This is a genomic window from Maribacter aquivivus, assembly GCF_900142175.1.
Classification (GTDB): domain Bacteria; phylum Bacteroidota; class Bacteroidia; order Flavobacteriales; family Flavobacteriaceae; genus Maribacter; species Maribacter aquivivus.
Genome location: NZ_FQZX01000001.1, coordinates 2,373,825 through 2,431,341 on the forward strand (window position 1 = coordinate 2,373,825; position 57,517 = coordinate 2,431,341).

40 protein-coding genes and 1 pseudogene are annotated in these 57,517 nt (G+C 34.0%); 3 read left to right on the forward strand and 38 right to left on the reverse strand.

The annotated features are described in order from the left end of the window. The 38 genes from BUC31_RS10065 to BUC31_RS10260 form a co-directional block, all read right to left on the reverse strand. Window positions 1-4,016: BspA family leucine-rich repeat surface protein (locus tag BUC31_RS10065; protein ID WP_139251920.1), on the reverse strand; the 4,016-nt coding region annotated here is incomplete at its 3' end. An 11-nt stretch (window positions 4,017-4,027) separates the two neighbouring features. Beyond that, the gene (locus tag BUC31_RS10070) at window positions 4,028-4,423 is read right to left on the reverse strand and encodes a hypothetical protein (protein ID WP_073243578.1); all 396 of its coding nucleotides are present in this window, start codon (window positions 4,421-4,423) and stop codon (window positions 4,028-4,030) included. Between the two features lie 134 nt (window positions 4,424-4,557). Further along, window positions 4,558-5,289 carry a LytR/AlgR family response regulator transcription factor gene (locus BUC31_RS10075; RefSeq protein ID WP_084134991.1) on the reverse strand — a complete coding sequence of 244 codons (732 nt, stop codon included), beginning with the start codon at window positions 5,287-5,289 and terminating at the stop codon, window positions 4,558-4,560. Continuing rightward, entirely contained in the window at window positions 5,286-6,977 is a 1,692-nt protein-coding gene (locus BUC31_RS10080) for a tetratricopeptide repeat-containing sensor histidine kinase (protein ID WP_073243580.1), read from the reverse strand. Before BUC31_RS10080 ends, BUC31_RS10075 begins: the two co-directional genes overlap by 4 nt. 61 nt (window positions 6,978-7,038) lie before the next feature. Then, on the reverse strand, window positions 7,039-8,028 hold the full coding sequence (locus BUC31_RS10085) for an SPFH domain-containing protein (protein WP_073243582.1): 990 nt from the start codon (window positions 8,026-8,028) through the stop codon (window positions 7,039-7,041). Window positions 8,029-8,219: 191 nt separating this feature from the next. Further along, window positions 8,220-8,519: a hypothetical protein gene (locus BUC31_RS10090; protein WP_073243584.1), complete on the reverse strand. Its 300-nt coding sequence runs from the start codon at window positions 8,517-8,519 to the stop codon at window positions 8,220-8,222. 381 nt (window positions 8,520-8,900) lie between these two features. Continuing rightward, a complete protein-coding gene (locus BUC31_RS10095) occupies window positions 8,901-10,514 on the reverse strand; it encodes an ankyrin repeat domain-containing protein (RefSeq protein ID WP_139251921.1) in 1,614 nt (537 codons plus the stop codon). A 17-nt stretch (window positions 10,515-10,531) separates the two neighbouring features. Beyond that, the gene (locus tag BUC31_RS10100; RefSeq protein ID WP_073243588.1) at window positions 10,532-12,820 is read right to left on the reverse strand and encodes a hypothetical protein; all 2,289 of its coding nucleotides are present in this window, start codon (window positions 12,818-12,820) and stop codon (window positions 10,532-10,534) included. Then, window positions 12,817-13,839 (reverse strand): hypothetical protein, encoded by a 1,023-nt coding sequence (locus tag BUC31_RS10105; protein WP_073243590.1) that lies wholly within the window; start codon window positions 13,837-13,839, stop codon window positions 12,817-12,819. Before BUC31_RS10105 ends, BUC31_RS10100 begins: the two co-directional genes overlap by 4 nt. An 89-nt stretch (window positions 13,840-13,928) precedes the next feature. Next, complete coding sequence (locus tag BUC31_RS10110) at window positions 13,929-15,176, reverse strand: DKNYY domain-containing protein (RefSeq protein WP_073243592.1); 1,248 nt, start codon at window positions 15,174-15,176, stop codon at window positions 13,929-13,931. A 141-nt stretch (window positions 15,177-15,317) separates the two neighbouring features. Next, window positions 15,318-15,977: a sterol desaturase family protein gene (locus BUC31_RS10115; RefSeq protein ID WP_073243594.1), complete on the reverse strand. Its 660-nt coding sequence runs from the start codon at window positions 15,975-15,977 to the stop codon at window positions 15,318-15,320. A gap of 10 nt (window positions 15,978-15,987) precedes the next feature. After that, entirely contained in the window at window positions 15,988-17,346 is a 1,359-nt protein-coding gene (locus tag BUC31_RS10120) for a hypothetical protein (RefSeq protein ID WP_073243596.1), read from the reverse strand. 171 nt (window positions 17,347-17,517) lie between these two features. Next, complete coding sequence (locus BUC31_RS10125; RefSeq protein ID WP_073243598.1) at window positions 17,518-20,256, reverse strand: toxin-antitoxin system YwqK family antitoxin; 2,739 nt, start codon at window positions 20,254-20,256, stop codon at window positions 17,518-17,520. 5 nt (window positions 20,257-20,261) lie between these two features. Next, a complete protein-coding gene (locus BUC31_RS10130) occupies window positions 20,262-23,111 on the reverse strand; it encodes a toxin-antitoxin system YwqK family antitoxin (protein ID WP_073243600.1) in 2,850 nt (949 codons plus the stop codon). Window positions 23,112-23,184: 73 nt separating this feature from the next. Then, window positions 23,185-24,825, reverse strand: coding sequence for a WD40/YVTN/BNR-like repeat-containing protein (locus BUC31_RS10135; protein WP_139251922.1), 1,641 nt, complete (start codon window positions 24,823-24,825; stop codon window positions 23,185-23,187). 111 nt (window positions 24,826-24,936) lie between these two features. Continuing rightward, window positions 24,937-26,913: a hypothetical protein gene (locus BUC31_RS10140; protein ID WP_073243604.1), complete on the reverse strand. Its 1,977-nt coding sequence runs from the start codon at window positions 26,911-26,913 to the stop codon at window positions 24,937-24,939. 23 nt (window positions 26,914-26,936) lie between these two features. Further along, window positions 26,937-27,791: an NADase-type glycan-binding domain-containing protein gene (locus tag BUC31_RS10145; RefSeq protein ID WP_073243606.1), complete on the reverse strand. Its 855-nt coding sequence runs from the start codon at window positions 27,789-27,791 to the stop codon at window positions 26,937-26,939. Window positions 27,792-27,839: 48 nt separating this feature from the next. Continuing rightward, window positions 27,840-28,670: a hypothetical protein gene (locus BUC31_RS10150; RefSeq protein ID WP_139251923.1), complete on the reverse strand. Its 831-nt coding sequence runs from the start codon at window positions 28,668-28,670 to the stop codon at window positions 27,840-27,842. 131 nt (window positions 28,671-28,801) lie between these two features. After that, on the reverse strand, window positions 28,802-29,356 hold the full coding sequence (locus BUC31_RS10155) for a hypothetical protein (RefSeq protein ID WP_073243610.1): 555 nt from the start codon (window positions 29,354-29,356) through the stop codon (window positions 28,802-28,804). Window positions 29,357-29,368: 12 nt separating this feature from the next. After that, window positions 29,369-30,226, reverse strand: coding sequence for a hypothetical protein (locus BUC31_RS10160; RefSeq protein ID WP_073243612.1), 858 nt, complete (start codon window positions 30,224-30,226; stop codon window positions 29,369-29,371). Then, window positions 30,226-30,426: a hypothetical protein gene (locus BUC31_RS10165; RefSeq protein WP_073243614.1), complete on the reverse strand. Its 201-nt coding sequence runs from the start codon at window positions 30,424-30,426 to the stop codon at window positions 30,226-30,228. Before BUC31_RS10165 ends, BUC31_RS10160 begins: the two co-directional genes overlap by 1 nt. Before the next feature lie 165 nt (window positions 30,427-30,591). Continuing rightward, complete coding sequence (locus BUC31_RS10170; protein ID WP_073243616.1) at window positions 30,592-31,323, reverse strand: M949_RS01915 family surface polysaccharide biosynthesis protein; 732 nt, start codon at window positions 31,321-31,323, stop codon at window positions 30,592-30,594. 136 nt (window positions 31,324-31,459) lie between these two features. Further along, window positions 31,460-32,545, reverse strand: coding sequence for a hypothetical protein (locus BUC31_RS10175; RefSeq protein ID WP_073243618.1), 1,086 nt, complete (start codon window positions 32,543-32,545; stop codon window positions 31,460-31,462). Window positions 32,546-32,573: 28 nt separating this feature from the next. Continuing rightward, the gene (locus BUC31_RS10180; RefSeq protein ID WP_073243620.1) at window positions 32,574-33,233 is read right to left on the reverse strand and encodes a hypothetical protein; all 660 of its coding nucleotides are present in this window, start codon (window positions 33,231-33,233) and stop codon (window positions 32,574-32,576) included. Window positions 33,234-33,669: 436 nt separating this feature from the next. After that, on the reverse strand, window positions 33,670-33,933 hold the full coding sequence (locus BUC31_RS10190) for a hypothetical protein (RefSeq protein WP_073243624.1): 264 nt from the start codon (window positions 33,931-33,933) through the stop codon (window positions 33,670-33,672). After that, complete coding sequence (locus tag BUC31_RS10195) at window positions 33,933-34,580, reverse strand: hypothetical protein (RefSeq protein ID WP_073243626.1); 648 nt, start codon at window positions 34,578-34,580, stop codon at window positions 33,933-33,935. The genes BUC31_RS10190 and BUC31_RS10195 overlap by 1 nt, the downstream gene beginning before the upstream one ends. An 18-nt stretch (window positions 34,581-34,598) precedes the next feature. Beyond that, a complete protein-coding gene (locus BUC31_RS10200) occupies window positions 34,599-35,213 on the reverse strand; it encodes an HD domain-containing protein (protein ID WP_073243628.1) in 615 nt (204 codons plus the stop codon). Window positions 35,214-35,476: 263 nt separating this feature from the next. Next, the gene (locus BUC31_RS10205; RefSeq protein WP_073243630.1) at window positions 35,477-36,928 is read right to left on the reverse strand and encodes an ATP-binding protein; all 1,452 of its coding nucleotides are present in this window, start codon (window positions 36,926-36,928) and stop codon (window positions 35,477-35,479) included. Between the two features lie 232 nt (window positions 36,929-37,160). Continuing rightward, window positions 37,161-38,411, reverse strand: coding sequence for a mechanosensitive ion channel family protein (locus BUC31_RS10210; RefSeq protein WP_073243632.1), 1,251 nt, complete (start codon window positions 38,409-38,411; stop codon window positions 37,161-37,163). 74 nt (window positions 38,412-38,485) lie between these two features. Beyond that, window positions 38,486-39,334, reverse strand: a complete 849-nt coding sequence (locus BUC31_RS10215) for a universal stress protein (protein ID WP_073243634.1) — start codon at window positions 39,332-39,334, stop codon at window positions 38,486-38,488. A 59-nt stretch (window positions 39,335-39,393) separates the two neighbouring features. Next, on the reverse strand, window positions 39,394-39,786 hold the full coding sequence (locus BUC31_RS10220; protein WP_139251924.1) for a hypothetical protein: 393 nt from the start codon (window positions 39,784-39,786) through the stop codon (window positions 39,394-39,396). Then, entirely contained in the window at window positions 39,783-40,202 is a 420-nt protein-coding gene (locus BUC31_RS10225; protein WP_073243638.1) for a GreA/GreB family elongation factor, read from the reverse strand. Before BUC31_RS10225 ends, BUC31_RS10220 begins: the two co-directional genes overlap by 4 nt. 169 nt (window positions 40,203-40,371) lie before the next feature. After that, on the reverse strand, window positions 40,372-41,661 hold the full coding sequence (locus BUC31_RS10230; RefSeq protein ID WP_073243640.1) for a Glu/Leu/Phe/Val family dehydrogenase: 1,290 nt from the start codon (window positions 41,659-41,661) through the stop codon (window positions 40,372-40,374). Window positions 41,662-41,890: 229 nt separating this feature from the next. Further along, the gene (locus BUC31_RS10240) at window positions 41,891-42,517 is read right to left on the reverse strand and encodes an MCP four helix bundle domain-containing protein (protein WP_139251925.1); all 627 of its coding nucleotides are present in this window, start codon (window positions 42,515-42,517) and stop codon (window positions 41,891-41,893) included. 120 nt (window positions 42,518-42,637) lie between these two features. Beyond that, window positions 42,638-42,997: a hypothetical protein gene (locus BUC31_RS10245; protein ID WP_073243647.1), complete on the reverse strand. Its 360-nt coding sequence runs from the start codon at window positions 42,995-42,997 to the stop codon at window positions 42,638-42,640. Between the two features lie 17 nt (window positions 42,998-43,014). Continuing rightward, the gene (locus BUC31_RS10250) at window positions 43,015-43,461 is read right to left on the reverse strand and encodes a GreA/GreB family elongation factor (protein WP_073243649.1); all 447 of its coding nucleotides are present in this window, start codon (window positions 43,459-43,461) and stop codon (window positions 43,015-43,017) included. Window positions 43,462-43,694: 233 nt separating this feature from the next. Continuing rightward, window positions 43,695-45,020: a sigma-54-dependent transcriptional regulator gene (locus BUC31_RS10255; RefSeq protein ID WP_073243651.1), complete on the reverse strand. Its 1,326-nt coding sequence runs from the start codon at window positions 45,018-45,020 to the stop codon at window positions 43,695-43,697. 3 nt (window positions 45,021-45,023) lie between these two features. Further along, entirely contained in the window at window positions 45,024-46,112 is a 1,089-nt protein-coding gene (locus tag BUC31_RS10260; RefSeq protein ID WP_073243653.1) for a sensor histidine kinase, read from the reverse strand. 776 nt (window positions 46,113-46,888) lie between these two features. Here BUC31_RS10260 and BUC31_RS10265 point away from each other — a divergent pair. The 3 genes and pseudogenes from BUC31_RS10265 to BUC31_RS10275 form a co-directional block, all read left to right on the forward strand. Beyond that, window positions 46,889-55,333 carry a T9SS type B sorting domain-containing protein gene (locus BUC31_RS10265; RefSeq protein ID WP_170861944.1) on the forward strand — a complete coding sequence of 2,815 codons (8,445 nt, stop codon included), beginning with the start codon at window positions 46,889-46,891 and terminating at the stop codon, window positions 55,331-55,333. 26 nt (window positions 55,334-55,359) lie between these two features. Further along, a complete protein-coding gene (locus BUC31_RS10270; RefSeq protein WP_073243657.1) occupies window positions 55,360-56,292 on the forward strand; it encodes a PorP/SprF family type IX secretion system membrane protein in 933 nt (310 codons plus the stop codon). An 11-nt stretch (window positions 56,293-56,303) separates the two neighbouring features. Continuing rightward, window positions 56,304-57,517 (forward strand): annotated as a pseudogene (locus BUC31_RS10275) (PD40 domain-containing protein); the annotation flags it as partial.

Here is a 57,517-nt window from a genome sequence, read left to right on the forward strand (position 1 = left end):
GTCTCCCAACATTCTGTTGTTGGTTCTGGGTCTTGTGTTCCTGTTATCTCCCATGAACAAGTTGCATTATTGAAAGTTGCTGTCTCCCAACATTCTGTTATTGGTTCTGGGTCTTGAGTTCCTGATACTTCCCACGAGCATGTCGCATTATTAAAAGTTGCGGTCTCCCAACATTCTGTTGTTGGTTCTGGGTCTTGTATTCCTTGGTTTTCCCAAGTACAAGAGGTACTATTGAATTGATAGTCATCCCAACAATTAACATTAGTTGGTTTATCAAGATCAATATAGGTTGCTCCTGAACAATTTTCACCATTGTTAATTGCAACAGCATCTATTTCATTCCAACCTGGCACCGCTGGGCTATCTAGTTCTATTCTTACTTCAGAAACATCAAATGTTGTTTGTGGAAATTCAATTTTTAAAATTCTAGAACATGTAATATGAATAGGAGTTGCAGTATATACTGATTCCCATTGATCTGTGTTAGGATTTTTTACTAGCACATTGTCTATTGCCCCTCCGTTGAATGTTTCAAAAATGTGTATCGCACTTATGGGAGCAGGATTATCAAATCGTAATTCTATCCATTCTCTTTGTGCATCTTGGGTTCTAGAAGCCCATGTACCTTGCAAATCTCCATAATCCGGATAAATATTGAATGCTCCTAAAGCTTGTTGTGCAGACCAAGAGTTTGTATTAAACTCCGTACTAAAACCTATTATCTCTGCAGCATAATTACATGCCTGCGATGCATTCTCTGTTGTTGTAAACTCGATTACAGTACAAGAAGTAGATTCAACAGTATTATTTATTGCAAAAACAGAAACGAAATAAGTTGTGTTTTCTAGTAAATCGTTTGTAGGTGTATAACTCAATACATTACCTAAAGTCTCATTCACTATATCTGTACCACCAGAACTTGTACCTACAGATACTCTATAACCAGTTGCTCCTGTTGTAGCATTCCATGTAATGGTCGGACTAATAGATACACCCGTTGCCGTATTAAATGGTGCATTTACTTCTGGGCAATTAGGGACCGTAGTTATTGTTTCGGTTTTAAATTCAACAACAGAACAAGAAGTGGATTCAACAGTATTATTTATAGCAAAAACAGAAACAAAATAAGTTGTGTTTTCTAATAAATCGTTTGTAGGTGTATAACTTAATACATTACCTAAAATTTCATTCGCTATATCTGTACCACCAGAACTTGTACCTACAATTACTCTATAACCAGTTGCTCCTGTTGAAGCATTCCATGTAATCGTAGGGTTAATCGAAACATCTGTGGCTGTATTTGTTGGCGAAGTTACAACTGGACACGAAGGAGTGATGACTGCACATTCTTTGCCAGCATCTGTAATTGTCCAACTATCATTGGTAATTATACTTTGTCTTTGTGTTTCCGATAGGCAATATTTACTATTACCACCGCTAAATACAACTCCTGAATTTAATGTTTGTGAACTCCAACTTATTAGTAATTTGTCATAATTATCTGTTGAAAGTTTTACGTTATTAAACATATTAGTAGCACTAGTTAGACTATTGATATTCCAATTTTCTAAATTTTGATCAAACAAGTCTGCACTACTAAACATTGAACTCATATCATCTACTGCAGAAACATTCCAACTACTTAAGTCATTATTAAAAGAGGTTGCATAACTGAACATCAATCTCATATCATCTACGGCAGAAACATCCCAATTGTTAATGTTTTGGTTAAAGGCAAGTGCCTGTCTAAACATACTATTCATTTTTTCAACCCTCGATGTACCAGTACCATTTGTCCAATTTAATGTAGCACCACCATTGTTAAAACTGCTGGCACCATAAAACATTGAACTCATATCATCTACCAATGAAACATTCCAATTACTAATATCTTGATTAAATGCTACTGCTCTTTCAAACATAGCATTCATTTTAGCAACTTTTGCAGTACCAGTGCCACTTGCCCAAGTTAATGAAGCACCGCCATTATTAAATTCGGAAGCCCTGTCGAACATATGTTGCATATTATCAACTAATGAAACATTCCAATTACTAATATTTTGGTTAAACTTTAATGCACCTCTAAACATGTAAGACATATTGGTAACCTTTGCGGTACCAGTGCCATTTGTCCAAGTTAATGGCTCATTATTATTGTTATAAACTAAAGCACGACTAAACATAAAAGACATATCATCTACATTAGAAACATTCCAACTACTTATATCTTTATTGAAACTTGAAGCAGAAGTGAACATAGAAGTCATATTTTTAACCGTGCTAACATCCCAATTATTAATATCTTGATTAAAAGAGGTACAGTTGGCAAACATAAGAGACATTTCTATAACATTAGAAAGATCAGGGCTATCTGTAGCTTGACCACCAAGATTAGAGCAACCTCGAAAAGCAGCACCCATGTTTGTCCATATTAAATCACCCCATTGGTCAATCGATATAATTTTATCTTTATCTCCTAGGTTATTAAAATATATTCTTGGAAAATCTCCTCGTATTCTAATGGTATATGTGCCAGCTGTACCAAAATCGTGGGTTACATTTCCTGTTAATCCTAATTCATCGAAAGTGCCGTCATTATTCCAGTCTAAATCATAATTGTAACCTGTTCCTGTTGTTGGAATAGTAATTTCGGTATCACTAGATGTTCCTGTATTGTCTGTTTTCCAAGTGGTAATGAATGATGAGGACAAAGCATCGCACTCGGCTTGAGTTTCCAGAAAGGTTAAAGTCGCATCAACACGGGTCCATTCAGTAGTGCTATATGTCTTGCTATCTACAATTGCGCAAGTAAGTTTTGGGCAGTTATCAGCATAAAAGTCAACCTCATCCATTGCCGCATTATTACCATTTCTAAGATTTACACTTTCTATTAGCGGGCTATTTTGAATACGTAATCGACTTAAACCTGTATTTTGAGAAAAGTCTAAGCTTGTATAATTGTTTTCGTAACATAATACGGTCTCCAATGAATTACCAGGCGCAACACTTAAGGTTTTCATGCTATTCTGATGACAACTTAAACTTTTAAGTGCGGTGTTTAGACTTACATCTAAATTTGCAATATTATTTACATGGCAATTTAAAGTTTTTAAAGCAACATTGTTTTGTAAGTCTAAACTGGTTAGGTTGTTTACCTGACAATCTAATAATTCTAAAGCGGTATTGGCAGCAAGATCCACTGCTATAAAATCGCAATTTCTAATATATAACTTTTTAAGTACCGTATTCTGAGAAAAATCCATCGCAGTAATTGCATTAGATTGTACGTCAATTGTTTCTAAAATGGGATTGTTGGTAACATCTAAATTTGTGATGCCAGTATACCCGCAACTTAGATAATCCAGTACAGGATTGTCGTCTAAATTGAGACTTGTTAATAAGGAATTACCTCCACAGGCTAACTCTTCAAGGAGCGGACATTGAGTTACATCAATAGAGGTGATATTGCAATTTTGAACTTCTAACTCTGCTAATAATGCATTTTCTGTTACATCTATTGTTTCTAGGTTTGGGTTTCCAAAGGCTAATATGCTTTTTAATGCTGGGTTATTAGTGACAGCTATAGATAAAAGTTGGTTGTTGTAACAACCTAACACTTCAAGCATAACATTGCTACTAAAATCGAGAGTTGTTAAGCTATTGCCATAGCAGTTTACAGTTTTTAGTTGTGTATTACTAGATAAATCAATCGTTGTTAGGTTATTATTTTGGCAGTACAAAGCTTGTAAAGCTGTAAAATCTTCAATACCTGTTAAATCATCTATGGCAGACGAAGGAACATTTAGAGATGTAATGCTATTTATATTTATAGTAGGTACAAAGCCATCTATAGGTGCTGTATCATAACCGTCATCAATTAATGCTTGTTCAAAATTTGGATCAGGTATTGCCGTATTCTGACCATAGCAGATAGACGTGAAAATGATAATTAAAAAGGTGGAAAACAGTTTTGTAATTTGTTTCTTAGCGGCTATAATAGAGGCTATTTTAAACATATTGTAGGGTGTTATATTCTTTGGTTGATGAAAGCGGTGATTTCTCGCTGGTCTTTTACGGATATAGCGACAGAATCTAGAATTATTTTTTTATCCGGATTCTTCAATTTAATGTATCCGTTTAAGGCACGACTGTCTAGATGTATTTTATTGATATTGACAAAAGGGTAGAAAGGTTGGTCATTTAAGCCAAGTAGCGTAATGCCCTCGTCATTTAACTCAATTACCGGGGTAATTGGTTTTTTAGAAATACTTATGATTTTAGAAATAGCAAAACCAAAAAGCAAAAGTGCTTGCCATGCGAAATACTCGATTAATAGCCATCCAAAAATGAGAAGACCTATGCCCGTTGCCAATAGGAAATACCATATTAAAAGATTTTCTTTCTTGAAATAGATTTTGGTCATTTTAGATTCTACGAAGCCAATACGCTTCTGTTGGTTTTTGAACCTAAATAACGAGAATTAGACTAGAAAAGTGCTATAGTGTTAACCCGATTGATAAGTGTCGTATCTTAATTGATATTCGATACTTTTAGTAGCTATTCATTTAAGAGTATAGCCTTTATTTCAGCCTTTCGCCTTGCGGAAATAGCAACAATGTCATTATTTTTTAAACGGATAGTGTCGTTTTCAAGACTAAGGATATGTCTTTTATTGACTAGAAATGACTGATGAGTTCTTATGAAAATATCTTCAGGTAAAAGTTCTTGATAATGTTTTAAGTTTTTTGAAACTAATATAGTCTCACTCTCGGTTACTATTTTAGTATACGACCCATCAGATTGACAATAAAGAATATTATCGATTTCTAAAAGATGCATTTTTTTTGCTGTTTTTAGAGCTATTTTTTGAACACTAGATGCTCTGTTGTCTTTTAGATTTTTTAAAAGTGCTTTAGTCTCCTTCTCAACATACACCATAGATTCTACCCTCTCTAATGTATTTTTTAACTCATCTGGTGCAATGGGCTTTAGTATATAATCTAAGGCATTGTACTTAAATGCTCGTATTGCAAATTCGTTGAATGCAGTAATAAAAACAAGTTTAAAATCTATTTGGGGAATTTGCTCTAACAAATTAAAACTGCTACCATCTTCAAGCTTAATGTCTAGAAATACCAGGTCTGGTTTACAGTTAGTTAGCATAGTCTTGGCACTAGTAATTGAAGCAGCTTCACCTACTACCACATATGTGCTAGATATTAACGAAAGCATTTTTTTAATTAATTCTCTAACGTTGACTTCATCATCTATAATTGCAATTTTAATCATTGGCGTAAGTCTAAAAAGATGGATACTTTTGTTCCTTTATTATTATCAATTGCTTGTATAGAAAACTTTTTTTCTTCTCCTAAGCCTCTAAGTTTTAGGCGTTTTAAAAATATGTCTATGGCATGTTCACGATTGTCACTTACTTTTTCTTTATTGTAACCAATACCGTTGTCTATAATTTCTATATGAGTATATTTTTCTTGTTCTGTAATATTTATTTGAAGTAATCCCTTTTCATTTTTTTGTTTTAAACCATGCTCAATTGAATTTTCAATGAAAGGTTGTAATAACATTGGTGGTAATTTTATCATAGAAACCTCAATGTCATCGGTCATATTTATTTCATACTCAAACTTATTTTCAAAGCGTAATTGTTGCGTTTCTATATAGTTCTTTAAAATGTCAAGATCTTCTTCTAATGTAATTTGTTTTTTATTTACAACATCAAAATTTTGTCTTACTAACTTGGCAAACCTTGTGAGATATGTACTTGACTTTATAGGATCTTCATCAAAGAACGTTTTTTGAATTGCAGTAAGCGCATTAAATACAAAATGCGGGTTCATTTGTGTTCTTAGTATTTTTTGTTCTAGCTCTAGTTTTTGCTGTTTTAGCTCTAATCTTGAATTTCTGTTCTTTTGAAAAACATATAACCCAAGAGCAAGTAAAAAGCTCAAAATTGCACCTAAAATAATTTTGTTCTTTTTATTTAATTCTAATTCTTTTTTTAAGTTTTCTTGTTCAATGAATTGCTCGTTTTTTCTATTGATCAATTTCATTTTTTCTTCACTTTCATAAGAAGTCAGTAATTGAGTAACCGAGTCTTTCTTTCTAATGAAATTGGGTATACTTTTGAAATCTTCATCTTTTACGGCAGCTTCAATTAGCACTTCATAGATTTCTTGCTGAATTACATAGTGCTCTGTCTGTTCTTCAATAGCTAGCGCCTTTTTGTAAATGGAAATACATTTCTTAGCATCATTTTGTATTAAATACACATAGCCTAAATTTCTTAGGGCATTGGTATTTAATCTATCAATATCACTATTAAGGGCAATTGCTTTTTCATAATAACAAATTGCTTGTTCATAATTTTCAGTTTGTTCTAGTATAAAACCTAGATTGTTATATGAAGCTGACAGCGTCTCTTTATCATCTAAGGCTATTTGTAAATCAATGGCTTGTTTTACATGAGTTATAGACGAATCATAATCTCCTGCTAAAAAAGATAGATGACCTAATGAGTTTAAGGTTTTAGCTTCTCCTTTCTTGTCGCCAATCTCACGAAAGAACTTATAAGCGTTATTAGTATATATAGCAGCGGTATCTTGCTTTGAAAGCATAGCATAAGAATCGCCCAATAGCATATTTGTTTTAGCTAGGTATTCTTTATTAGCTTCTTTTTCGAATAAATAAAGCGCTTCATTTAAGCTACCTATAGCTTCAACGTCTTTTTCTAAGGTTGCAAGTAACCGTCCTTTTTCATGAAATAGTATTGCCCTTCTTTTATCTGAGAAATCTTCAAATTTAATGAGGCTGTCAATTTTTTGAAGCGATGGTCTTAAATTTTCATTTGATATGAAATCTAAAAATTCACTATCGGTTAGTCCGTTGCCTTTGGTATTTTTTTTGCAACAGGTAAATGAAACAATTACTATCAGTAGAATAAATAATTTGGTATGTTTCATTTTTATGAACTCAATGTATATTGATTTATACAATTTTAGATTTTTTGAAGATATGCTATTATTACATACTATCTAAAATTGCTTTTTTCTTATCTGTGTATTCACTATCTGAAATCAACTCCATCTCAAAGAGTTCTTTTAGCTTTTTTAGTTTTATCATAGGACTATCGGTTGCTGGTTGTTGTTCTAAAGAGCCTTGGTTCATGGTTGAATTTCCTTGAGCGCCAGCATTCAAACCCATTAACATACCTGCTGCACCAGATTCATTGTTAGCGGCATCTCTCATTGCCGCTATTCGTTGCATTTCTGTGTATTCTACACCGGCAATTTTAGCAGCCAAAACTTCTGCTTGTACGTCTGATATTTTTGCAATTCGGGCTAAAGTATCTTTATCGAACTGAGAACCTTCTATTCTGAAATCTAAAACTTCAAAACCTAAATCAGTAAAAACAGATGCTGTTTTTTCTTTTGCCTCAACAGCTATAGTATTTAGGTTACTATCAACATCTACATAAGAGAACTTAGCATTTGCCAAATAATCTGTAATGGGTTGTGTTACCCTTGATATAAAGATTTCTTTTAAATGAGAATGGCAATATATTTCTTGACCAGCTATTACGTTTTCAAAAAACCATTGTGGTTTTGTTATTCTAATACTGTAATTACCAAATGCAGAAAGTAGTATTGGGAAAGTATAAATAGGGTCTGTGTAAGCAATAGGCACTCTTGTACCCCAACGCATATTTAAAATATCTGCTTTGCGATAAAACCAAATACCCATTACATGTTCACTACCATCACGTAAAGAGAGAAACTTTTTTACAGAAGTTAAAAAGGGAGTGTTGTCAGATTTTAGGTCGTACGTGCCTTCTTCAACTAAAACACTCTGTACCTTACCTTCATAGGTTAAAATGCAACCTTGACCAGGTTGAAGTATTAGTTTTGATGCATTTTTAATTTCATCGCCACTTTCGGTAAACTTAATGAAAAGCTCTTTTTCATTTGGGTTTTCCCATTGTATTACTGACCGATATTGGTTTGCTATATTCATCTAAATTCTTGTTGTTAAAAAGGCTGTAAAGCAATAATAACCATAGTTTTTATGTTCTACAATTCTGATTGATAAGCGTTAATATTTAGTTTGTAAACACTACGAGATAGAAGGTTTTAAGATTTTTATATGCGTTTTATAGAGCGTGAACTCAACTATTTCTAAAAAAAGAGTTAGCAGCATTTTTAGCTTTATATTTCTATCGCATCGCTATTTAATTCTTTTGAGAGTACTTGAGGTTCCTTTTCTAATTGATTAATAGTATAGAATGCACTTACCGCAGCTAAAATTAAAGCGGGTAACACTACTATGAAAATATCATTTTCTATATCAGCATCTGTAAACACAAAAATTGAAACTATTGTAGCTATCTCTACTCCAAACCAAGTAAGAACTAATCTCCAAATCCATTTACTAGGTTTTATATTTTTTTCTTCAGCTATTGTTCTAATTTTTTTAGTAAAATAACCAATTGCGAGAATTTCTAACATAGATACTAATTTTAGGTTTGTGAATTAAATGGAAATATATAACCCTAAAATGCTATTTATATTTCTTTTACCTATAAACAATTTATATGCGTAGTTATTTAATTTACAAGTGTAAAGAGGGAGTAGTTATAGCACCAATAAATTACAGAAAACGATGAAAATGACACCCTGGAGAAAGGGGGCTAGAATCCTTTTTTTATATAAAATAAATATGAGTTTTGCTATGTAAAGGTGAAGGGATAAGTTTAAAAAAGACCAATTTTTTTTAAAAAGTGCCACTGTGTTTTTTTGATTTCAATAGTCTAAATATTAAATACTGAATGATAAAAAATACAGGCAGAACAGCTACAGCCCCAAAAATAGAAAATAAAATCATGATTTCTAATGCCGATTCCTTAACATCTTGTAGTAAAATAACACTGTAGAAAAGATATAGAAAATAGAAAGTGCGTCTAAAAAACTAACCGCAATACGAGCTAAAACATTATTTATTTTTTTTCTAAATACGACGGAAAGAACAAGGCTTGTACTACTAAATAAAAACAAAATATAAGGAGTACTGCCTAGTAGCAGCGCTTCGGCTTTTCGCCCGTTTATGACAGATTTTAAACTTTCATTCGCTGTTTTACCGTTGTTGCTTTTTATAGAAGTATCTACACCTAGATTTTCAAAAAAAGTAAATTGTTCTTGGTTGCCATTCTGAGCTGCATAGTGTAATATGGTAAAACCTTGTTCATCTTGAAAATCTAAATCTACAGGATACAATGAAATAAAATATTTGAAGGTTTTTTGCCCATCTTCACCAAATATAAACTTTGCAAGTTCTAGTAAGGTCTTTTTGTTTTTTATTGAATGTATATCCAAACCATTATCAACTAATAGCTGTATTGCAGATTCATTCTTTTTGGGGAATGTGTTTAAAGCATAAATAGCACTCGCATAAAAATGATTTAATTTATCTTTTTGAAGTAATGATTCATCTAATGTGAAAATATATTTCATTAAATCTATAGCATTACTATTTATTGCTACTCGTAAGCAATGCTCTAATTCAATATCGCCTTGTCTTGAAATATCATTGTTGGGTAAATAACCATGTTTAAGAACAGTTTGAAACTTTTTTAAAACTGTTTTTTTTGATGAATTATCAACTACAAGATTTAGATATTCTTCATTATTAATGTCAACAACTTGGGCTAAAAGCGAATCTAGCGTTGTAAACTCTTCTAACCGAATTGATTTTATTATTTTTTTTGTTAAAAAAATATCGTCTGCGGTTTTACCGTTAACATTTCTTATCGATATATCTACATCCAATTTTTTAAATATATGATAAATACTATCTGAGGCATTTCGCGCAGCTTGATGCAATATAGTTTCTCCGTTTGGGTGCGTATTATTTAAATTAATACCCATAGAGGCTAATTTCTTAAATGCAGTGATTGCTTCTTTTTCTTTATACCCTTTGTAACAATCTTTAGCAAATTTAAATACATACTGTTCTGTGCGATAGCTTTTTAGGTCTATACCTAAATCTATAAGAGTTTTTAATGCCGAAGGTTCTGTAAGAGGGTTTTCTTTAAGTTCGGTATAGGCTCTCTGAAAAATTTCAGTTTGGTTATCCTTATAATCATTCTTAATATTCCATTCTGGTTGGGTTGCTAAAAAGGAGATTACTTCTGTATTCTTACTAACTATAGCGGAATAAAAAGCACTCAAATACTCATATTCATCTTGTTTATAACCGCTTTTTAATAGAAGATTATAATTCTGTTTAACATGTTCTATGTTCGAATTTAAGGTTGCTTTATATAGTAACTCTTCAGAATTGTTTAATGCGGCTCCTTCGTTTATTAAAGTGACAACTTGACTATGCGTACCATTTTCTAAGGCTTCTGATAAATCATTAGACTTATTTTGCCCAATCATAATTTGACTCGCAAAAATTAATGCTATCAGAATATTTTTAAGTTGTCCTACTTTTTTAAAATTCATTTTGTTTGATTAATGAACTATTGCGCCGTATACAGCTTAAAATAACTACACTCACTAATAATCATATCATAGAAATCTGTAGATGAATACTCTTCTTTTAACGTTTTGAAGCTTTTATATTGGGGTAAATTAAATGTGTAATATTCATTCTGTTTTACCTCAAAAGTTTCTGAAGCGCCTACGTTATAAAAACGATTTAATTCGCACTTTGCCATTAAATATAAACACCGCGCATTTAGTTCCTTATCTGTAGAAAGGTCTATTGTATTTTGATAATAACCCATAGCTACAGTACTCATGTCAAAATAGTTTTTGTCATGTAGATATATGTTAGATAAATTATAGTTTTCTTTATTTTTAATTATCGCATCTGCTTCTTTAATTTGGTCATTGTACATGTAATTATAACTACCACCGTTTGTATTACTTGTTAATAAACCACGGTAATAACCAGTGTTAGATATATTGAAGTAATAATTGCCTAATAAATAGTTGGCTAATTTTACTTTCCACTGCTTTTCATCATGCCTTAATCTCTCTAAAGCAATCAAATTTTCTGCTAATTGTTTTCTGTTGAATTTAGCTGTAATAAAAGGAAATGCTTTATACACCTGATCCACCATAACTTCACTTTCTAAACAGTCAAAGCATTCCATTATGTTGTTACTGAATATTAGTGCTGGTATAGGTTTAGCACCTACATAGGTTTTGTTTTTATTAAAAAAAATTAACGCCATTTCTGGGTTCTTTTCGTATAAATAGAAAACACCTTTTTGATAGTTGATATAATCTAAATAATTTACATTTTCACTAGTATTTACTTTAAGCAAATACTTCTCATAATCACTTTTATCAGGTTTTAGATAAAACCTCTCTAAATCGTCTAAAAGTACTAATGATTGAATTTTGTTTGTTTTTTCTATAGTATTATGAACTAGAAAAGCTTTTGCAATTTTGCCATTATCAAAATAGGTATGGGCAATTTTATCTAAAATTAAGTACCGCCAATCGTTTTCATCATTCCATATACTATTGTCTTTTATTGGGTTGTTCAATAAGATTTTATTGATGTAGTTTTCATTTTCTGGGCTAATGGTTTTCCAACTAAAGACCTGGTAAACAATGCTCAATATTTTCTTTTGATCAGAGAATGTTTTGACTCCTTTTAATTTATTTTCAGCCGCAGTTATGTCTTTGTTTATAAACGAAAGGTATGAGCTTGATAATTTCCAAAAATCTTTATTTTTAATAGTAGCAGAAGTCATTTGTTGTTCAGCTATTTGTAATAAATTTTCATGTTTTTTATTTGCTAAATAGGGGAGTTCCTTTTTATGCTCATAGCTATCTGTTGACCAAACTTCGCGCTCTACATTACTTAAAGCACGCATAAAGAGAAGTTCTACTCGGGCATCATTTGCGTCTAGTTTAATGAATTTTTTAATGTTATTTACTTCATCTGAAAAATCTCGTAGACTACGAATTAGCAGTAAGTCTTTTTCATCTTCAATTCCTTTTGAATAATGAGACCCATCTACGTTTTTAAAAGTGCAAAAATTAAAACTATTATAAGACGATTTTTTTCTATCAATACTTTTGTTCAGCACTTTGGTAAAATAATATGCAGCAATGTCATAATTTCCTGAAGAGTAATGGCAACCTGCAACTTGGTCTAATATGTAAAAATATATTTCATTTTTAGGTACATTATTTTCAATCGTATTTTTAAAAAATACAATAGCATCACTATAATTTTTTGTGTAATGCAGTGCCCTAATTATTTGGTAATAATATCTTGCTTTTAGTTGTTCGTCGCTTATTGTACCTATTAGCGTATTAGCTTCGGCAACCAATTCTTGAGCATCTAACGTCTCATATTCTGACCTTAACAAAGCTGCATCATAGTCCCAAGTACTTACTGCGCTTCTATGAGAGAATACCTCACTACATTTTTGCGCAAACTCTAAATAGTTTTTGACATCTTTTTCTAAATTAGATTTTTTGTTTTTCCAATCAAAATCAGGATAATTATAAACCGCCTTTTCTATCTCTGAAGTAGTCCAGTTGGTAAGCATACTTTTCCAAAGTTGTACATTTCCTTTTGGGTAAACTTTTTTAGAGTTTTCATCATAGTAATAATGCTCTTCATAAAAATGGCTGTACTCATCGCGTAAAAAAGGATAAAATTCGTCTGCAGAAATATTAGTTTGTTTAAACAGATTATAAAAGCCACCATACCATTCTCCGCCACCACAAGCTAATAGTATAGAGGTGAAGAATAGCATAATACATGTAAATAAGTTCTTCATAATTGGTTGATTATTTTCTTTAAATTCAAGCTGTTTAAAGCATTATCATCTAAATGATAAAAGATGATATCATCAATATTCAACCTGCTATTTTTTATTGTTTTGTAGGATGTTATGATCTCTTTTTCAGAAAGTTCTTCTAATTTTAAGTTATACCCTTTACTTAAGTAAAACCCTTTATACAAGGTATCTTTTAGAATAGAAAAATTAGTCTCGTCTACTTTTTTAAAATGACTGTCATTCTCTAAAATAGCACGTTCTGTGTCTTTTATTATTTTAATTTTATTTGAGGTGTTCGAAACTATCGTTTGAGAAAAAAGTGGTAACCCAAGACTTAGTTTTAAAGGGTAACTGGTATCTGAATTTATATATTTTTGAACTATTCTGTTTTCTAAAATTGAATTCTCATTTCTACTTTTTAAGTCTCCAATATTGTATAGCATTAATGTTCCTGATTTTACTGGAGGAATGCCTGTTTGCTTTTGAAATTTTACTTGATGTAACCTAATAGTTGTAGATACTTCAAATTCATTATTCATTAGTTTTAAAAACTCAAAATAGGCATTCTTTGTAGTCTGTGTCCAATCACAATCTATTTGTATTGTGGTTAGTTTTTTTTGAAATTGCTTTTTGCTTATTTCATTTATTAATAGGGTAGTGCGCTCAGCTAAACCTTGAATATCAATTTCATCTTTAAATACATGATTTGTAATATATACCACGGGTACAATATCAAAATCATAATACGCCTTATCTACTTCTCTTAAAAGATATACTGGGTAAATACCATCATTTTGTGAATCATTTTCGTCTACCAAGTTAAGATCAAAATAATGTAAGTAGACCTTTTTGCTTTCTGCTAATGTTAATGCTTCTTTATATGCTTCGGTATATGTAGCTTTAGCTTTCCAATGGTAAAAAGAAATATTCTTGGCTTCATTGGTATAAGAACAACTATAGAAAAGTGCACTGAATATAAATAAGAAGAATATGATTATAAAATGTCGTGTTTTTATCACTTTAATTTGTTTTGCTAGTAGGTTTATTAAGTACTATTCTTCTCATTTTCAAAAGCCACTTCATGTTTATCTAGAGCACTAATTTTTCTCTATTCTTTTTTCCGGATAATTAATTCTAAATTATGACTAGAATTGCCGTATTCATAGTTTTTATCTTCCATAACAAATGTTACACGTTCTATATCTTTAGGTTCTTCTAGTATTTGAAAGGAATCATAATCTGCATTTTTGATTATTCTATTTCTATAAAATATGTGTTTATTGTCTTTAGAGTATTCATATTCAATTACTTGAAAAGAGTTTGCATTGGCATCTCTAATTAAATTACCTTCGTAATACACATGTTTTTTGTCTATTATATAACGATCTTTACACGTATTACAATCTAATACTTTTGCTGTTTTTGAGTCTACCCCTTTTAATATTGTGCTATAGTTACCAGCTACATGATACATCTGATTTTTATCTTCAGCTAATTGAAAATTTATAAATTTAAAGCTTGGACCATGACTTCCAGGTATTAGCTTATTCTTTTGATACACTCCATTTTTATCTGCTGTAAATAATCTTTGTTCGTGATTAATTACCCTAAAAGTAGAAACGTCTCTTTTACTTATTTTATGCCCTCTATAAAATATGTTTAGACTGTCTTTAGCATACTTTTTAGACAATTCAACCAATGTTTTGGGATCAGCTCCTTTTACATTAAAAAGTTCTACTTCTTTTTTTAAATAATAAGTGGTACCAGAACGATAGGTATCATGATACATTACCGAATCTTTTAACACTTCATAATTTACAAAACCTTTTTTTTGATTCTTAAGATATTTCAAGTCATCATCATTTGGAATACTATATTCTGTGCCATTTAGTATTTTTTTATTGTATTTTTCTAAGGTTATAGATTGCCACGAAAATTCACCAAACCACTTAAAGAAATACCTGTTGTCAATAAATTGATCATATTTTGTTACAATAGAATCTTTGTATCTAGCTATAGTATCATTAGCAGCTTGTTGGTAGGGAACACTTTTCTTTTCAACATAGTTTATGTAGACAGTATCTTCGCTAAAAAGAATATTCTTTGGCACTGCACTGCCTTTGTCTTGCCAGATTACTTCATTATCATTTATAGTAAATTGGTAGTTGTAACTATACGAACTACTGTACTCGTGATTTGAAAAAATACCTTTACGTGAGTCTGTTTTTTCTGTTTTCTGAACTGCCAGAAGTTTGTTTTTTGCTAGTTGCTTACTGGTTACATTGGTGTTTATTTCTGTTTTAGTGGTACAAGAAATAAATACGAGCAGTATTGTAATACTAAAATAATATTTCATTTTTTTGATTTAACTTATTCTAACCACTTTACAGCTCTTCTTCAATTTCTGAGCAATTAATTTATTACCAGTTTTAAAATATTCTTCATAGGTTTTGGGTTGATTAAGTACTTGTTTTAGTTTTAAGGTATTAGCTTCTTGTTATTTAATTTTATGATAGGTGCCAAAAACCCTATCCCAAATAACGGTATAGAACCCAAAATTGCTATTTGCATGCTGGTGGTGTGTTTTATGAAAAACGTGGTTGCCAAATAATAACGGTTGCTTTATGTTATTGGTATTTAAGTGACCAATAACTCCCAAAGCCCAGTTAAGAACAATAAATACCAAAAAGCTGTACACATTAAGCTGTATGAATAGAGCACAAGCGGTTAGAAGTAATCCGAAAAGTATAGATTCAGCAGGTGCCATTACATACAAACTGATGGCGTTAAAGTATTCATGAGAATGATGCGTATCATGAAATTTTTTAAAAGGCCATATAAAGTGAGACACTAAATGAAGTAGATACATTACCAAATCGAAAGCGAAAAACAATAGTGCAAAATCAAGAAAAAAATTGTCAGTTGTAGTAAATTGAATATTTCCATTTTTAAATAAGAAATAGCCAGGTATAGCCACCAAAATATTTGCAGTTACAATAATAAAGCTATTAAAAACGTCATGCTTTGTAAGCTTTAGAGTTGTATGGTTATAGACTTTAGACCATGTATAACTTATTATAATTGTACATAAATACATAAGAATGTTGGCGGCAATTAAGCCGCCCCAGAACATTTTTGTATTATCTAGTAAGTGCATTTTCTTTATTTTACCAAATCAAAGGCTCTATATCTTGCCAAATAACCCAACGGTTAGTTTCTTTTACATTCATATCTGTCACTAAGGTTTTGTCTCTTTCTGTTGCTGTTAAATCAAACTTTATGACATAACCTGAAAAAGTGCCAATAACCAAACTCTTTTTATCAGCAGAATAGTCCATACTCATAATAGTGCCACCAACATGTAAATAAGCTTTGTCTTTTGGGTCTTTAGGATTAGAATACCAGATGTACCCGTTGTTTGCACCTAGCAAGTAACCATCTTTAAAAGGGAGGATAGAGAAAATCCAAGCATTATCGTTCATAAGATCAAAACGTTCATCAAAATCTTGATACCACGAAGTGTTTGCTTCAATAGGTAGATGTTTTAAGTCCATACCAATTACACCACTTTGTTGATAATGACATGAACCCAAGGCAATGTGATTTAAAGTGTCATGAAAAGCTACGGTATGTGGGTATTCTGAACGTGCCTGAACTTTACCTGTTTTTTGAAAATGACCATCTTTTTCTTCTAAAATAAAATGTTCACTTGATTGAAAACCAGTAGCTATTTTAGTGTTGTCTGGAGATAAAGCAGCGTGGAAGTAATCTAAGTTTACTTCAAAAGTTTCACCTTCATCATATTCTTCATAGAAACTCTCTACAAAATGAGGAAGCATTTCTTGTGTTGGAAAAATGCATTCACTACCATGATCACCAACTATAAAAATACCGTTGGTAGTAGTTAGTAAAACTCGTTTGCCATCATTAAATACAGTAGCGCTAAGAACAATAAGACCTTCTTTTTTAAAATTTGCAACCTTTATATGCTCTGTTGCTTTTCCATATCCTTTTGGGTATTTGAAAATATGTATTGGTTCAGCATCCCAATCATTATATATCTGAACTTCTTTTTTAGTAATCTTAACTGCATATTCTTTATTCGCAGAAATTCCTATAGCACGTATACCTTTTTGCTTGGTTACTTTATCGTCTTCTAATAAATATACGTTACCGTCTTTTAAATAAATATTACCATCTGCACGAACTACAATTCTATCATCTTTTAGAACAATCAGTTGATTTATACTTCTAGAGATTCCATCATAAAATTGTTGGAATGGTTCATACGCCGGCGGAAATAATTCACGTAATTTTTTATGCTCACCATTCTTATTCAGCTCTATGGCTTTATGGTAAACTACCTCTGCCATGTCTGCTCTGGTTTCATTTGGTTCTTCAGGACCATCACCACCTTTGTAAATAGCATCTAAAAATGCATTTAGCTGATTTTTAAATTGTTCACCCTCTTTAGTCCATCTTTCTGATAAAACTGTTGTAGCATCTTTTTTGCTAAATAATCCCATAATTTCTTCTTTGTTGTAGTTAATTGAACTTCTAAGAAAAAGGATTATTGTTAAGTATATCTCACTAATTTGTATTCGTATCTATCTAATTTGTATTTGCTATTTTTTAGTATGAAAATTTAGTTTTAAGGACTATAAATCAATGCATTTACAATTAATCATTGATTTAAATTATGGTCTTGAAACAAGTTCTAAAACTTCTTCTTTGGTCAGACTTGTTTCCCACTCTAAACGTTCTCCTTTGTTGTATTTAAAATAGGTATAAGTGTTACTGTTATTATCATAACGTATTTGAACACCGTCGTAAAAATCTCTATTTAAGATTATTCCTGTTGCTACATGCTTATCATCTATATAAGAATGCATGGTCACTTCACCGTCAACAAACAGCTTTTCTGGATTAAGAAAGTCTTTGTACGTAAACTTCTTAATATGTTTTAAACTAGGGGATGCCTTTAATAGAATTCCTTCTTTTTTTAAGCTGATTACTAATTGAGAATCTACCAATGAATAATTAACATCATAACTAGCTTCATTGTAATTAATGTTGATAGCGGTAATTTTATTATCGTGAAATTCTATTATGCCGGCAGATACATCTACGTTAGAATATACTTCAACTCTTGCTTTCGTTTGTTCTTCATTTAAATAGGTGGCTCTGAACATCACCAAATCTGAATCTTTTTCAGTAACGATAAAACCGGTATCAGAATAGATAACCGTATTTCGTATTTTTTGATTTAGATCATCTTTGGTGATTATGGTTTTTAATAGCTTTCCGTTTTGGTATTCGTGAAAATGCAACCTATCTTCTGTATGCTCCATAAATCTACCTTCATGGGGTTTACCAGATTTATATTGCATAGAATCTACAACTGCAAGGGTTTCATAGTCATTAAAACCTACATACTGTGTACCTGAAATTATTCCATTTTCATAGTGGGTAAATGAGGCTAGAACAGATTCAAATTTGAAAAAGTCACCACTAAAAGGTTTGCCGTCTTTGTAATTTCCTTTTGCAATTTCTCCTTTTGGATTTTTTAGGCGTGGCCAAGATTCTGATATAATAATACCTTTGTCATATACAGCTTCTCTCTCTATTACTTCTTCTTGCCCAGTTTCTGTTATTTCTCTTTCAAGGCCTTGTTTTAGTTCTTTATTATAGATTGTGAACGTATGGTCATTTATAACTGTACCCTTAATAGGTTTCCCTTTTTTATAGATACAAGTGGTTTTCTTTTTTAAATCTTTTTCGTAGAACTCAATTAATCCGTGGCGTTCATTGTTTTTATAAGAACCACTAATGCTCAAATCTCTATTTTCTTCATCTTGCTCTATAAAAACACCTTCTTTTATTCCGTTTTTATAAGTAGTCATTTCACCACTATAAGATATGTAATGAACACCATTATATGGTAGTTCATTCTTAAAGGTAACGGCATAAGTTTTGCCATCTGCAATTATTGTTTGTGCACTAACAATTCCGTCTGTATAAGTGGTGTCACCAGTAAAAACAATGGTGTCATTTTCGTAATCAAACTCGAAATTTTCTCTTTTAACTGTAATTCCTTTTTCAAAGTGCGTTATCGTATAAGTGTCACAAACTTGACCTGTATAGGGCTCTCCCTTTTTATACATACACTTGCAGATTTCTCCGTCTAGGCGTTTACTTTTTACCATACCGGTAAGTAGGTCATTCTCATATTCTTGTTGCTCTAAAATCTCACCAACGCTGTTATATTGAGCAAATATGCCATGTTTTTCACCATTTTTAAAAGAAGAAAAAAGCATATTATACGGATCATAGAAAGTTCCGTTCCAAGGTTTATGGTCTTTGTAGATTCCTTTTGCCAATTCTTTTCCATCCTTTAAATAATATGCGCTTTCACCGTTTTTGTCATAATTCTGAATATGTTCATATGATTTCACCTGCTCCAAATTATCGGAATAATACAAAGTTTGCTTGCCTTCTAATCTTCCTTCTTTGTAGCTAGAAATACTGTTAACATAATTATCTATAAACTGACCATTCCAATGTTCACCATCTTTATTTATACCTCTGGTCACTTCTATTTTTTTTCGAGAGTATCCTATTTCCTCACCTTCTAATTTTCCGTTGGCATATGTTTTTAAACTGGCATAGCTAAAAACGGTACCGCTGTGCGGTTTGCCATTCTTGTAATCAGCTTTTGAAAGTAGGTTTTCTTTAGCATCGAATACAGCATACTCACCATGCATTTCTCCATTTTTGAAATGCATGTAATCTTCTATACTTTTTGCATCATCTTCCTTATTTATAAAAAAAGAGGCTAACATTCCTTCTTTAATACTGCCATTTACATAACGATTTTCACCTATTTCTTTTCCTTTTTTATCATAATATCTAGTGATACTAATACTATCGTTTTGTTGTGTTTTTTTCTGGGCAATTTGATTGGAGTTTTCATAAAACATTTGTTGTCCAATACGATTGCCTTCTTTGTAAATAGGAATAAACCCATTAAAACAACAAGGATGAATAAAAGTGCCTTCCCAGCCATGACCATTTTTATATTCCCCTTTTGCTCTTAAAAATCCGTTTTGGGAATACACGATAGATTCTCCGTTAAGTATGCCATTAGAGTAATATCTACTTTCAGAAAGCTGACCATTTTTATGATACCATCTAATTTTTTCCTCTAGAGTTTCATCTTCAATGTTAGACCAATAACCATCCATTTGAATATTGCCGCCAATGAAATAGTCTTTCACATGATATAAATTCCCTTCTTTTTCTAGCGGAAGCGGTCTAAAAAAGGATGCATTTTCTTTTTCAGTTCTATGCCAATCTGCGTCAAAATAGAGTGTGTCTTTCTGTGCGGATATTTGGACTGTAGCAACTAAAAAGAGTAGGGGAAGTATGTTTTTCATTATAGTTATTGCTTGGTGTTAATTAGTTGTACTAATTGCTGCTTGGTTATGTTTTTTTGATCTTCAACCAATTCGCCTTTCTTATACAAGTTATAGTTATAGCTGCCATTTTTATTTATGTTAGTTGTAACGCCGTTGTACTCCCTACCTTCTTTGTACATACATGTAGCAATAGGTGTTTCTTCTCCATCGAAATAAAAACTTGCCGGACCATCACCAAAATAAAATAATCGAAGCCAATCTTGAACATCACTAGGTTTTATAGTAGTCATAGGTTTAAGAGTGCTTTCAAACTTTATAATCATATTTTCTAAGTCAAAAACTAGCGCTATTTTATTTAGGGCAATACTTTCTATGGTAACGTTTGTGTCATATTCCTTAAATGAAAATGAAGCATTAGAAATACCTTTCTCTGAGAATGAAAATCTGCCCATTTCATTTCCATTACCGGTAATAATTGCGGTTCCTTCACTAGGGTCGTTATCTGTATAAATTACTTCGGTAGAATAGCTTGTTATGTCTCTAGAAGGTCTTTCCTTAGAGGTTTTATAGCCTTTGTCAGTATACCTAACTATAGCATCTGGTTTTTTGCTTAGTCCCCATGTATAAATATTAGTCTGTACTAAATTTCCATTTTCATAATGATGCTCTAGGGTATCGCTATTGTATACTTCAAGTAGATTGCCCTGAAATGGTTTTCCGTCTTTATAGCTTACACTATCTAGTACCACCCGCATATTAGAACCCATGGTAGTAAAATATTCCATGCCTGATTTTTGACCATTTTCATAATGACTTACAGATTGATAGCTACTTTTCGTTTCTGTATCTGGTAGGTTAATAGCTAGTGTGGTTAAAAAATCTCCCGAAAAAGGCATGTTGTTTTTATAGGTGCCTTTGAGGCTAACTTTATCTTTAAAAGGGAGGAAAATTGTTTTAATTAAAATTTTTCCATTTTTATATTGAGTAACCTCTTCTATTGAATTTTTGTTAAAATTAACCACAGTTTCATCCCCATTTTTCTTACCTTTTTTATAGTGCGTAAGTGTGTATTTCTCAGGGAAATAGTTCTTGTCAATTTTTTCTAATATGGCAAAACTACCTTCAAACGGACCGTCTGTTTTATAGACACCTTCAGCAATTAATTCCTCGTTACAATAGAATTTTCCTTGTTGAAGTTTATTGTCTTTGTACTCATAGATAGCCTTAAATTTCTGAGCAATATATTCCTCTTTTAATTGTGCGCCTTCGTTATAGGTTTTTCTCGTATAACTGGTTCCGCCAGAATATTCATAAAATACGCCCGTAAAAGGTTTGTTGTTTTGGTACTGTCCTTCGGCAATTAATTTACTTTCTTCAAAATATTGAATTTGACCATGTAACTTACCTTCTTTATAGTTTCTGCTAATACTATCAAAAGGTGAATTATAAGCTCCATAAGCACGCATAGGAGTTTCTAATCCGTTTTTAAGTCCGTTTTTATAGGATACAATGGTGTCTTTGTAAATTGCAGTACCATCAATTGGTTTTCCATTTTGGTACGTACAGAATGTACTGGCCTTACTTTGTAAATTCTCGAATTCTATTTTTCCGTCATAAACGCCTTGGTTATAATTACCAGATGCGATATAATCCTTGTACTTCTTATTAATTTGAAAAGGACCTTCTTTTGTGCCATTTTTAAAAGTGGTTAAGCTACCCGATATACGATTATAATCTTGACCAGAATATGCCTTGCCATTTTTATAAATTAACTCGTATGCTTCTCCGTTTAGGTTGACGAGTTTTTTAGTTTTCTCTTTCTCTTTAAAAAACTGAATTTCTATTTTTTCATCTTGATTTTCAGAATTGTAGGAGGTTAACGTTACTAATTGACCATCTACATACTTATAAACATCATAACCTTTACATTCCTCTCCATTAAAAGGTTCTTGCTCTTTATACTCACACTCACATGCCTTATTCTCAAAAAGCCCTGTACTCATTACCCTGCCAGAAACCTTTCCATTAACATATTCACGTACTGAAATTATTTTACCTTGATCATTAAAAGTGGTGAGCGGACCATAAAAGCCTCCATCTTTATAAGTGGCGATTTTGCGCGTATATTCATTGTAAAATGAACCATTATAGGACATTCCCGCTTTATTGATGCCTCTTGCTTTTTCTTTTCCATCTTCATAATAAGAAACTTCTTCGCCTTCTTTTATGCCATTAACAACAGCATAAGATTGCTTTTTCTGCGTGAAATTTAAATCGTAGTAAGAAGTTGTAATGCCATCATTTCTGCCATTCTTATAGGTGGTTTTTTCTGTTTGGGTATTGGTGAATTCACCATTAAATCGTTTTCCGTTCTTATTAATTCCTGTGGTGGCTATTGTGCCATTATCTGCATAGCTAATTTCTTCGCCATTCAATACACCATTGGTATAGGTTTGTAGCAAACGGTAAACAATAAAACTACCTGAGTAAGGCTCATTGTTCTTATAAGTGCCTTTAGAGCTAACAAGCCCCCCTTCCTTATAAATGGTATTTGCACCTTCTAAAACGCCATTTTTGTATTCTGATTCTATAGATTTTGTTCCGTCTTCAAAATACCAAGTAACTTTGCCGTGTAGGGTCTCATTTTCTAAGTTAGACCAGTACCCTTGCATCTGCAGATTGCCACTTATATAATAGTCTTCTACTTTATATAAATCACCTTCTTTCTCTAATGGGACCAGTCTAAAAAAAGCAGCATTGTTTTTATCTGTTTGATTCCACTTCGAATTAAAATAAAGAGTGTCTTTTTGGGCACATAATTTAGAAGCTACTAAGAGCAAAAGCAGTAAGAGTACTATTTTATAGTTTCTCATTTTTATTTTTTATTTCTTGATGTTTTAGATTCGATTAAGGCTTGGTTTTTAAACAAAAAAGATCTGTTTACTTTTAGCAAGTCTTATATGCTTTTTTGATGAAATCAATAACCATTGGGCTTCCAACACAATCGCCGTAAGCTTCTAAATAGACATCAGATGGATTATTACTAATTAACCAATCACCAGTTTCATTATGTTTTCTTAGAATGCCTTCATCTAAAATATCTCCTTTTTCTGCTGTCATAGATGGGTTGTCTTCTGATAATATTTTAATGGAATTCCCTTTAATTACAACACGTACTTTTTCACTCATGGTTTGTTCTTGATACTCTGCATAAGATATGTCATAAATGTATTCTCCATCAGCAGGAATTTCTTCATGCTTTACCTCTAACTCATTTACTATATCGTTTAGACCATCTTCAAATTGCTGTCTTTGTCCTTTGAATGCATTTGGAGCTACATCCGTTTTTTGCACTGGTCTTCTGAGCCTATCTTGTTGCTTCTCTCTAGATGAAATAGGCTGGTGTTCTTTTAGGTGTATTGCTGTTTTATACAAATTGTCTCTATCTAAAATCAAAATATCACCGTCCATAGCCTGAATTCCATATGACTCACCAGAAAATAGCACCTCTTCATTTTCTGATGTCAAGAAAGGTTTAATCGTGGCATCTTCTATATTAAATTCATAAACAAAGGTATCTCTGTAATAATCTGAAGATATACTTGTTGTAATTAATGCAGATTTTTGGGTAAAAAGAATATCGGAAATGTTGGCTTTATGTCCGTCACCGTCTTGCGGCATGTCAATTTTACGCCATTCTTTTCCACCATTCTCTGTATAGAATAAATCGCCTCCTAGACCGCCTATTAAGCCAGTATTTTGGTTTAAGAATGCAATAGAGTTGAGGTTTACATAATCTTCACCGTCTGTCTCAAACAGTAGTTGCCAAATTAAACCGCCATTAGTACTTTTATAGCTTCTACCAGAAAAAGTTACTACGATTATTTCCTTTTCTGAAAACGCAATAAAGTCTGAAATTCCTTCTGTTTCTTTTTCTAAGCCTTTGTGTTCAATAGTAGCCCAAGTTTTACCTGCATCTACGGTTTTTAGAATGACAGCAAAACTTTCGTCTTCTCCATTGATATATCCATAACCGGTAATAAAACCAACTTGCTCGTTAACAAAGCGTATTTTGTAATATTTGTTAAAGAAATAACCTCTTTTTTCATAGAGATCTTTTGTATTAAATACACTCCATTTTTCTCCTAAATCTGGTGTGCTAAAAATATATTCGCTATCACCTATAACAAAGATGTTGTCACCTGAAAATGCTGCAGAATAAAACGGATTACCGAATCTAGAAAAACGATTTTCTAACCACGTTTTACCGCAATCTTTGGTAATTCTTGTTATTAATCCTGCGCCACCAACGATTACCCCAATATCTTTGTTTTTAAAAGACATACCATTATACATATGAAACCCTGTTTCTTCTATATGATGTAAAACAGAAACATTTTGGTTGGTTGAAGCATTTAAAAAGCTTGTTCCTTTTTGGGTAATGGTATCTTTAGTTACAAACTCATTGTCTAGAACTAATTCTACCTTGTTAAAGCCAGTAAGTGGTTTTTCTTCTTGATTGTTTTGCCCTTTACAAGAGTGTAGAACAACTAGTAATGTAAGCATTAGGAACTGTACTATTTTCATATTATTTTTTATTTATAAAACAACAGTTAGCGGTATAACCTAATTTTTTTGTTCGGTTATAATTATAGAAAAAAACTGAATTAGTATGGTTATATGAGGTTCTCATAGCACTTATTCTTCTTTTTTCATCATCAATTGAACTAATGCGACTAAGGCTGCACCCATAAGACCTACAATCATAAACGGAAAGAATAAAATATCCACGATTTTTTTAAAAACAGATTTATTATTTTTTTTCTTTCTTTTAATAACCTTGACTCCAAGGTCATCTAAAGCATCTTCGGCTTCCTCACATTTTGTTTCGTAAAATTCCCAATCATCTATATCTTGTAAGTAGTCTACCGTTTTTTGAAATGCTTTGGCAGCTTTATCCTTTTGGTCTGTGGCATTGTAGCAAAGACCTAAATAATAAGCTACTAAACCTACTTCTTTAGGTTCTTGTTCTTGTATTATTTCCTGTTCAAGAAACCATTCCATTTCTGGTATATATTTATCATATGCTTTTTCTTCTGTTACAGCATATTCATAAAATATTTTCCCTGAAAATATTACATAATGGGCAGCATCTTTAGCCCCTTGTCCTATCTTGTTATAAAGTTTTTTTGCCTTAAAATAATTTGCTTCTGCATTTTCCAGGTCTTTTAAACCAACATAACATTTTACTAAGCGTAAAAAGTATTTTTGTCTCTCGTTTATACTTAACTCTTTGCCATATTGCTTAAAAACTGTTTGTGTACTTTCTATTGATTTTTGATAATTTTCACCTTCAAAATAATCATAAGATGCATTTTCAATATTTTCCATAAATGGACTCATTTGAAAACCTTCTATGTGAATACTTCCCGCTTTGTCATACAGCAGTTCTTTCTCTTTGTCATATTTAAGAGTCTCAGCATAATTACCCAATGCATTTGCATAATTATTACATAGCATGGCAAATAAATGGGGTTGGTTGTTGAGGGTGTCTCCTTTACCAAATAGCAGGTAATCTTTATATTGTTGATAGCCTACTTCGCCATACTGTATTGCTATTTGGGCTATTTTTTTCTTCTTCTTGTTTTTTTTGGTTTTATTGTATAGAATAGAAAAAGTGGATAATGTATTGTACATATGTACAGAAGGACCGGAAAATTTAAAAGGAAGACTTAAAAAATCATTATTAGATTTTTTTGCCGCTTTTTTAACTCTATCTAAGTCGGTATAAGCAGTATGGTTTTCGCAATTAAAAAGAAGTTTAAAAGCTTCATATGCCTTTACATAGTTTTTTGTATCAAAGTAATGTGTATTTGCAATAGCAGTTACTAATAATGCATTGTTTGGATAAATTTCTAACCACTTTTCAACTTCTGGATAATACTTTTCGTAAAAATCTAGTTTATCCGTTATTTTAAAATGATTTTTTTCATTTCTAATAATATTAAATAATAAGCCCAGTAATTGTGGATGCTTATCTAGCTTTTTAGCATCGTACATTTCTTTTAGTTTGATGCCGTATTGCAATCGATAACCATCTTCGCTATCAAAAGACCAAGTGTAATGTGTTAGTAGAATTTCTTCTGCAATCTTATAATTTTCTTTTTCTAAATGTTTTAAGCCTACAAAGCCATTGTTATAAAAAAACGGATATTTTTTATAAGCTTTATACCATAGGTCTAAGGCAACATCTGTTTGCTTATTATTATGCTTTAAAAGTGCTAATTTATCTAGTAACTCACTTTCTTTTTCATCCTTTATATAACGTTTCTTATAAAGAGTTTGTATTTCTACCAATTGCTCCTCAATAACTTCAGCTGCTTTATCTGGCATTGAAAGCGAATCATTATAGACCCAGAAAAGCCAATCATAACCAACCATTTTATCTTGTTTAAAGTGGTCGTTTTCTATTATAAAAGTTGCGTCCTCTATAATTTGAGATGTGTTTTCAAAAATATCAGTATTTAAACGCATACGCAGCGTTAGCATATCAATATCAAAAGGGTTTTGTTTTAATATTTCTTTGATAATTGCCAAAGCCTCAAAACCTAGTTCTTGCTGATTAGCATCTTGGTTATCTAACTTATCTAGTATGTTCTCTAATTCCTTATTCATATGCTACTAATTAATCTCATATATTAATACACATCTAATCCCGAAAAATATATTTCTGTTATAGCGGTATCATCGTATTTATCACCTTTGTAAACACTTATGATTTCAAACCTTATTGTATCTCCTGATTCTATTTCTTTATTATAAGATTTGAATGTGTTACCATTCTCATCTTTGTATTTATACCAACTTGTACCATCGTCATTATAGCCGCGGTATGTTATTTCAAAACCTATTGTTGGTATTTCATAAACCTGCTCTGCATACACATCTCTAAGATTTAAAATGGCAAATTCTGTATCGTTTACACATACTTTTAATTGCCTTACTCGGGAGTTATTTTTCCAGGTAGTCTTGTCTTTGATATATCCATTTGCAATCTTAATAGTTGTAATACGTGGATGCTGCGCAGGGAAGCTAAACTCAACATATTCACCAATTCCATCTCCTTCAACACCCTCAACCCATGCTGTGGCATAACTCAAGTCACTTATACTAGAGTAGTCGTATAAATTGCCATTTTGCGGTTGTAAAGCAGATGATACTTTGCAGAACGCAGTAGTATCATCTAAATGGCTTATGTTATATCCTTCATCTGTCCAATCATCGCCGCAAACAATACTCCACATGTTTTCACATGCTTCACTGTAACCTAACGCTCCACATTTGCTTGTCAATTTATTTCTTTCGTCTTCATCATAATTGTTCCAAACGGTCATATCTGTGAATAATGATTCACATGTAGACCATAATTCTTTTTTATCTTCAAAATTATATGCTGTTTCTATTCTAGGCTCAAGAGTAGGTGGCTCTTGAGTAAATACTGATAATTGAACGATAAAGTATATCGAGAAGAAAAGTAGTATGGTTCTTTTCATTACTAATTGGTTTTTAGAATGGTTTATTAATAAATAGGGGTTTCTACTTTAATATTCTTCCTTTATTTCTCCATTTTTTAATAGGTGTAAAAGAGGTTTTGAATCTTCTTTTTTAAGGTCGATTTTATAAAACTCATTACCGCGGTTTATAGTGGTGTCAGGGAAAATGCCACCTTTAGTAATGTACTTTGTTATAGCTTCTTTATCAGACTCATGTAAAGGCTCTTGTAATCTTTTTTTGCCATCACTAATAATGATGTCTCCTTCTAATACCAATGGAGTTTTAGCCAAGCGTTTTCTCATATAATAAAATCGATTATTATCCATAATAAATTCATTATAGCCTTCAGAAACTTCTCCTGAATATAGTTCTACCGTATTAAAAGCGGGAGTTTCACGTAACTGGCTAGCGGTTAGGTTAACCTTTATATCTTTTATGGTTTTACTCTTAAACTTAATTGAAACTTCTTCAAAACTACCTGTGACTTCTGGGTTTGTGACCCACTCTTGATCTACCTTGAAAAATACTTTTTCTCTGTGATGTTCAGGACTTATGTAATTAATGGATATGGAGTCTTTTAACTGGTTATTATGCCTTGCATATAAAATATAAGGTTGTACTAACTCTTTGTTTGGCTGTAATTTTATTTCATTGCCCTCTATGCTATAGGTGCCATAAACTTCTAAATCTACACTCCCAAAAATGGCATAGTAATGAAATAGATTATTGTCTAATAGGTATAGTTTAGTCGGCATTTCCATCTGGGACAAATCATAAAAACCTTCTAAAGTTTTGGAGTTATTTATTGAATTTTCTTGTGATTGCTGCCCAACCATTATTTGAAGACATAAGAAGTATATAACTAGTACGTATTTCATGTATTTGCAATAATTGGATTTGCGGTTCTAATTTGATGGTGTTAAAAGTGCCATGTACCTATAACAAATAAAGCTGAATAAAATTATTCAGCCTTATTCTTACTTATAGTAAATAGATAGTGTGTAATCTCTTAAAAATCAATATCATCGCTTAAGTTAGCGCTCTGGTCTTGGTACATCTCATTAAAGTGTGCTTCCCACTTTTCAGTTAGTCTTCCTTGTTTTTTCATAAGTTTCTGAATTTTACCAGAATTAGGATCTTCTTGCATGGCTTTTTGAATTCGCCCGCCCCAGTGCATACCTAATTGAGAAAATTGGGTAATAGAAATGCCATATTCTTTTTGAAAATCTATATCAATACCTACATCTTGAGCTATAGCAAAATGCCTTTCCATTTTAATATGATCGCTCCACTTAGGATATTTTGCCAGAGCTACCTCAGGACCTTCTGCTCCGCCTTCAGCATTGGCAAACTTACCTTGTTTTGGATTCATAAAAACTTCACCAAAAAACTTCATATCGTCATGACTTAATTCTGCCATTTTACCATTCCATTGGTTTTTAGTGTCTTCCCATACTGGCAACTCTATACCTAGAATTTCACAAATTTTTTCGGTAGGCATACCTGCTGCCATATTTGCTGATGCACAGGCATAGTCTCTAAAAGTTACTCCGTTAATTTCCATATTTGGTTGGTTTTAATTGTTATATAGATCGCTCCTCTTTTTATTGTCATAGAAATAGAGGTTCATTTTTACACTTACATCGTGTTTAATGTTCTCTTGGTATTCTGGTAAGTAGGAGGCTCTTTCTGTAAAATAATTTGTCCAGAAAGTATTTTCTTTAATTTCCCAATTATCATAGGCTTTTGCTAAAGGTGTTTTATCATCACCCTTGTTTAAACTGCGAAAACTTTGGCAATGTTTATGAGCTGCATTTTTTTCATCCCACTCTTTCAATACTTTGTGTTTAGCTATGTTATCTACCACCCAACGTATTTCGGTGATTTTGTCACTAGGTACAAAGGTGTTTACCGTATTACAATAGCCACAGCCTACATAATGTGATCTAAAAATGTCTTTTTTAACCTCTAGTTTACCACTGCATTGCGAACAATGAAAATCTTCATTTAATAATTGAATAGCATGGTTGTAAAATTCTTGAGCAATTTTGCCTTCGAGTTCAATCTCAAACCGCTCTATTCTAGTGCTAAATGAATACGATAATTCTGTTCCTTTTTGGTCTTGGTCAATAATATCCCACCGTTCAACATAATCTAACATTTGTGGTTGTACTTTATCATCAAACGTTTGCTCTATTTTGTCCCCTAAAGCCTCTAACTGAGATTTGATTCCGCTCCATGCAGTCATATTTGCAGACATGTCATAGTTGTTTGCTTCTAAATTGTCTATTACAGCTTCTTCTGCATGTACTAAAGACTCGTTGAAACGTGTTTCCATTTTTGCTAGAAATGTATCCCACTTCTCAACCAAGGCATGGTATTCTGGCTGGTTTTTTCTTTCTTCTTTACTATCTTTCTTAGAAAATCCAAACATTATATATCGGTTTTAATCTCGTTGTCAATATCCATAAACTTAAAGTCGCAATAATCACAAGTAGTTAAATTGGTGTCTTTAGGTCTTGCGGCGCCACAATTTTCACACTTTCTAGAACTGGTTTCAGAAGTTGTATTCGTTCCCCAATCTTTCTGGGTTTCGTTGGCGTTTTTTACTATTTTTTTAAAAGGATTTGACATATCGGTATAAATATATCGTATAGTTATACCTGATATTATACCGAGTTGACAAACGTGGTAGTTTAGTTTGTATTCGATACTTTTAAGTGCAATAAGTAGTGCACTAGAAGTGTTTTACCAATATTTAGACTGGTATTTTTTATGTGTGATTTAAGTACTTTTATTCTAGTAGTATTTTCCTTCTTCACATTTATTTCTATTCCAATGCTGTTTTAGAAAAGCGTTAAAGCTTGGTTTTTGTTCTAAATTGGAGCTAGCTTCATATTTGCCGCCATACGCATTTTCATTACCGCACATAAGCATGGTTTCTCCTCTAAAGGCGTATTTCGTATTTTCTTCGAACATGATGATTTTCATGATGCCGGGATCCATTCCTCCACGGCACATTAATACATAGGGTATAGCTATTTCAGTAATACCGTCTTGGTCCAAATCTGTAACTGTAGTTGCTTTTGGTATAAAGCCAATAAACCAATCTACCCCATAACACTCTATATAATCGTATACCCGCCACTTCTTTTTATACTCTTGTTCAGTATTACTTTTTGTAAACAAATAGGCATAGAGTTCAGCTTTGTCCTGAAGCATATAATCTGTACTATCTTTTTCATAGTCCAACCAAGTAAAGTTCCCTGTTACCGTTTGTATTAGAATATTCTCACCCGTAGCATCTGTCCATTTTAGGGCTTCAACAACGGTGCCTTTAAAATCTAATGATTTTGGAATTTCATTATAGTTTATGCTATCAATTTTTATTTCTTTGCTAGAATTCTCTCTATCCCAAATGCCCAACCAAACATCGGGTTCTAATGCTCTAAATTTTTCTATGTTTTCTTTACTTTGTGCAAAGGAGAAGCTGGTTACTATTAGGATTAAGAGTGTTGTAAAGGTTTTCATTTTTTCTGTTAAAAGGAGATTGTGTTTTGTTGGTTGAGCAGGGTAAAAAGCTGTATAGTTTAAGTTGCAAAGAGCTAGTTAAATTATTACTTCTTTTTAATATAGCTAATATTTGTTTCGAGTTTCTTTTACTTCTCTATTCCATTCTATTTAATTCGGTAGCTCCTGCTATTGCACCAATCGATTCAAAGACTTCATCTTGGTCTTGAGTATCTGTCCAGCCCATTTTTGATAATTCTGAACGTACTTGATGTTCTGTTTTTTCTTTCACGAAATGATAATAGGCGAAATCAACAACCTCTGGTGGTATTCTTTCCAATTGATAGGCCGTTAAGCCTGAAGCAAGCCTTAAGACACCAATGAAATATGTAATTACTAATTGTACAATCCAACTTATTAATAAACCGATCCAACCTGTATTTGTGTTTTTTATCGTTAAACCAGCATTAAACCTGACTTGTAAAAATTCCCAAAAGCTAAATGATTGAAAGTTGTTTTCGTTTAAGATTATTTGGTATTGAAAATATTGATTTGATACATAGGTGATCACTATCATTGCTATAAGTAAATAATGTAAATGATCATAAAAAGTATAATTACTTAATTTGATGAGTTGGGTAAGTACATAACCTAGAATAATTGCAACGACAACTTCAAAAACCCCAATAATGTATATTCCTTTTACAGAAAGAAATGCTACAATAGCACCTACTATAAGCGCTGTAATTAAACCGCCAACAACCGGAATCCAAATCTGAGGTTTTTTTCGGCTTTTTGGTTTTGGTAAATTTTCTGGAATTATGTAGTCATCCCAATTATTTGCTTTTTCAATTTCCTTTTCAAGTTCAGCTAAAGTTTCATGATCAAATTCGTTTTCTGTTTGTTGAAATGCATGAATGAATAATTTAACCCTTTTAGAGTTTCTACCATTGTCCCAAATTTCGTTGCCGAGAGAGATACTTTTAACAGTTAATTTGCCATTTTCAAAAGAAACATTGATTTTTTCGGTCCATCTGTTCCAATCTCCTTTTCTTTTTGCTTCAGCATTTCTTTCATCATGGTAAACAATATCCCAACCTAATTTTTCAAAAGTTTTATTTACAATAGGTATAATCACTGTTTTGTTTAAACCAGTTTTTATTTCCTCTTCAAATTTTGGAGTCCAATTAACGCTATGCTTTTTCTTGATAGACGCCTCGTATTGTTTAAGATCTTCGTTCATTTGATTGGCAGTATTGTATTCGTACTTTTTATTCGGTAATTATTTTGCTGTAAATATTCCCTTTCCAGTATAACTGATTATCTGTTTCTAAAATATTTATAAACTTAAAATCAAACACAGCTTTTATAATTCCGCTTTCATATAGTGCTTCGTCTATTTTAATAGTTCCGCTTTTTAAAGGGAAAGTATTAATCCCTAAATCTCTTATACTGTTGAAATAGACAGAAGCAGTACAAGAGTCGTTTTTTAGTTCTATAATTAAATTGCTGTGTGTAGAAACGTTGCTTTGAGATTCTCCTTTTATAGTTCCATTCTTTAGTTTCTTGAACTCAATATAATTTGTACCTGAATATTCATACATTCTATTTTCTGACTTTAATGAATGGTATACGTGAGTAGTATCTATTATCTTATAAAATGCTTGTAACGAATCTTTGTAAATTTTACCGGTATTATCTTTCATTCTGTCAATTGCTACAGGGCAACTGCCGTCGCAGCTTAATTGACCATGACTGTTTTTATAAACTCCTTCTTTATAACTCCAATTTTCTTTAAAAGAAAAGTCTCCTTTTAATTCTGACGTCCATTCAATATTGATGGTATTATTAGAATCAATTTCCTTTTCAATTGTTTTGCAAGAGAGTGCTGTTAAAAGAAGTAATAGTATGATAGAGAGTTTGTTTTTCATTTTAGTTTTTACTTATTCTGTTTAATCATTAAATATGTTACTCTTCCTGAATACATTAGAAAAGGTATGCCAGAACAGAATGAAATTATAAATAGGGATTCATAAAACCAATCACCAATTGTTAGTACTCCAAATGAAATTAAGAGTAGTATTATCCCTTGTATAACTAATATATTTTTGATTAGAATTGACTTTGAAAAAAGACTTACTATCAATACTATTTTTCCAATCATCGATATTGAGCCAGTTATTAAAAATCGACTTTCATATTCGTTGGTTAAGTTTAGTTCAAATCCATTCTTTATTATAGACGGAATACTTACTAAGTCCAACATGAGCATTATTCCCATACCATGTCCAGCAGCAATGACGATTATAGAATGAAATATTATAGTTAATATTTTAGCTTTTTTTACCAATCAAAAATAATTTTAATTTAAATGTTGCGCTTTCTCAATAACGCTTGCAATTCATCATTTTTAGTAGAGTTGCTAACTATTCGATAAATAAAATAGATAGGAAATATTAACGGAATAAGAACTGTATAATTTTTCCCGTAAATTGAAGAAACAATTCCGATAGCTATTATGCTAGCAAGAAACCCAATTACAAATGCATTAATAATTTTAGACTTTTTTAGTTTCTTTTTTTCAACTTTTAATTCTTCATCTGTTAGTTCAGATAGATTCTTTTTATTCATTACTGGTGTGTTTGACTATTGTTAATTGCAGTATTTTCATCTTTGTAAAGTTTATTGACTTTTGGTTGAATAATCCACACGCCAATAAAATAAAACCATAAGAGAAAAAACTCTCCGGCAAAATCTCCAAAGTCTACTTTCCTTTTAAATTCGGCAGTTTTAATTGTTTTGGCCACAAAATACATGGAGTAAAATATACAGAACATGGAGAATAAATGGAGCAGTACAATAATGTACAAAGGCCAACCGATAAGTGAGAAACTATTAATTTCAGTTCCAGAAAATAGTCCGGCCATTAAAAGCATTATAGATATGATATAGATAAGGGGTATGAAGAATAAAATTTTAAATTTTTCAACCTTCATTTTAATTTCTGAAGGAATATTTTTTTGAAGTCCGATTGCGATAGACCAAAACCAATCGAAAAACATGATGACATATAAAATCATTATATACGGGAAGAAGTCAAAATAAAAGATGTTGTCGTTTAGAACTTCAGTTACACCAGTTCCACTTTCTGAAATCGGACTCGGATGTGTTTGTGGTCCAAATAACTGAGACACAATAAATAGTTGGTAAATTAACGGAATACCCAACATTAAAATGAATAGTTGCCAATGTTTTGCTTTTAGATAGAAGTTAATCATATGTTCTTTTTACATTTATTATTGCGATTGCAATTCCCGTTGTAAGTTCTGTTTAGCTTGTGTTTCAAACTTGTTATAAAAAAAGTCAGTTTTAAATATTCTGTCCATCGACAAAAAATGATTTAGAACTTTTTTACGCCCAGGATTATAAATGAATGCGGGATAGATAGCATATTCCTTTCTAACATTTTTGTAGTATAGATCGTATGTTTCCCAACTTTGACCTAATACAGAAAGGTCGGCATCTGTAAAATAGTTAGTATCGCTGTCGATTGATTTATGGTGCGATTTGGTAGTTGAAATTTGTTTTTTGCATTGATTAATAATGTCGCTAGAAACAGAAATCTCTTTCATACGTTTTTCCGCGAGTTCAGCACTTTTTTCTTCGTTGTCTGATTTTGTAGAATTGTAAATTATGTCGTGGTAATAGAGTGTGAATAAAATCGTTTCCCAGTTCTTTATTTCTCCCTTTACAATAGTTAGCTGAGATAATAAATTGTCAAGATGTTGTAATGTATGATAATGTCTTTTTTTGCCAGAGTAGTTTTTCTCTATTTCTGTCCATAGAACATTTATCAAACGCTCATCGCCTGTATATTTTAGCAGAAGTGCTGTGAATGTTTCTTTTAGCATGAGAGTTCTTTAATAACAACCAACACAAAAACATGTGCAGCGGTATTATCACCAAAGAAAGATACAATTTTCAATTAAAGCCAAATCAAAAGATTTGGTGGACTTTATAAAAACACACTAAACTTTGACTTAAACACCAAAACCCGTATTGATTTTAGCCATTGTTGGTAGTAGTTATTTATTTTGTCAAATAAGATGTGTTTGTTTATCAGATAGTTGATGGTTTTTAGTTTTGTAACTATCAAATAACCATCAAATAAGAATTATGCCCAAAAAGGTATGTATTTTTTATACTTTCTTGAGTTACTTTCTGGATCATCTTCTTTTATAACATTTTCTTTTAGTGCTTCTTTAATTATTCTTGATGCAATTGCGGCATTCTTACTTTCTATCATAAACCTATCTCGTAAAGATTGATTGGTCATTTTATCATTAGAGACATATTTTAAACAACAATGCTGATAACAAGCTCTTATTTTGTCTTTTTTATCCATTTGATTTAGAGTCTTGTAGGAGTACATTATAACTTTTGTGTGCTTTTCTTGAATTAAAATATCAGGAGCTGGTAATTGATACATTTCATTATAGAAAATTACTTTATCAATTCCGCTTCCTTTCTCTTCACAAATACCTAACCTCCTCATTAAATCTGCGAGCGCGTCATTTCTTGATTGATATTCATCAATAAAGCGTTCAGGTGTAATAAGAGGTATTCCTGGATTAGTAATTTCAATCCTATCAGAAAATATTTCAACCATTGGAAAACCTTTTTCTTCAAAATCTTGATGAATTATAGCATTTGCCAATAATTCACGAACTGCAATTTCAGGGTACATTCTTTTATCATCTCTAAATGCTTTTCCTATTTCTTCATTAGCTGGCAATTGGCTATTTACCCAGTCTATTAATCCTTGATACCCTGAAACGTAACCTTTTCCTCCAATCTGTTCTCTAACAGTTTCAATTTTGTTTTTATGTTTATAAACAATAACTCTAATTGCTTTTCTTTTTAAGTCAGGAAAATCTTCTAGATTTTTAGCAAATAGTATTGCGCCTAAATTTGTAATGGAAAATTTAGGTGCTTTTTTTATGATTAATTTTTCTGAAATAAACTTATCAATAACTCCTTGTCTATTTGAAGGGTATGGTAGTTTTAATAAATCAAAATACGATTGAGTATCTAAAAGAGAAACAACAGTGTCAGCATCGATATTCTCTTTAGCTAATTGAAGTTCAAATTTGATATTATCTTTTCGATTCCAAATTTTTGATTCCTTTTCAGGAAATTCTTTAAGTAACCTGGTGTAACTACCTATTCTAATATATGCTTGATTAGTAAATTTAACAGGTCTATTTACTGCTGCAGGAATTACATACATACTAATATTTATACCTTTTGAATATTCAAATTCATAAGTTTTAAAATCAATTTTAGGGTCTAACCTTTGAATTAACCAATTTTCTAATTCTTCTTTTCCTTTAGTAGCTGATTTAACTTTAAAAGTAGTTCCTTTGATGTTATGCGTCTTATCTTCAACTCCAAAAATTAGAAAGCCATATTGTTTCTTACTAAGGCAGGCTCCATTAGCTAAAGCTGATATTCTTTCTCCTATTTCTTCGTTGGAATGAAAGTTTAGTTTAAACTCAAGCCATTCTGTTTCTTGAGAGTAACTTACTAGTTCTTTAATAAGTGATTTTAGTTCAATTTCTGTCATTCGTCAAATAAGAATCAAATAAAAACATCCTGATTATTAGGTGTTTATTGTTTTTAATGGTAAATATACATTATTCTATCAAATAAGATTATGAGGTTTATTTTAATTACTACCTAACACATAAATATGTGCAATAGGTATTATAATAAAGAAAGATAAACCATTCTTTTGAAATTCAATTGCCATGGGCTTTTGAAAAGATTTTATCCAATATTATATCACCATAAAAAAATTAATTTTCACCGGAAATTGAAGGTACAGGTATTTCATACACCTGTAATTGAAAATAGGGTAGGGCAGCTAGTAGATGGTCAAAGATGTCTGCCATTACGTACTCGTAATTCTCCCAACGTTTGTCAGAGCTAAAGGCATATACCTCTAAAGGTATACCTTGTGGTGTTGGTGCTAATTGGCGAACCATTAAGGTCATACCTTTATTTACAGCAGAATGACTTTGCAGATAGTCGTTTACATATTTTCTGAACACACCAATATTGGTCAAATTTCTGCCATTTATAGCAAGCTCTTTGTCAATATTATTTGCTGTATTGTACGTATTGATCTGTTCTGATCGTGTATTTAAATACGGTTGAATTAATTGTATTTTTTGAAATTCTTCGATATCTGCATCCGACAGAAAACGAATGCTTTTTTGACTAATGATCAGGGCACGTTTTATACGCCTTCCTCCAGATTCTTGCATTCCGCGCCAATTTTTAAAAGAATCTGATATCAACGCATAGGTAGGTATGGTGGTAATCGTATTATCAAAATTTTGGACTTTTACAGTTGCAAGAGTTATTTCGACCACATTACCATCGGCACCAAATTTGTCAAAACTGATCCAATCACCAATACGAACCATATCATTGATACTCACTTGAATACTTGCGACCAGACCAAGAATAGAATCTTTAAATATTAATAGTATTACGGCTGAACCTGCACCAAGGGCGGTAAAGAACTTCCAAACCTGTATTTCTGTTATAATGGCGAATATGGTAAAAATACCCACTACCCAAGCGAAGATCATGAATACCTGTATGTAACTATCCATAGGTTTATCTCTAAACCTTGATTTGGTCTTTAAATAATCATTTATACTTCTAAATATATTTTTTACTAGGTAAAGGGCAAGAATTACAAATAGTACATTTAAAAATTTTAAGACCATTTGTGCGGCATAATCAAAACCAATAAAACCAAAGGGCACAAGTTCTACCAACATGCTCAACGGTATAATATGGGCAACATACCTTGGTACTCTATTAGCTACTAGAAAATTATCAAAATTAGTTTTAGATTTTCGTGCTAGTTTTAGCGATACTGACCGCAGTACTTTCCAAATTATAAGATCTAAGAAATAAGCAACTACTAGTGCAATAACTAATAAAATGGCAAGGTTTAAATACGATGCCGCAGTTTCGCTTAGTCCGCTTTCTACAAGGTAGTTATATAGTAATCTGTGAAAATCGTCGTTCATAGTCCTTGATCATTTTTGCGGTACAAAGGTACGATATGCAATAACCAGAAACGACGAATGTGAGCTTAAAAAACCTATTTGGCATGCAGTGCCAATACTGGTACATTTGCGTAGTAACCCAACTTACTCAATGATAATTTGCCAAATCCAAGACGTTCCCAAAAAGAAGGTTTTTTATCTACATAACTGATCATATTAGAGGCTCTAATCTCAACAAAGCAACTTAAGGCAATTGCCATTTTTACATTACGTAACGTGTTAAACTTGTATTCTACGCCTTTGAGCTGACTACGAATAAATACTTTATTTCGTTTTTGAGAGAAGCTCAGTTTATTAGGTTGTGTTAGACTCAATACCTGTATGTTGGCATTGCTTAATTTGGCAATTTCAACCAAATATTTAATTTCAGATGATTTAATTTTAGTGTTGAAATTAGTAGTGAGTACAATTTCTTTTGGGTGATTGAAATCTACTTTTGCAGGCACTACTAAAATGGGGCATTTTCTAATTTGTTTTAAAATGTCGAGAGTTTGTCTGCCGTACGATTCTCCTTTCTTGTTAGTAATGCCTTTTGCACCCATAACAATCATTTTAAAATGAAGTTTTTCATTGAGGTTTTTTACAGCATCTAATAGCAAGGTAGATTCTGATACTACATGAAATTCGTGATTTTCATTATTCTTAAATCTGGATAACTGTATCAATATATCACCCAAACCTTGTCTTGATCTTAATTCAGACAATTTATTAAAAGCTTCATCGGGATCTAATAAGGTTAAATTATCTAAGCCATGGGTTTCTTTAGAATAGGCATGCAAAATGTAAAAAGTACACTTTTTATTTTCAAAGAGTTTTATGGCATACTTTATAGCGTTCCATGAGTTCTTTGAGAAATCTGTTGGTAATAGTATTCTATTTTCCATGACGGGATGTTTTAGGTGGTTTGGTTAGGTTTGGTATGTAATGGTAGTTTCTAATTCACTTAACTTCTTGCATTTATGAGTATTTGAGATAATATTTTTATTTTCAGACTTCTGTAATTTTCAATTAGCGATAGGTAAGCATCTCTCTTCTTTTCATGATGGTTTAGATAATAGGCATCGCATGCTATAGTGTCACATTCTATAGATTTGCTTACAGCATTATCATAACGGTATAGCGCCGCCAGCATCAATGCATTTTCTCTGCGTATGCCATGTAGCTCTTGGTACAATTTCGAGCTATGTATCATGCTGTCTTCAATGTCTAAATAGAATTCGATTTCCTTATTTAAAAACTCTAGCTCATCTGTCCAATTATTAATTTCTAATCGATCTTTTTTCATCATGATTCTTTTGTCTGATTCATGCGGATAAAAATGTTTAGATGCGATCATAGTACCATATTTATGTTCATATACTCATTCTCTTGTTCTACTTTTTCTATGGTTAATTTTTGTTCTCCGGATGGAAATTCCCACACAATGGCATCACCTTCGCTGTACCCAATAACCGCAGCACCCATTGGGGTAAGTATAGATATTTTATCATTTTTAATATCACTGTCAGTAGGCATCACCAACTTAAATTTCTTATGCCAACCATTTTCAGATACGATAGTGACCGTGGTGTTAAACCGAATAACATCTTCATACATTTCTGATGCATCGCAGATGATAGCAGTCTCTAATTCACCAACCAGTTTTTGTACAGATTTACGTAATGTATCATCTTTATAGTAGCCTGATAGGTTCATGAACCTTTTAAGCACCACGTATTCTTTTTTCTCTATAACCAGATTGCCGTACTTCATTTTCTAATTCTTTTATTGAGATATGAGTTTTTAAGTATAGTTCATTACCATTTTAAGCGCAGCTGATAACATTGGCTAGTTTGTAAATAATTTCGACCGCGCCTATTGTGGCAGTATGCAGTACATACTTTTAAAAATCACTATCATTGTTTAAATACTGTATTATTTATCAAGGGAAAATACCACGTTGTACATATGCTTCTTCTAATCGCTCAATGGCAATTATAAATGCTGCCGTACGCATATCTACTTTTCTCTTTTTAGATGTTTCTAGAACAGTGGTAAAAGACTCTTTCATTTTCTTTTCTAATTTCACCATCACTTCATCTAAAGTCCATATTTCGCCATTACGGTTCTGTAACCATTCAAAATAACTACCGATCACTCCGCCAGAATTACAAAGGATATCAGGTATAATATCGATACCTTTTTTCAATAGAATTTCTTCGGCATCTACATCGGTTGGTCCGTTAGCACCTTCGGCAATTAAATACGCTTTTATCTTATTGGCATTTTTAGGTGTAATCTGGTTGCCTAATGCTGCTGGTATACAAATATCACAGTCTAGCGAAAAGAAATCTTTACTATCTATTGTTCTTGCCTTTGCATAGCCTAGTATACTGCCCTTATTACCTTTAGAATAATCTAATAATTGATCTACATCTATACCTTCTTCATTTGCGATACTACCATAGGCATCTTGTACAGCTGTTAAAATAGCACCTTCCTTCACTAAGAAATAGGCTGCCCAATACCCAACATTACCAAAACCTTGTACTATAAATTTTTTGTCCTTTAAATCTACATTATGACTTTCTGCCCAAAACTTAATGGTTAGAAATACGCCGAAACCAGTAGCTCTGTCTCTACCTTTTGAGCCACCGGCACCTACAGGTTTACCCGTAACTACGTGCATGTTGGTAGACCTCTCTGCAGGCGATTTGGTAGACATATATGTGTCAAGAATCCATGCCATCGTCTGCGGATTGGTATTTACATCAGGAGCAGGAATATCTAACTCCGGACCAATATTATCGCCCAGTGCATACGTAAACCTTCTAGTAATACGCTCTAACTCAGAATTAGAATATTTGTTAGGGTCTAATTGAATACCACCTTTTGCACCACCATAGGGTAAACCTGCTAAAGAGGTTTTCCAAGTCATCCACATTGCTAATGCTTTTGCAGCATCAATATCAACGGTAGGGTGGTAGCGTAGTCCGCCCTTATATGGTCCCAGCGCATTGTTATGCTGAACACGGTAGCCAGTAAAAATTTCAACCTCACCATTATCCATCCGCACAGGAAAATGAACAACTATTTCATTATTGGTCACCTCTAATATTTTTCTAATATTGGTGTTTAGATCAATAATGTCTGCGGCATTATCAAATTGTCGCATTACGTTTTCAAGCATACCTTGTTTAGGTGCTTTTTTAGATGCTACTTTTGCTATCATTATATTTAGTTTAAGACTAATTCTCTATTTAATTCACTACTAGACATTTCATTAGATATTACCAATACGGGTTCGTTGGTGCTATCTAAAAAATGAAAATATTCGCTACACGCATAAATGCTATTCTTATCTTTTGTTAAAGAACAGTAAGCGGCGTGGGTACAAGTTGAGCATATGCTCCGCATATAATTTTTCATCGAGCTCATATTAAGATGTATTTAATTGTCCCTTAATCAAGGACGGGTTGTTTCGTTTTTAAGGGATAAAAAATCAATGCCAATAGGGCTAGACCAATAAGTATTAAAAAGCCAAGTGATAGTTTAGACATGAGTAAGTTGCTTTCTAAAGCTTTATTAGATAGCTGCGTCATTTGCTTACTTTCTTCTAATTGTATTGTTGCCAGTACATCTAATTTATTATCTATTTCCTTTAGTGTTTGTAGTGATAGAATGGTAACCCCATTGATAAGATTATCTTGAGATTCCAATACCTTGTTTTCAAATATTTTTAGCTTTTGAAATTGTGTGCTCAATTGGTTAAGTGCACTATACTCTTTTGCAGTTAGTTCTGTAAGCGCAAATTGAGAAAGTAATTTTTCTGCTTTTTCATTTTCAGTTGCTACTGGGGTAAAATTATCTTCAGTAATGAACCGAAGCCTCTTTGAATGAAAAATATTGTTCAGTTGATATATGTAACCTTGAACTTTAACCCTGTCTTCATACACAGAGTTTACCGTGTTCTGTAGGGTAGAAAAATGTCTATGGTATAATCTATTAGAACCCAAAACCAATAAAAATGCGATGACCAATATAAAGCCAGTATGCAATCTTTGCGGTGTTTTAAGTTTTGTGAACATGGGTTTTGTTTTGTGATTATACTGTAGCATTTTTTGTTAGGAAATCCACTTGGTTGACTCTTAATAAATCAGCCAACTTATTTATAGAGACCAAGTGGATTATCAATCAACTAAAAAAAATTATAGAGCTTGTAATTCGCCAGAGGTAATGGCATCTTTATAGTCTGCTGTAACTACAGTATGACTGTTAAAGAAACGACCACCGTCATTGCGTTTTATTTTAATTTGTGTTGTACCGTCTTTCAACTCCTTAACGGCAGTTACTACAACTTCTTCGCCGTGAGCCCGCCTATAATTGGCTATGCCACCGCGTTTAATAATGAAGTTTTCTCTAGGGAAATCTATGTGTTTGTATTTATTCGTTACAGGTTTTCCTATTTCAAAAACATCGCCAACGTTAACCTCGGTTTGGCTAGTGTCGTTGCTTTGTGCGTTTAATAGACTTACTGAAAATAATAAGGTAATTGCGTATTTTAACATAACTGAATAATTTAGAATTAATGAATTTTAACTTTTTTGGTTTCAATTACTTCGGTAGTGTTTTTGTTGGCTGAGTTTGGTTGGGTAACTTTTGTGATTACTAAAGACACACGGTCACCAGGTAATCCATAAGAAATTCTATCTCCAACGGCACGCCCTATTACCAACGCACCTAAACTGCTGATGACAGAAATTTTATTTTGTTTTATATCTATTTCATTTGGCGATACTATTTGAAAAGTTTGACGAATGCCAGAAGCGCCGCTAACTTTTATAATAGAGTTTATAGTAATAATGTCGAACGGAATATCTTCTGCCTTTAAACGCATGGCTATAGTCATATGCTGACTTAGAATTTCTAACACATTTTTGTGTGCATAGTCTTCAAAGGTTACATTCTCTTCTTGATATTTTTTAATCATCAAAAATTCACTTTCCTCAAAAACTAAACTGCCGTATTTCATTTGTTACTATTTAAAATTCTACATCTTACGTCTACTACTTTTAATCTTTTGGTATAGATTTTTAGTGGTTTACGTAATCGAGTTCTAAATAGCAATTGATATGCCTAGAAAATATCAAATGCGTGCCAAGACATGTAAAGTATTGGAAATCAGTATTAAATAATAACTTAGAATTTTAAAAGGAAATATTTAACTGGGGAAATATTTCTCGGCCGGGGAAATATTACCCGGTACTATTTCAGTTTTTCACGCAAGGTTTTGCGGTCTATTTGAAGAATTTCGGCTGCTTTGGTTTTGTTACCATCTGTATGATTCAAAACACGCTGAACATATTCTTTCTCTATATCACGAAGCGGACGCAGCTCATTATCAGAAAAATCAATTTGATACTTTAAAAAATCTGGCAAGTCTTTCACTTCAATACTACCATCGGCCATAATTACTGCACGCTGTATTACATTTTCAAGCTCTCTAATGTTACCGGGCCAGTTGTAGCGTTGAAGAATTTGTAAAGCCTCAGGAGAAATACGTAACAATCGATCTTTAAATTCAATGCCATATTTACGTAGAAATTTTTCTGTTAATAGTGCAATGTCAGATTTACGTTCGCGTAGGGGAGGAACATTGATTTCTACCACGGTTAATCTATAATACAGATCTTCTCTAAAAGTATTGTTCCTAATTTCTTCTCTTAAATTGGCATTGGTAGCCGCAATAATTCTAATATCTACTTTCTCAATTTTTTGAGAGCCTACTCTAGTAATTTCTTTTTCTTGAAGCGCGCGCAGTAATTTGGTCTGCACGGCTAATGAGGCTGTGCCAATTTCATCTAAAAATAAGGTGCCTCCTTTTGCTGCTTGAAAGAAACCATTTCTATTTTCATTTGCTCCTGTAAAGGCTCCTTTAATATATCCGAAAAGCTCTGCTTCTTGAAGATTTTCTGGTATTGCAGCGCAGTTGACCGCAATGAAAGGTTCTCGAGAAAACTTGCCCGAATAGTGAATAGCCCTTGCTACTAACTCTTTACCTGTACCACTTTCGCCAGTAACTATAACAGTTGCTTTGTTATCTTTTACGCGTTCAATAATATTGGTGACCTTTTTAAATGCTTCAGATTCGCCAACCATATCAGCATAGATATTTGGCTTTTGATTTACGGCTTTTGGTACTAATTTTTTACGTGATGTATTTTGCTTTAGCGCTTTTTCTACCGCTTCTTTAAGTTCTAATTTGGTGAAGGGTTTGGTCAAATAATCTGTGGCTCCAGATTTTATAACTTCTAAAGTACCTTCAACAGAGGGGTAACCGGTAACCACAAGTTTCGGAATTTCAGGATAATGCTCATTTGCGAATTTCAATAATTGGAGTCCGTCTATTTCGGGCATTTGTATATCGGTAATGAGCAGGTCAATGAACGTATCCTTTAATATAAACAATGCTTCTTTTACAGAAACTGCTTTATAAGTATGATAATCCATAGATTGTAGATGCCTTTGTAAAAGCTCTAGAATATCTATGTCATCATCAACTATAAGAATGTTCTCTTTGCGCAGATCCATCAATTACAATTTAGGAAAATCAACGGTAAATATAGTCCCTTTCGGTGTATTACTTTTGTGCTCAATTTTGCCTTTGTGGCTGGTGATAATTCCGTGAACAACACTGAGTCCTAAACCAGAACCTTCGCCAATAGGTTTGGTAGTAAAAAAAGGCTCAAATACTTTATCTTCTAATTCTTGAGGTATGCCATTACCTTCATCAGAAATTTCAATACTTATATGACTTTCGGTTTCTAAAACATGTACGGTAATAGTGCTACCCTTGGGAGAATAGTAAATGGCATTCATTATTAAATTAAATAATACCTGAGTCAGCTGTACTGTATCTACCCTAAGTTCAATATTTTCATTATCAAAAGCTTTAGTTAGTTTTAAATTCTTAGACCGTAAAGAAGGTTCAAGTAGTTTTATAACACTGGTAACAATAGGTATAAGCTGTACCCTTTTCATTTCTTGTGGCATTTCACAAGCAAAGAACATTAGTTTTTTAACAATCTCTCGACTAAAAATGGCACTGTCCATTATTTTTTCGAGGTCTCTAACGGTCTCTTTGTCAGTAATCTTATCTGTTAATAATTCAGCAAAACCAAGAATATTGGCAAGGGGAGTGTTTAATTCATGAGCAATGCCTGCGGTAATTTCGCCAAGAATATGCAAGCGGTCTGTACGTTCCATCTTTCTTCGGGTAATGGCTTCGCTATCACGAATCTGTTTACGTTCAATAAGATTACCAATATCTAAAGCTACGTTATTTAGTAAGGTCTGTTCTTCAACTAAAAAATCGTCAAGGGTATATTTATTTGAAGGGTAGCCTACCATTACCTCCCCCTCAACCTTGTTAAAAACTTTAATTTTAGACACCAAAGTGACCATGTCGTGTTTATAATCATCGGTCTGTACATGAAAATCGCCAGTTTTTAGAAAGACCTCCGTAACATTTTCAAATTGCCAAGCTCTTTTTAGACAATAAGCAATAGCTTCAAGAGAGGCATCTAATTGATCATAATCAGAATTGACTATAATAGAAGTAACCTCATAAAGACAGGTAAGTTCCTTTACACGTTCTCTTAATTTATCTTCTGCTGTGTTCATACCAAAAACGTATTATATATGTATATAAAGGTCAACAATAATTAACTGAAATTGAAAATAATATTAATAATCGTTAGCATTTTGTATAATTAATGTTTGAATTATCTGCTTCAGTTTTGTTAAATTTTCAATCAAGATGTGCATGCTTTTTAGATAAAAATCATATTTAAATTTGTAGGAAATTATTTTTTGTAAACGAGATTTGCCTCAGAAATTTTATAAGCAAATTTTGTAGGAATTTTTTTGGTTCACTAATTTAAGCTCCGCCTGAACTTTACACTTGCTTACAAAGGTTTTGATGATTGTAAAATCACATTTTTATCTCTTGTGACCCCTATTTTTGTTGACTTTTTACTAAAAAGACTCTTTTTTAGAACATTCCTAAAATCAAATTTTTCTTGTGAACTCCCTTTTAGTAGGCTTTTATCGATAAAATGCATAAAATTTAAAAATTTTGACATACAGTTTTAACCAATTCTCATACAGCTAAAGCTATTTCACAACAAATAATGTATCATGGTTTAACCTTCGATTAACTTTGTGATTATAACAAATATTTTGTAGTCCAATCGTGTAAAAATTGATAGACTCTCATAATATTGATACTAACCCCCCGATATGATATTTTCTTTAAAATCTTGTTTTCTTACAAGTTTAGTGATGCTTTTATTCGAAATAAAAGAAATGGAGCCCATAAAATGTAATGGCGTCTTAAAAAACTTAAGCCAACTATTTTCTGTAAAAGAAATCATATCAAAAATATAAATATGACTATCGTGAATTTTAAATTAAAGAAAACCATATTCAGTTTTGTTTTTATACTATTTGCAATAATTGAATCTTACGCCCAACTAAGCGACATCCATTACTTGCCACCTTTAAGACAAAGAGCTACTGATATGGATGATCAAGCAGTTTATTTATCTACACCAGAAGCAACGCCTTTTAATGTTAATATCTATCAGGGAACATCAACAACTCCTACTACGGTAAGTGTTTCAAATACTGCTCCTTATGTATATGTTTTGCCAAATGGTAATAACGATATAACTATGGTTAATGCGGCTAATGTTGGCTTTGTGCTAAGTTCTAGCGGACTTCGATTTGAAGCACCAAATGGAGAAAAGTTTTATGTAAATTATAGAGGTAGAAATGGAGCGCAAGGTGCTTCGTTAACTTCTAAAGGTAGAGCCGCAAGAGGAAAGCATTTTAAATGGGGTGGCGTACCCTTAATACGAAATAGAAATATTCATAATGCTACTTTGGGTATTATGGCAACAGAAGACAATACAACAGTTACTATCTCTGATTATAACCCAGATACCAAATTTAGATTAGGAGGTAATGTTCAAGGTCTAACTGATGATATTATTACAGTTTCGCTAAATAAAGGGCAAAGTTATGTAGTAGAAAGTAGAGGTGATTTAGGAGATGCCAATAAAGATGGTTGGTTAGGTGCCGATATTTTATCTGATCAAGATATCGTTATTAGTAATGGTAATATCTTGGTTGGTGTAGTAGAAAGTTCCAATGCACAAGATGCAGGTATAGATCAACCGGTTGCTATTGAATCTCTAGGGCGTGAATATGTTTTTATCAGAGGCGGTGGTAGTGATCGGTTAGAATTTCCAATTATAATAGGTACGGCTAATGGTACGGATATTTTTGTAAATGGTGCCACAACACCAATAGCGACAATTAATGAAGGGGAGTATTTTTTAATACCGGGCTCCAATTATTCTGGTTCTACACCTGGCAGTAATCTTACAGTTACTACTTCGAATAATGTATATGCTTACCAATCATTGGCCGGTAGTAGCAGTGTTGCTACTACAGGTTTAAATTTTATAGCACCTGTAAATTGTTTGTTACCAAATGAATTAAATAATATTGCTCAAATAGAGGATTTAGTAGGTGTTGATATTGACGGAGGTTTAACTATTCTTGCATCAAATACAACCTTAGATAGTAATATTATTGTAACAGATGGTACAGGAGTGGTTACCCTACCTGCATCTCAACAAGCAACAGGTTTACCTTGGAAAAGTTTTTATGTACCCGGTGTTACAGGTAATGTTTCTGTAGAATCTACAGGGCCAATAGCCGTAGGCGTTGTTGGACTAAGTGGCGCTTTGGGTATTGGTGGTTATTTTTCTGGTTTTGATACTGTGCCAGTAGTGGATTATACTATCTCTGGTGACGGGTGTGTAGGAAGTGATATTACCTTAACTAATTCTTTTGATACGTACCAATGGTATAGAAATGGTGAATTAATTCCAGGAGCAAATACCGCAACCTATACTCCAACTGCTATTGGTGATTATTTTGTAGAAGTGTCTTCAGGTGGTTGTTTTTATGATTCCAATGTCATCAACATATATTATTGTAATCCAGATATTGCAGTAACAAAAACAGCAGATAAGTTTACTTACTCCGAAGATGAGTCCGTTACTTTTACCATAACCGTAGAAAGTTTAGGCGTTTTTGATGTTACCAATGTGGTAATTAATGATGTTTTACCAACTGGTTTAACGCTATCAAGTGCAACCCCTTCTTCTGGCTTTTGGTCTTCTCCAAACTGGAACATAGGTACTATGACAGGTGGGGAAAAACAAACCTTAACTATTGTAGCTACCCCAGTTGCTATTGCATCACCAACAAGAGAAATTACGGTTACAAATACGGTCTCAAACACACAAGATCAAGTAGATTCTAATGAAACAGCAGATGATTTAGAAGAAACAATTACAATAGAAAATAGCGATGATGATGGCGATGGTGATCCAGATAGTACAGATCCAGACCCTAATGATGCTTGTACATACAGTGCGAACCAAGTAGTTGCCAATGTTGACCCAAATTGGAATGCGTTAGATTGCGATGGTGACGGTGAAAATAATGGAACAGAGATAGCAAACGGTACAGATCCTGCAGATCCTTGTTCGGTAACTACACCAACCGATCGTGAAAGTACAGATGAAAATTATGCGGTTTGGGCAGCAGCAGATTGCGACGATGACGGAAATTTAAACGATACCGACCCTAATCCTTTTGCGCCAACGGCAACAGATGATTTTACCACAGCAAGTGTAACTATTGCTAAAACCTTTAATGTTTTAAATAATGACGATTTTTTAGTTGGTAGTACAATTACTGACCTAGGTACAGGTACCGCTTCAGGTACTGTAGTAATTAATAATGCAACAGGCGAGATTACATATACGGCGCCTATAAGTGAGAATTTTTCAACTGTTTCTATAGATTATAGAGTTTGTAATGGTTCGATATGTGCCACAGCAATATTTTATGTAGAAATTCCTGCTTGTATAGATTCTGATGGCGATAATGTTTGTGATGCAGCAGAAAGTGCAGCGACTATTAATGACCCTTGTCAACCATCAAGTGACCCATATTGGCAACCACAAGGGACTAATGATTGTGATAATGACGGACTTACAAACGATGAAGAAGCATCTGCAGGTACAGATCCTAATGATGCCGATAGTGATGGTGATGGTATAAATGATGGTACCGAAGTTAATACGGATGGTACAAATCCACTAGATGATTGTGAATCCAACGGAGGTACACCATTAAGTAATAGTGATTGTGATAATGACGGACTAACAGAAGCAGAGGAAGCTACCGCAGGAACAGACCCTACAAATCCGGATTCAGATGGAGACGGAGTAAAAGATGGTTGGGAAATAACTGTAGATGGTACTGACCCTCTAGATTTATGTAGTTATAAAATTGATAGTGCAACAGAAACACCAAGTGCAGCTTGGAATGCAGCAGATTGCGATGGTGACGGAGTTAACAATGGTACAGAGGTTACCAATGGAACAGATTCTTTAGACCCATGTGACCCTTCGCAAACAGCAGGTTATACTAGTTATGATTCAAATAACGTTCTTTGGTCAGCAGCAGACTGTGATAGTGACGGAGTTGACAATGGTACAGAAGATACGAATGGTACAGACCCTTATAATACAGATACTGATGGTGATGGTATTCCAGATAATATAGATTCAGCCCCATTAGACCCATGTTCTCCAACACAAGCAGCTGGTTATACAGGTTATGATGCTTCTAATGCTATTTGGGCAGCAGCAGATTGTGATAATGACGGTGTTACTAATGGTACCGAAGTTACTAATGGAACTGACCCATATAGTAATGATACGGATGGCGATGGTGTTCCAGATAATACAGATACAGCTCCACTTGACCCTTGTAGTCCTACACAAGCAGCTGGTTATACAGGTTATGATGCTACTAATGCCATTTGGGCAAATGCGGATTGTGATAGTGATGGTGTCGACAATGGTATAGAAGTTACTAATGGAACTGACCCTTACAATACTGATACCGATGGTGATGGTGTTTCGGATAATACAGATAATGATGCCCTAAATCCATGTGACCCTGCACAAGACGAGGGGTATACAGGTTATGATGCTACTAATGCGATTTGGCAAGCAGCAGATTGTGATGGAGACGGAATTGATAATGGTACAGAAAATACCAACGGAACTGACCCATATGGCACAGATACCGATGGAGACGGAGTTCCTGATAATACAGATAATGACCCACTAGACCCTTGTGACCCTGTACAGGCAGAAGGTTACACAAATTATGATGCTAACAATTCGATTTGGCAAGCAGGTGACTGTGATGGCGACGGAATTGATAATGGAACGGAAGAAACTAATGGTACAGATCCTTATGATACCGATACCGATGGTGATGGTGTTCCAGATAATACGGATAATGACCCACTAGACCCTTGCGACCCTGCACAAACAGCTGGGTACGATAGTTATGACGCTAGTAATGCTATTTGGGCAGCAGCAGATTGTGATGGAGATGGAATTGCTAATGGTACAGAAGAAACCAATGGAACGGATCCTTATGATACCGATACTGATGGTGATGGTGTTCCTGATGATATAGATACTGACGCTCTTAATCCATGCGACCCATCTCAAGATACTGGTTACACAGGTTATGATGCTAGTAATGCTATTTGGGCAGCAGCAGATTGTGATGGTGACGGAGTAGATAATACTACAGAAGTTACCAATGGTACAGACCCTTATAATACTGATACGGACGGTGATGGAGTTCCTGATAATACAGATAATGACCCACTTGATCCATGTGACCCTACACAAACAGCAGGCTATACGGGTTATGATGCTACTAATGCCATATGGCAAGCAGCAGATTGTGATGGTGATGGTAATATTAACGATACCGATCCAAACCCTTTTGCACCTACAGCAGATGATGATTATACCACAGCAACTGTATTAGTAGCAAAGACAATTAATGTTTTATTTAATGATGACTTTTTGCCTGGCAGTACAATTACAGACCTAGGTACAGGTACTGCAGTAGGAACAATAGTTATTGACCAAGTTACAGGTGAAATTACCTATACACCAACGAATGCGGAAAACAACACTACAGTAACTATAGTGTACCAAGTTTGCAATGGTACAGTTTGTGACGATGCAATTTTATCTGTAGAAACACCTGAATGTGTTGATAGTGATGGTGATAATGTATGTGATGCAGCAGAAACTGCAGCAACTATTAATGACCCATGTGAACCAAGTACACATGTAGATTGGAGACCTCAGGGAACTAATGATTGTGATGGTGACGGACTTGATAATGATGCGGAAGCAGCAGCAGGTACTGATCCAGCAAATCCAGATTCAGATGGTGATGGTATTAATGACGGAACAGAAGTCAATACAGATGGTACAAGTCCAATAGATGATTGTGAATCTGTTGGCGGTACTCCTTTAGGAACAAGCGATTGTGATAATGATGGCTTAACTACAGATGAAGAAACCGCAGCAGGTACAAATCCTACAAATCCAGATTCCGATGGAGATGGAGTAACAGATGGTACAGAGGTTAAAACAGATTTTACAGATCCTAACGATTTATGTGAGTATGTAATTACTAGTGCAACAGTAGCACCAAGTTCAGCTTGGAATACAGCAGATTGTGATGGAGATGGTGTAGATAATCAAACCGAATTAACAAATGGCACAGATAGTTTAGATCCATGTGACCCTACGCAAGCAGCAGGTTACACAGGTTATGATGCAGCTAATGGTACTTGGCAAGCAGCAGATTGTGATGGGGATGGTGTAACTAATGGTGATGAAGATACTAATGGTACAGATCCATACAACACAGATACCGATGGTGATGGTATTCCAGATGATTCCGACAATAATGCTTTAGACCCATGTGATCCGGTTCAAGCAGCCGGTTATACAGGTTATGACGCTTCCAATACAATTTGGGCAAATGCAGATTGTGATAATGATGGTGTACTTAATGATGATGAAGATTCCGATGGTACAGATCCATATAATACTGATACCGATGGTGATGGAGTGCCTGATGATACAGACGCTGCTCCTTTAGATCCTTGTGACCCAGTTCAGGCAGCTGGTTATACAGGATACGATGCTAGCAACGCTATTTGGGCAGCAGCAGATTGTGATGGTGATAATATTACGAATGCCGCAGAAGATAATAATGGAACAGATCCATATAATAATGATACCGATGGTGATGGTGTTCCTGATGATACAGATGATAACCCATTTGATCCATGTGATCCTGCTCAAGTAGCTGGTTACACAGGTTATAATGCTAGTGATGCCATTTGGCAAGCAGCAGATTGTGACGGTGATGGAGCAAGTAATGGTGTAGAAGCCGCTAATGGTACCGACCCGTATAATACCGATACAGATGGTGATGGCGTTCCTGACAATGCAGATGAAGAAGGAACTAATCCTTGTACACCAATACAAAATCCAGGTTATACTGGTTACGATCCAAGTAATACTATGTGGTCATCAGCCGATTGTGATGGTGATGGAATTACAAATGGAATGGAAGTTACCAACGGTACAGATCCTTATAATACAGATACTGATGGAGACGGGGTTCCAGACAATACAGACTCAGATGCTTTAGATCCTTGTAGTCCAGCTCAAGCAGCCGGTTATACAGGTTATGACGCTTCCAATACAATTTGGGCAAATGCAGATTGTGATAATGATGGTGTACTTAATGGTGATGAAGATGCCAACGGTACCGATCCATACAATACAGATACCGATGGTGATGGTATTCCAGACAATATAGATTTAGATGCTTTAGATCCATGTAGTCCAACACAAGCAGCAGGCTATACAGGTTATGATGCAACTAATGCTATTTGGGCAGCAGCCGATTGCGATGGTGATAATGTGACAAATGGTACAGAAGATACCAATGGTACAGACCCTTATAATGAAGATACCGATGGCGACGGAGTTCCAGATGATACGGATGCTGACGCATTAAATCCTTGTGATCCAATACAAACAGCAGGTTATGCAGGATATGATGCAACCAATACAATTTGGACTGCGGCTGACTGTGATGGTGATGGTGTTGATAATGGAACTGAAGATACGAATGGTACAGATCCATACAATACAGATACCGATGGTGATGGCGTTCCAGATGATACAGACGATGATGCATTAAATCCGTGCGACCCAGTACAAGCGGCCGGTTACACAGGTTATGATGCTACTAATGCTATTTGGGCAGCAGCAGATTGTGATGGCGATAATGTTACCAATGGTGATGAAGACACCAACGGCACAGATCCATATAATGAAGATACCGATGGCGACGGAGTTCCAGATGATACGGATGATGACGCATTAAATCCTTGTGACCCAGTTCAAGCAGCTGGCTACACAGGATATGACGCTTCCAATACAATTTGGGCAAGTGCCGATTGTGATAATGATGGAGTAACGAATGGTGATGAAGATACTAATGGTACAGATCCGTACAATACAGATACCGATGGTGATGGTGTTCCCGATGATACAGATGATGATGCATTAAATCCTTGTGACCCAGTACAAGTGGCTGGTTACGTAGGTTATGATGCTAGTAATGCTATTTGGGCAGGAGCCGATTGTGATGGTGATGGAATTGATAATGGTACTGAAGTGACTAACGGTACTAATCCTTATAATCCCGATACGGATGGTGATGGCGTTCCAGATGATACGGATGCTGACGCATTAAATCCGTGCGACCCAGTACAAGAAGCAGGTTATACAGCTTATGATGCAACTAATACTATTTGGGCAGCAGCCGATTGCGATGATGATGGTGTCTCTAATAGTGAGGAAGTTACCAACGGTACTGATCCATATAATGCGGATACTGATGGTGACGGCATTTCAGATGCTACAGATTCAGATGCTTTAGACCCTTGTAGTCCATCACAAGAAATAGGCTATTCGGAATATGATGCTACCAATGCAATTTGGGCAACAGCCGATTGCGATGGTGATGGAATTGATAATGGTACTGAAGTGACTAACGGTACTGACCCTTACAATACCGATACGGATGGCGATGGTGTTTCTGATAGTCAAGAATTTGAAGACGGTACTGACCCATTAAACGATTGTGATTCTAATGGAGGTGCTCCTTTAGGTACATCAGATTGTGATGAAGATGGTTTAACTACAGATGAAGAAGTATCGTTAGGTACAGATCCAAATATAGCAGATACCGATGGTGATGGTATTTTAGATGGGCAAGAGGTATTAGATAATACCAACCCATTAGATGATTGTGATCATGATGGTGGTACTGCTTTACCAGAAAGTGATTGTGATGGTGACGGATTAACCACTGCTGTTGAAGATGCATTAGGTACGGATTCTAATAATGCAGATACTGATGGAGATACTATTCCTGATGGTCAAGAGGTTGAAGAGGGCACAGACCCTTTAGATCCATGTGATTCAATTGGTGGAGCGCCAAGTTTATCAGCTGGTTGTAATGCAGAAGTTGTTGAGACAGGTATTGCAGTTTCTAATGAAGTAATCACCCCAGATAATGATGGAACTAATGATTTCTTTAGGATTGAAAACATTGAATCCTTTCCTAATAATACGGTTCAGATTTACAACCGTTGGGGAGTAGTTGTATACGAAAAGTCAGGTTATGATAATAGTACTAATGTATTTACCGGTATATCTAGTGGTCGAGCAACTATTAATACCGATTCGGAGTTACCAGTAGGTGTATACTTTTATGTTATACGATTCACAAACAACGGAGATAATTTAAACAAGTCCGGATATTTATACATCAACAGATAAAAAAATCCCCCAAAAAAGATAAAGAGATGAGAAGATTAATTTTCACAATTTTACTAATACTTACAGTCGTACTATGCGGCTACGCCCAACAAGATGCGCAGTACACACAGTACATGTACAATACGATATCGGTGAACCCAGCGTATGCGGGTTCCCGAGGGGTATTGAGCATAGCGGCACTGCACCGTTCGCAGTGGGTGGGGCTTGACGGCGCACCTACGACGCAGACGCTTAACTTCCATACGCCGGTATCGGACCATGTAGGCCTTGGGCTATCGGTGGTGAACGACGAGATCGGTAACGGAACCAACCAGGATACCTATATCGATGCGGCGTTCAGCTATACGGTGAACACCTCTGAAGAAGGCAAGCTGTCGTTCGGACTAAAAGCGGGCGGACACCTGTTCAACGTCGACTTTACGAAACTAAGAAACTACGGTGCGGAGACCAACCTACCGAACATAGACAACAAGTTCTCGCCGAACTTCGGAGCGGGCATCTATTACCATACGGACCAGTTCTATGCAGGACTATCGGTACCGAACTTTTTACAGACCGAGCATTTCGACAGTTCGGATACGAACAGTTCCAGCCTTATCGCACAGGAACGTATGAACTTCTATTTGATCACGGGCTATGTGTTCGATCTGAAGAACAACGTAAAGTTCAAGCCTGCGGCACTGATAAAAGCAGTAAAGGGAGCACCGTTACAAGTTGACCTAAGTGCGAACTTCCTTTTCAACGACAAGTTCTCTTTGGGAGCGGCGTACAGATGGGACGCGGCATTGAGCGCACTGTTCGGTTTTCAACTGAACGACCAGTTGATGCTGGGTCTTGCCTATGACAAGGAAACGACCGACCTGGGAGCTACACGGTTCAACGACGGTTCTTTCGAGATCATGCTGAGATATGAGTTCTTGAACAAGTACAAACGAGTGATCACCCCAAGATTCTTTTAATAAAAAACGACATGAAAAAAACAGGATATATTTTTTGTGGCTTGGCGGTAATGGCTATGATGGCGAACGCACAGGACAAGAAGATCAAAAAAGCGGATACAAAATTCACGAACTATGGCTATGCCTCTGCGATACAATCGTACGAGCAATTGGTAAAGGACGGGTATACCGAAGAAGAGGTGTACAAGAATTTAGGTAACGCAAACTATTTAAACGCAAACTATGAAGAGGCATCTAGCTGGTACGGCAAGCTGTTCGCACTGAAACAGGCGGATATCGACCCGGAATATATGTACCGCTACGCACAGACCTTAAAATCTTTGGAAAACTATACGGAATCCGACACTTGGATGAACAAGTTCAAGAACGCAAGATCGAACGATCAACGCGGATTACTATATAGCGATAACCAAGATTATTTGGAACAGATCGAGGAACGCTCTGGCAGGTACGAACTGAAGAACATAGGCCTGAACTCGAAGGTATCTGATTTTGCACCCTCGTTCTATGAAGACGGGTTGGTGTTCTCCACGGCACGTGACAGCGGACTGTTAACGAAGAACATCCATAGATGGAACAACGGTTCTTTCTTGAACCTGTACAAAGCTGAACAGGACGACCAAGGAAATTTCACCAATGTAGACAAGCTCAGCAAAAGATTGAACAAGAAGACCCATGAATCGTCAACGGCATTTACCAAGGACGGAAGTACGATGTACTTTACACGTAACAATTCCGACGAAGGCAAGTTCGAAAGGGACGAGGAAGGAGTGAGCAGATTAAAAATATACAGGGCCACCAAAGAAAACGGCGAATGGAACGAAATCGAAGAACTGCCCTTCAACGGGGACAGCTACTCGGTAGCACACCCGACACTGAACAACGACGAGACGAAATTATACTTCGCCTCGGACATGCCCGGCACGAAAGGGGAATCGGATATCTACGTTGTGGATATCAATAAGGACGGTACTTTTAGTACACCACTGAACCTGGGAGAACGAATCAATACCGAGGCAAGGGAGACCTTTCCGTTCGTGACCAAGAGCGATAAATTATATTTTTCGTCGGATGGGCATCCGGGACTAGGGGGACTTGATGTCTTCGCAACGGACCTGAAGAACGAAAGGGGAGAGATCTACAATGTAGGACGCCCTTTGAACGGCGAGGAAGACGACTTCTCGTACATTATCAACGAAGAGACGAAGAAAGGCTTTTTCGCATC

Bases quoted from the DNA above. Each gene is read 5' to 3' on its own strand.
- BUC31_RS10070 (WP_073243578.1), bottom strand. From the start codon at position 4,423: ATGACCAAAATCTATTTCAAGAAAGAAAATCTTTTAATATGGTATTTC.
- BUC31_RS10075 (WP_084134991.1), bottom strand. From the start codon at position 5,289: ATGATTAAAATTGCAATTATAGATGATGAAGTCAACGTTAGAGAATTA.
- BUC31_RS10080 (WP_073243580.1), bottom strand. From the start codon at position 6,977: ATGAAACATACCAAATTATTTATTCTACTGATAGTAATTGTTTCATTT.
- BUC31_RS10085 (WP_073243582.1), bottom strand. From the start codon at position 8,028: ATGAATATAGCAAACCAATATCGGTCAGTAATACAATGGGAAAACCCA.
- BUC31_RS10090 (WP_073243584.1), bottom strand. From the start codon at position 8,519: ATGTTAGAAATTCTCGCAATTGGTTATTTTACTAAAAAAATTAGAACA.
- BUC31_RS10095 (WP_139251921.1), bottom strand. From the start codon at position 10,514: ATGAATTTTAAAAAAGTAGGACAACTTAAAAATATTCTGATAGCATTA.
- BUC31_RS10100 (WP_073243588.1), bottom strand. From the start codon at position 12,820: ATGAAGAACTTATTTACATGTATTATGCTATTCTTCACCTCTATACTA.
- BUC31_RS10110 (WP_073243592.1), bottom strand. From the start codon at position 15,176: ATGAAATATTATTTTAGTATTACAATACTGCTCGTATTTATTTCTTGT.
- BUC31_RS10115 (WP_073243594.1), bottom strand. From the start codon at position 15,977: ATGCACTTACTAGATAATACAAAAATGTTCTGGGGCGGCTTAATTGCC.
- BUC31_RS10120 (WP_073243596.1), bottom strand. From the start codon at position 17,346: ATGGGATTATTTAGCAAAAAAGATGCTACAACAGTTTTATCAGAAAGA.
- BUC31_RS10125 (WP_073243598.1), bottom strand. From the start codon at position 20,256: ATGAAAAACATACTTCCCCTACTCTTTTTAGTTGCTACAGTCCAAATA.
- BUC31_RS10130 (WP_073243600.1), bottom strand. From the start codon at position 23,111: ATGAGAAACTATAAAATAGTACTCTTACTGCTTTTGCTCTTAGTAGCT.
- BUC31_RS10135 (WP_139251922.1), bottom strand. From the start codon at position 24,825: ATGAAAATAGTACAGTTCCTAATGCTTACATTACTAGTTGTTCTACAC.
- BUC31_RS10140 (WP_073243604.1), bottom strand. From the start codon at position 26,913: ATGAATAAGGAATTAGAGAACATACTAGATAAGTTAGATAACCAAGAT.
- BUC31_RS10145 (WP_073243606.1), bottom strand. From the start codon at position 27,791: ATGAAAAGAACCATACTACTTTTCTTCTCGATATACTTTATCGTTCAA.
- BUC31_RS10150 (WP_139251923.1), bottom strand. From the start codon at position 28,670: ATGAAATACGTACTAGTTATATACTTCTTATGTCTTCAAATAATGGTT.
- BUC31_RS10155 (WP_073243610.1), bottom strand. From the start codon at position 29,356: ATGGAAATTAACGGAGTAACTTTTAGAGACTATGCCTGTGCATCAGCA.
- BUC31_RS10160 (WP_073243612.1), bottom strand. From the start codon at position 30,226: ATGTTTGGATTTTCTAAGAAAGATAGTAAAGAAGAAAGAAAAAACCAG.
- BUC31_RS10165 (WP_073243614.1), bottom strand. From the start codon at position 30,426: ATGTCAAATCCTTTTAAAAAAATAGTAAAAAACGCCAACGAAACCCAG.
- BUC31_RS10170 (WP_073243616.1), bottom strand. From the start codon at position 31,323: ATGAAAACCTTTACAACACTCTTAATCCTAATAGTAACCAGCTTCTCC.
- BUC31_RS10175 (WP_073243618.1), bottom strand. From the start codon at position 32,545: ATGAACGAAGATCTTAAACAATACGAGGCGTCTATCAAGAAAAAGCAT.
- BUC31_RS10180 (WP_073243620.1), bottom strand. From the start codon at position 33,233: ATGAAAAACAAACTCTCTATCATACTATTACTTCTTTTAACAGCACTC.
- BUC31_RS10190 (WP_073243624.1), bottom strand. From the start codon at position 33,933: ATGAATAAAAAGAATCTATCTGAACTAACAGATGAAGAATTAAAAGTT.
- BUC31_RS10195 (WP_073243626.1), bottom strand. From the start codon at position 34,580: ATGATTAACTTCTATCTAAAAGCAAAACATTGGCAACTATTCATTTTA.
- BUC31_RS10200 (WP_073243628.1), bottom strand. From the start codon at position 35,213: ATGCTAAAAGAAACATTCACAGCACTTCTGCTAAAATATACAGGCGAT.
- BUC31_RS10205 (WP_073243630.1), bottom strand. From the start codon at position 36,928: ATGACAGAAATTGAACTAAAATCACTTATTAAAGAACTAGTAAGTTAC.
- BUC31_RS10210 (WP_073243632.1), bottom strand. From the start codon at position 38,411: ATGAACGACGATTTTCACAGATTACTATATAACTACCTTGTAGAAAGC.
- BUC31_RS10215 (WP_073243634.1), bottom strand. From the start codon at position 39,334: ATGGAAAATAGAATACTATTACCAACAGATTTCTCAAAGAACTCATGG.
- BUC31_RS10220 (WP_139251924.1), bottom strand. From the start codon at position 39,786: ATGATCGCATCTAAACATTTTTATCCGCATGAATCAGACAAAAGAATC.
- BUC31_RS10225 (WP_073243638.1), bottom strand. From the start codon at position 40,202: ATGAAGTACGGCAATCTGGTTATAGAGAAAAAAGAATACGTGGTGCTT.
- BUC31_RS10230 (WP_073243640.1), bottom strand. From the start codon at position 41,661: ATGATAGCAAAAGTAGCATCTAAAAAAGCACCTAAACAAGGTATGCTT.
- BUC31_RS10240 (WP_139251925.1), bottom strand. From the start codon at position 42,517: ATGTTCACAAAACTTAAAACACCGCAAAGATTGCATACTGGCTTTATA.
- BUC31_RS10245 (WP_073243647.1), bottom strand. From the start codon at position 42,997: ATGTTAAAATACGCAATTACCTTATTATTTTCAGTAAGTCTATTAAAC.
- BUC31_RS10250 (WP_073243649.1), bottom strand. From the start codon at position 43,461: ATGAAATACGGCAGTTTAGTTTTTGAGGAAAGTGAATTTTTGATGATT.
- BUC31_RS10255 (WP_073243651.1), bottom strand. From the start codon at position 45,020: ATGGATCTGCGCAAAGAGAACATTCTTATAGTTGATGATGACATAGAT.
- BUC31_RS10260 (WP_073243653.1), bottom strand. From the start codon at position 46,112: ATGAACACAGCAGAAGATAAATTAAGAGAACGTGTAAAGGAACTTACC.
- BUC31_RS10270 (WP_073243657.1), top strand. From the start codon at position 55,360: ATGAGAAGATTAATTTTCACAATTTTACTAATACTTACAGTCGTACTA.